Origin of the sequence: Marinobacterium sp. xm-d-530, from assembly GCF_013283365.1 — a bacterium.
GTDB lineage: Bacteria > Pseudomonadota > Gammaproteobacteria > Pseudomonadales > Balneatricaceae > Marinobacterium_E.
Genome location: NZ_WBYM01000005.1, coordinates 115343 through 173013 on the forward strand (window position 1 = coordinate 115343; position 57671 = coordinate 173013).

Below are 57671 nucleotides of genomic sequence, written 5' to 3' on the forward strand. Positions count from 1 at the left end.
GATTTTGATCGATACTTTTCTTGGCAAAGGGGCAGAGATTAAGCCCGACGACTATTTTATCCACCCAATGCTGGGTCGATTTGATTACTTCATTTTCAAAATCAGTCATTTACCAATACTCGTCGAAAATTAGTGGTTAGTTAATTATACCCAAGGGCGAAGTAAGACAGTATTTTGATCTCTCCCTGTCAAGACCAAAAAGTGTTTTTTTCACCGTTTTTATTACTCACAGAATCTGTGGATAACTTGGTGAATAATGTTTGGAAGAAGTGCGCTACTACCGATGAACTGGGGCGTTCAGCAAATTGGTTCAATTTTGAACCGGTAAAAATAAATCCTTAAAATTCAATAACTTAAATTATTCAACAGGATTTTATAATTTTTTTTAAATATTTTTGTACTTTTTTCTTATAAAAAACTTGCACTGTGAACAAAAATTATTTTTGTCTCATTTTGGTGCGGATTTAGAGGGGCTGTTCGGCGTCTGGAATTTCGATCTCTATGTGCCCTTTGGGACGACAACAGCAGGTTAAAACCTCTCCTTCTGCACAGTCCACCAGTGCATCCTGAACAGGTTCAACTTCGCCATCTAACAGACGCACCTTACAACATCCACAGTATCCACCGCGGCAGTTGTAAGGTGCAGGTATTTGTTGAGCTTCCAATGCATCAAGCAGTGAAAACTCATACTGGTAGTAGAAGGTGTGATGGTTGCTGACTTTGATGCGTGGGATACCCGACATCGTCAAACCCTCAAATTAAAGGTCAAAGCCTTCGAAATCCTCATCCCCTACTTCGTTGTCGATTTGACCGACCAGGTAGGAGCTGATTTCTGACTCTTGAGGAGCCACTTGGACGTTATCGCTGACCAACCATGAGTTCATCCAAGGCAATGGGTTAGCGCGGTTCTCGAAGATCTCTTCTAGACCCAAAGCTTTCATTCGAACGTTGGTAATGTACTCAACGTAATCACCCAGAATTCGCGCGTTTAGACCGATCATTGAGCCCTGACTAAAGAGATACTCTGCCCAAGATTTCTCTTGTTCTGCCGCATCACGGAAGAGTTTGATCACTTCCTCTTTCTGCTCAATAGCGATCTGTTTGAAATCAGGATCATCAGCACCCGAGGCCATGATGTTGATCATGTGCTGTGTGCCGGTGAGGTGCAGCGCTTCATCACGTGCAATCAGACGGATAATCTTCGCATTACCCTCCATAACTGCACGCTCTGCAAATGCAAATGAACAGGCGAAGCTAACGTAGAAACGGATCGCTTCCAAAACGTTAACAGATACCAGCGTTAAGTAGAGTTTCGTTTTGATGTTGTAGAGCGTTGCATCGACCAGATTACCGTCGATTGTGTGCTTACCTTCACCATGAATGGTGAAGACATTCACTAGCTCTATCAACTCATCGTAAAGACGCGTCACCGCTTCGGCACGCTCAACAATCTCAGGATTCGTTACGATGGTATCGAACACTTTAGACGGTTCAGTGACAATGTTGCGAATGATGTGCGTGTACGAACGGCTGTGAATGGTCTCACTGAACGCCCAAGTTTCAAACCAGGTCTCAAGCTCAGGGATAGAGACGATCGGCAAAAACGCGACGTTTGGCGACCGACCCTGCACTGAATCGAGTAGGGTTTGGTATTTAAGATTGCTCAAGAAGATGTGCTGTTCATGCTCTGGCAATGCCATGAAGTCTTTACGGTCAGTACTTAGATCAACCTCTTCTGGGCGCCAAAAGAAAGAGAGCTGCTTCTCGATCAGCTTTTCAAAGATTGGGTATTTCTGTTTGTCGTAACGTGCAACGTTAACACTGCGACCTAGAAACATCGGTTCGCGAGTTGCATCGTGATTACTGGTACTGAATGTAGAGTAAGACATCTGCCCTAACCTCTTCGTAAAAGTTTAAACAGCCGCCCGAAGTACTGGGCGGCGAACTACAGATTTAAAGTTTACAAGCGCCGCCTTCACAGCCACCCATGTCATCGTGCTGATCTTTAGCACCGTCACGAGTGTTGTGGTAGTAAAGTGTCTTAACACCGTACTTGTAGGCAGTTAGAAGATCTTTCAACAACTGCTTCATTGGTACCTTCTCACCAGGGAACTTAGCCGGGTCATAGTTGGTGTTTGCAGAGATTGATTGGTCTACGAATTTCTGCATGATGCCGACCAACTGTAGGTAGCCTTCGTTGTCTGGGATTGACCACAAGAGTTCGTAGTTATCTTTCAGCTCTAAGTACTCAGGTACGATCTGTTTCATCACACCATCTTTACTCGACTTAACCGAAACATAACCACGTGGTGGTTCAATGCCGTTGGTTGAGTTAGTTATCTGCGAAGAGGTCTCACAGGGCATCAACGCCGTAAGGGTGCTGTTACGCAGACCAAATTCACGGATATCTTCGCGAAGTGTCTCCCAGAAGTAGTTCAATGGCTCTTCGCAGAAGGTATCAACTTCACGCTTGTAGGTGTCGATTGGCAGAATACCCTGAGCGTAGGTGGTCTCGTTGAATTTAGGACAGGCACCCAGCTCTTTTGCCAAGTTGTTTGATGCCTTCAACAGGAAGTACTGAATCGCTTCAAAGGTACGGTGTACTAGGCCATTAGCACTGCCATCGGAGTAACGAACAGAGTTCTTCGCTAGGTAGTAAGCCATGTTGGTGACACCGACACCCAGAGTACGACGACCCATGGTTGCAGTGTATGCAGCTGGAACCGGGTAATCCTGGTAGTCCAACAGACTGTCTAGTGCACGAACAATCAACTCTGATAGCTCTTCTAGCTCATCTAAGTTCTCTAGTGCGCCAAGGTTGAACGCTGACAGTGTACAGAGAGCAATTTCACCGTCCGGATCATTCACCTCTTTCAAAGGCTTAGTTGGCAGCGCAATCTCAAGGCAGAGGTTGGACTGCTTAACCGGAGCCACAGTAGGATCGAACGGACTGTGCGTATTACAGTGGTCCACGTTCTGAATGTAGATACGGCCAGTCGATGCACGCTCGGATGCAAGAATACCAAACAACTCAACCGCTTTGATCGTCTGTTTGCGGATATTTGGATCCTGTTCGTACTGCTCGTAGAGACGCTCAAACTCATCTTGGTCAGCAAAGAACGCATCGTACAAACCAGGTACTTCGTGTGGGCTGAACAAGGTGATATTGCCGCCTTTGATCAAACGCTGGTACATCATTCGGTTGATCTGGACACCGTAATCTAGGTGACGGACACGATTCTCTTCGACACCACGGTTGTTCTTAAGAACCAACAGTGACTCCACTTCCAAGTGCCAGATTGGGTAGAACAGAGTCGCAGCACCCCCTCGCACACCCCCTTGTGAACAGCTTTTAACCGCTGTTTGGAAGTGTTTGTAGAAAGGAATACATCCAGTGTGGAAAGCTTCACCCTGACGGATTGGGCTACCTAGGGCACGGATGCTACCGGCATTGATACCGATACCCGCACGCTGTGATACGTATTTAACGATCGAAGAGGCTGTCGCGTTGATTGAATCCAGACTGTCACCCGTTTCAATCAATACACAAGAGCTGAACTGACGGGTCGGTGTACGAACGCCCGCCATAATCGGCGTCGGTAGCGACAGTTTAAACAGAGAACAGGCATCGTAGAAACGTTTTACATAGCCCAAACGCGTCTCTTGTGGGTATTTAGAGAAGAGACAAGCGGCTACCAACATGTAGAGCTGCTGTGGGCTCTCGTAAATCTTACCCGTAACACGGTTTTGTAGAAGGTATTTACCCTCTAGCTGCTTAACTGCCGCGTAGCTGAAGTTCATGTCGCGATCATGAGCAAGGTAGTCATTCAGCTCATTGAATTCCGCTTCAGTGTAGTCTTCTAAAAGGTGCTTATCGTAACGACCGTCATTCACCATGGCTTGGACATGGGCAAATAGGTGGGGTGGTTCAAATTCACCGAAAGCTTTCTTGCGTAAGTGGAAGATCGCAAGGCGCGCAGCAAGGTATTGGTAATCAGGTGCCTCTTCTGAAATAAGATCGGCAGCCGCTTTGATTAGGGTCTCATGGATGTCTGATGTTGAGATACCCTCAAAGAATTGCATGTTGGCACTCAGCTCTACTTGAGAGACAGACACAGTCTTTAGACCGGTTGCAGCCCAAGTCACAACTTTGTGGATCTTCTCTAGATCCAGTGACTCTTGGCTACCATCGCGTTTTGTGACCTTTAAACCCTGTTGCATAACGACATTCCACTTCTTAGTCGGTGTTATTATTCGTGCTGCCTGAGGGTGCTGATCGCTACTTCACACAACACTATATCTTGTGGTTGTCTATCCAACATAAATCACTATATATAGTTATTCGACAAACAACAGACACTAAATATAGTGATCTAGACGAACTTTGCAATAGCAAATATGCGTCAGAAATTTCTTGACTTATTGGGCAAGGGGCGAAGATTCAGCTGTGGTGCGGGCTAGAAGAAAATAGATAATTTCGTCACATTTATATGACATTTTTATGTAAAGAAATGGGTTGTTATATAAGCGGTGATTAGCGGGTTTGAATTGGCACTCTTAGCGTGAAAGTTGTGCCCTTATTTGGTGCGGAATCAACCAAAAGCTCACCCTGATGATGGCTAATAATGCCATAGGAGATGGATAGACCCAGCCCCGTACCTTTACCAATATCCTTTGTTGTGTAGAAGGGTTCAAAAATACGTTGCTGTATCTCTTTGGTCATCCCTTTACCGTTATCGGCTATCGATATCTCAACCCAGCCTTGGTTCTCTTTGGACGTGATCTCTAAGGTTGGTTCACGCTGACCCTCAAGCGCTTGTGCTGCATTAACAAGAATATTTAAAAGGACCTGATTGATCTCACCGGGGTTACAGAGCACTGGAGGAATCTCTTCAAGAGAGAGGTTGACCCGCGTGTTGGCACTGATCTGGTTGTTAATCAATTTAAGGGTACTTCGAATTCCCTCATTAAGATCGGCTTCTGTTCTAACCTGAGCATCCATTCGAGCAAAGCTTCTTAAGTTGCGAACGATCTCCTTCACCCTCTGGACACCGTCATTGGTATCAGAAACCAACTCATCTAATTCATCGGTGAAATATTCAAGATCTTCCTCTTCAAGGAACTTGAACACACGCTCAGCAAACGCAGGTCGTTCAGATTCATCTACCGCTAGAGATTCGATCAATAGAGGATAGAGTTTAGCGATGGCGTCACTGTGCTGACCCAAGGTGTCTACATTAGAGTGAACAAACGACAGCGGGTTGTTAATCTCGTGTGCCACGCCAGAGACAAGCGTACCAAGCGTAGCCAACTTTTCAGATCGAATCAGTGCATCTTGCTGCGCTTTTAACTGAACCAAAGAGGCTTCGAGCTCCTGGTTTTTTAGAAACAGCTCACGCGAACGAGTCTCCAGCACATCTTCTGCTGCAAGACGCGCTTTACGTTCTCGTTCATACGCTTGTTTGTACAGCTCTAACTCTTCAGACATTCACTTTACTTATGCTGAGTTCGCAGTGGTCAGACTCTCTGTGCATACAGATATCGTGCTCAATATTGATAGGGGTTTGATAGTAAGTGGCCGCCCCCTGGATTAACCCCTCTGCCAAAATACAGAGTTTTCGCGGCGAACGATAGTTCATTACCAGTCGATTGTTGTCACCATTGGCGCAATCAATTGTCGGAAGGTTAGCCTCTGTGTAGAGTTTTTGTACCTCTAAGTGAATCACAGGCTCGATACTTTTCAAGAAACCAAAAAGATCGCCCTCAGCTTCAACAAACATAGGGTAACGTTCCGCCAGCTTAGCAAACATGAAATCACCAAAACTGCGAATCACATCCTCTAGGGGAATATCGAGCGCCTGTTGGACTTCATGAACAATCTTAAAGAGTTCGGCATCTTCATAGGTATCCACTGAAATATAGCTACCCTCAACGCCGGCCCTATTAAGAAGCTGTTGCCAGAGAACAACACCGCCCTTTTCCACTACCATATCCTCAAGGATATTAAACACTACACCTTTCATTAATGATTTCTCTTTAAGCCCTATATGACAATTAGGTAATTAATGTGTTCAGTGTAGAACAGTTTTGAAAAGTTGCTAGGTAATCTCAGATTTATCTTAAGACCAGATAAAACATTGAGCGGCCACGCTGAAGTTGAATCAATAACTGATTGGCACTGCCAGAGAGTTCACGCTGGAGATCCTCTAGGGTTCGAACCGAACGTCGATTGATAGAGACAACAAGATCACCAGCGACCAACCCTGCCCGAGCGGCCCGACTTCCCTCTTCAACACCTTTGACCTGAACCCCTCTGCCACTGATCACTGGCTCAAAGACGGCACCGGACAGTAACGGATGAAGAGCCCCCTGTTCTGGATCAGATTTAGGTTGTTGATAGGCGACGATCAGCTTGGCGGATCGCGGCTCAGCATTGCGCAGTAGCTCCAGCTTTAGTTGATCCCCTTCGGCTGCAAATGCTACGGCGTTAAGAATGGTAGCCGCTGAGATCAGCGCTCTACCATCCAGTGCGGTAATGATGTCGCCGACTTGAAGACCGGCACGATCAGCAGGAGAGCCCATAATCACCTCTGAAACGATCACACCGTTTTGCTGATTATCAAGCCCAAACGCCTGACGTAAATCAGCGGTTAGCGGTTGCACCGAAAGCCCTGCCCAGCCACGTGTCACGCGACCCTCTTCAATCAATTGATCAGCAACACGTCGTGCCATATTACTGGGGATTGCAAAGCCTATTCCGACATTTCCTCCGCTTGGCGCAATAATGGCAGTATTAACACCCACCAGGTCTCCACTCAAATCGACTAGAGCACCACCGGAGTTGCCGGGGTTGATAGAGGCGTCGGTCTGAATGAAGTTTTCATAACCCTCAATACCCAAACCTGAACGCCCTAACGCACTGACAACACCCGTTGTGATGGTCTGCCCAAGCCCAAAGGGGTTACCGATCGCCACAACAAAATCACCGACTCTGAGTGACGAGGAGTCGCGGATCGATAATTCACTCAATCCCGTGGCATCGATATCCAATACCGCAATGTCCACTTCAGGGTCGGCCCCAATCAAACGGGCTTTAAAACTGCGCCCATCGGTAAGACCAATCTGTACCTCGTCAGCCCCTTTAATGACGTGATAGTTGGTAATGATCGTACCCTGCTCGGCATCGACAATCACACCAGAACCGGCACTGCTCTGACTGCGGCGCTGTTGCGGAAAGGCATCTCTGGGAATGTTGAAAAAGCGTTGAAAAAAGGGATCGTTCAACAGTGGGTTGATGATTTGTCGGGTCGAGAAGGTCGAGATGTTGACGACTGCTGGATTCACCCTCTCCAACATAGGGGCAATAGAGGGCAAAGATTGCCCCTGCGAGTCACTGACCGGCAAGCCAGCCTGACTCACTGAGCTTATCAATAGAGAAAAAAACCAAACAACCGCAATCCGCATAACAGACACCTTTAATCGATATACTTAATTAATAGGAGCAGATCGTTGTTAATTCAAGCTGAAGGTGACGGATTAAAGGGGTCAGACCCCGTTTTAGCTCACTGTTGGAGCGGTCTTGAAAAGGCCGCGATCGGAAGAAAATCGCCTCATCTTCGATAAGGCTCCAACCGTTTAAAACCGATCAATCCCTGAAGCGATTCTTAGCGCTTTTACGCGTGCGGGTTTGGCAGCACCTGCAATACCTAGCATTAGATTGCGTACCAATTTGAGGGGCTTTTTCTGATTACTGAAGAGGCGATAGAAGAGATCCATCGATTGCATCATCAATAGATTAGCGTTGCGGCGTTTCTGTTCGTAGCGTTTAAGTACATCAACTGAGCTGATCGACTCATTTCGAGACAGCGCATCATGAATTACCTCTGAAAACGCAACGACATCCTGAAATCCTAAATTAACCCCCTGACCGGCTAATGGATTGATCTGGTGTGCAGCATCCCCCAGAAGAGCAACGCCCTCGTCCACATAGCGCTGGGCATGCAGACGGCGCAGCGGAAAACTGGCTCTTGCTTGAATCGATTTGATGCCACCCAATCGATTTGGGAAATTGGCTTCGATGGTCGTTTTAAGTTGATCGAACTCCATCGACATCAACTGCTGTACCCGCTCAGGCGCGTCGTACCAAACCAAGGATGCATTCGATCCTGGCAGAGGCAGTAGCGCTCTTGGGCCCGATGGGAAGAACTGCTGCCAAGTAATATCCTGTTGCGGCAACAGCGTCTCAACGTTAATGACCATGGCCATCTGCTCGTAGTCCCACTGATGTGCGCCTAATGCAGCCGCATCACGCACCATTGACTGCCCACCATCCGCGGCTATCACCAGAGGGGTCATTAACGACTTACCCGAATCGAGTTCTATGATGGTCGATGCCGCCGAGTAGTCGATCCGCTCAACCCCGTCAGTGATTAAACTGATATTACTCTGGCCACTCAATTGATCTAGTAGCGCCCGTTGAACCAGACGGTTCTCAACTATGTAGCCCAGCTCGGACATTGAGATCTCTTGGGCAGAGAATTCTGTTGCTAAATTACGTGCTGCTTGACCTGCTAGACCTGGCGCATCTTCATCCATCTCCCAAACGCGCATGCGTTGATAGGGACAAGCTCGCCAAGAGAGAATGGGCTGCCAAGCACCTAATTGATCCAACAGATCGATAGAGGCAGGACTTAAAGCAGAGACGCGCAAGTCCATAGGTTGATCAGCGCTGAAGGCCTCAGGCAGAGAGCGCTCTAGTAGAGCGATATTAAGTTGGGTATCGGCTAGAGACAGAGCCACCGCAGCACCGACCATGCCGCCGCCAACGATGACTAGATCAAATCTACCTTCCATCTCTAACCTACCCGATTCGATTAGGCGCTGAGCACCTCAGTACCACCCATGTAAGGTTTCAGTACTTCAGGAACAACTACGGAGCCATCGGCTTGTTGGTAGTTCTCAAGCACAGCGACCAGTGTACGACCGACAGCCAAACCCGAACCGTTGAGTGTGTGAAGCAGTTCTGGTTTACCTGTCTCAGGATTTCTCCAACGAGCTTGCATACGACGCGCTTGGTAGTCGGTCATATTTGAGACAGATGAGATCTCACGATACTTAGCCTGACCCGGTAACCAAACCTCGATGTCATAGGTCTTAGCGGCAGAGAAACCTAGATCACCGCCACACAGATTTACCACACGATATGGCAGGTTCAGTGCTTGCAGAATACCCTCGGCATGCCCACACATTTCTTCTAATGCGTTCCACGAAGTATCTGGCTTAACCATTTGAACCATTTCAACTTTTTCGAACTGGTGTTGGCGAATCATACCGCGTGTATCACGACCTGCTGAACCCGCTTCAGAACGGAAACATGGACTGTGACAGGCGTAAGCCATCGGCAGTGTTTCAGCGTCGACAATCTCATCACGAACTAGGTTAGTCACCGGCACTTCGGCGGTTGGAATCAGGTAGTAGTGACGTTCACCGAACGGCACTTTAAATAGATCTTCCTCAAACTTAGGCAGTTGACCGGTACCTTGCAGAGACTCACTGTTGACCATGAAAGGAACATTGATCTCGGTGTATCCGTTCTTCTCAATATGAGTGTCCAGCATAAACTGCGCCAGCGCTCGGTGCAGACGTGCTAGAGGCCCTTTGATCACCGCAAAACGAGAGCCCGTTAACTTAGCAGCTACTTCAAAATCCAGACCGCCTAAGCCCTCACCTAGAGAGACATGATCTTGAACATCAAAATCGAATGAACCAGGCTCACCCCATACACGCACTTCAACGTTATCATCTTCGCTCTCACCCGCCGGTACAGAGTCATCGGGCAGGTTCGGTGTGCTCAGCAGGATATCATCCAACTTAGCTTGTACTTCGTTTAGTTTCTCTTTGGATTGATCAAGCTTAGCGCCTAGCTCGCCGACTTCAGCCAACAGTGGTGCGATATCTTGCCCCTGTGCTTTTGCTTGGCCGATCGACTTGGAACGGGTGTTACGCTCCTGCTGAAGGTTCTCTGTCTCAACTTGAATCTGTTTACGCTCCTGCTCTAGGGCATTAAATGCCGCTAAAGGGAACTCGTAACCTTTCTTTTTAAGCTGTTCAGCAATAGCCTCTGCGTTCTCACGAACCTGGCGTGGATCTAACATCGATCAAATATCCTTACAAAATTTATAGCAGTCGAGTAAACCAAATGGCAGCAGAAAGTGCTGCGACTGATAATACGACGGACAATAGTACATAAAAGATGGCTGCCGTTACATGACCTTCGTTAATCAAGGTAACAGTTTCCAGCGAAAATGTAGAAAAAGTGGTGAAAGCCCCCAAAAAACCGGTCATTAACAGCGGGCGCATCTCAGGTGGCAACTTAGCTCGCTCCATCACCAAAACAAACAGCACCCCCATTAACAACGAACCAACAACGTTAGCCGTTAGGGTACCTACCGGTAACTTTTGATCAGCACTGTTGAGCCAACCACTCAACCAATAACGAGCCATCGCCCCCAGAGCACCCCCTAAAGCAACACTTAATAGATGGACCATCAACTACTCTCCTTAGGGTAACGCTTAGTCGGACTGGCTTGATCAGCCGCTTGTAAGCGGCGCATCTTCTCACTCAGTTTAATCTCTAAACCACGCTCTTCAGGATGATAGTAGGAGCGATCTGCTATCTCCTGTGGCAGGTAGGATTCACCAGCTGCATAGGCGTTGGGTTCATTGTGAGCGTAGCGATACCCTTCACCAAATCCCTGCTCTTTCATTAATCGGGTCGGCGCGTTACGCAAGTGCTCTGGAACCTCGTAACTTGGATCTTTAGCCACATCAGCCAAGCACTGATTAAACGCCTGATAGACAGCATTACTCTTTGGCGCCAACGCACAGTAAATAGCGGCCTGAGCAATGGCTCGCTCACCCTCGGCAGGGCCGACACGCTCAAAGGCATCCCAAGCACTCAACACCACCTGCATCGCCCTGGGATCGGCATTACCGATATCCTCTGAGGCGATGGCGACTAAGCGGCGCGCAATGTAGAGAGGATCGCAACCCGCATCCAACATACGACAGTACCAGTAGAGCGCACCATCTGAACTGGAGCCCCTCACCGACTTGTGAAAGGCTGAAATCTGGTCATAAAAGAGATCACCGCCCTTATCATAGCGGCGCACCCCTGCAGCAAGCACTTCGGATAGTGCTGCGACCGAAACGTACTCTTTACCTTCGACTGTTTCAGAGAGATCCGCAGCGATTTCAAGCAGGTTTAACGCTCGACGCGCATCACCATCAGCCGCCTGAGCCAGTGCCGCTAAAGCACCCTCCTCAAAGGTCAGATCACGATCCCCCAACCCTCTAGGGCTATTGAGGGTCTGTTCTAGTAACGATTCTAAAGTCTCTGCCGTTAACGCTTTTAACGGATAGACGCGGGCGCGCGACAGCAAGGCATTATTCAATTCAAACGAGGGATTTTCGGTTGTGGCGCCAATAAAGATCAGCGTCCCCTCCTCAACATAGGGGAGGAAAGCATCCTGCTGAGATTTATTGAAACGATGAACCTCATCAACAAAGAGGATCGACTGACGACCACTCTGTTGGCGCAACATCTTGGCCCGTTCAACCGCTGCACGGACCTCTTTGACGCCATCCATAACAGCTGAGATAGAGATAAACTCAGCGTCTACATAGTGCGCTATCAGTCTGGCTAGTGTCGTTTTGCCAACGCCAGGTGGACCCCACAGAATCAGCGAGTGGATTGACCCCTGTTCGAGTTGGCGACGCAACGCCTTGCCCTCAGAAAAGAGGTGCTCTTGCCCTCGATACTCTTCTAAGGACCTTGGGCGCATGCGAGACGCTAACGGCTCATAAGCCGTTACTGGAGCGTCTTCGAATAGATCACTCATCCGTTTTGATCCATCAGGATCACATCAACCGATGTGGGGGGCACAAAACGAAACATCGTCTGATCAAAAGCAGCCGGAAAACTCTGTTCACTCAACATAATGAGGGAACGCTGACCTAGCCCATCTTGTATCAACAGTTCGGCAAGTAGATCACCACTAAAGAGTAGGCGCAGGGATTGGAACTCCGCACTCCCTTCCTCTTTTGGCGTTAACTCGAACAGACTGTTTCCGGCGCCGGCCTCAATCTGCTGAACATTAAAATAGCGATTCAACTGTTCAACATCACCACCCAATACGCGAGCCGGGGTCATCACTTCGCCCTCGCCCAATGGGCGTTGAGTCGCCTGTTCTAAATCCGGATCATAGACCCACAACCATTGGCCATCACTGATGATGGTTTGTGGAAAGGGGCTCTCTGTCTCCCAACGAAAACGATCAACCCCTTCAATCCACAAGCGGCCAGAAGCATTTTCAGACTTTAAATTATCATCACCTAGGGTGTACTGCTGAAACGCAGCAGAGAGCCTAGCGTGGGACTGAAGCAGTGCTGATAACTGATCAGCCGTTTCGGCCCAGGCCATCATCGGCAGCGACAATAGAAGGAGCAGTGCGGTTTTAGTGAATCTCAACATCTCGTTAATCCCTTGGACCTGCCGGTGCCATAACCTCTCGCTGACCGTTCGATCCTGGTGGCGAGACAACACCGGCCGCCTCCATCGTTTCGATCATTCTAGCTGCACGGTTGTAACCAATTTTTAGCTTGCGCTGTACGGACGATATAGACGCTTTACGAGTTTCTAAGACAAACGCGACCGCCTCGTCATAGAGTGGGTCGGCTTCATCATCAAATAGGCCACCGCCACCGCCAGCTGCAGCGCCACCCTCTGCCTCACCGTTTAGGATAGCATCGATAAAATCAGGTTCACCCAGAGCCTTCCAAGCTTCAACCACACGGTGTACCTCATCATCACTTACAAACGCACCGTGAACACGATTTGGCACACTGGTACCGGCAGGCAGGTAGAGCATATCGCCGTTACCCAACAGGTTCTCAGCACCCGACTGATCGAGAATGGTTCTAGAGTCAATTTTAGAGGAGACCTGAAAACCTATGCGAGTCGGGACGTTGGCTTTAATCAAGCCGGTAATAACATCAACCGATGGACGCTGGGTTGCAAGAATCAAGTGAATACCAGCAGCACGGGCTTTTTGTGCAATACGTGCAATCAACTCTTCCACTTTTTTACCGACAATCATCATCATGTCGGCGAACTCATCGATCACCACCACAATGTAAGGGAGTGTCTGCAGTTCCGGCGCAGGGTCTGTCGGTGAAAGCCCCTGCTCCATCGGATTCCATAGCGGATCCCTCAAAGGCTGACCGGCAGCGGCCGCTTCACGAACCTTATCATTGAACCCGGCTATGTTTCGCACACCCACTTTCGCCATTAGACGGTAACGATCTTCCATCTCTGCCACACACCAACGTAGACCACCGGCCGCCTCTTTCATATCGGTAATCACCGGTGTTAACAGATGTGGAATGCCATCATAGATAGAGAGTTCAAGCATCTTAGGATCGACCAGCATTAAACGCAGCTCTTCGGGTGTCGCCTTATAGAGCAGACTCAGAAGCATAGCGTTTACGCCGACCGACTTACCGGAACCGGTTGTACCTGCTACGAGCAAGTGAGGCATTTTGGCAAGGTTGGCTACAACAGGATTGCCGGCGATGTCATTACCCAGCGCCAGCGTCAATTTAGAGGCTGCACCCAGATAGGGTTTAGAGTTAAGCACCTCAGAGAGACGCACCATCTGACGAGAGTGATTAGGTATCTCAATACCCATCACCGACTTACCGGGAATCACTTCAACGACACGCACGGCACTGACGGCCATTGAACGTGCCAAATCTTTGGCCAGATTTGAAATTTTGCTGGCTTTAACACCAGGAGCTGGTTGAATCTCAAAGCGAGTGATCACTGGCCCGGGATTGACCTCAACCACTTCAGCGACGACACCAAAGTCATTCAACTTCTGCTCAAGAAGACGAGAGAGATGCTCCACCTCCTCTTCCGTATAGCCCTGATCGGTCTGTATCTCTGGTGGATCGAGCAGATCAAGACTCGGAATTTTCACCTTAGGCTTCACAGCGGCTTTGGGTTTCACCGGCTCAGCATCATCATCGCTATCTAAGGGTTTATGAGTCTCAGAGAGGGGCACGATTTTCGGTGTTCGCTTCTCAGCATCCTCGCGGTTAGCATCGTCAAAAACCGATTTCGACGCAGGCTTAACCTCCGCACCGTCTGACTTAGCCTCAGAACCCACAGTCAGATCATCCATGGTCTTGATCTCAAGCGGTTTAGAACGCGAAGAGTCAAACGAAGGCTCTCCGAAATCGACCACCGGAAGTGACTCCATGCTACCCGGCTCAACTTCAAAATCAGGCTCTACCCGTTGCATCGCTGCTCTTTTTGCAACACGAACTTCCATAGGGCGCTCAGAGACTGTCGCTTTTTGAGTCTCCTCTTCGCTCTTCGCAAAAAGACTCTGCCAGAGCGTCTCTAACCCACCACCGATAGAATCCAATACCTGACGCCAGCTTGAGTCAACATAGAGTGTTAGGCCGATTAACAGAGCAATCCACAATACGACGGTGGCACCGGCTACATTCAACCAACGAACCGCAAAATCACCCAGCGCTTGACCGGAAATCCCACCAGCGGAGAAAGGCAACCCAAGATCCGCATTGCTAATGTGAATTGAGGCTAGACAAGAGGCCGAAAGAACAAATAACAGCGCACCTAGGGTTCGCATTACCACAAAGGGCAACATATCTAGGGTGCCAATGTAGCGACGACGCAACCAACGGTAGGCAGGGACAACCAAAATAAAGGGAATAACAAACGCAACTACCCCAAACCAAGAGACCGAGTAGTCTGCAATCCATGCACCGAACCAGCCGGCCCAGTTGCTAATTTCTGATTGATACCCTTGATGTGACCAACCCGAATCACGCGTGTCGTAACTGATCAAACTCAGCATAAACAGCAGGTTTAAACCGATCAGTAACACCAGCAAGGTTTCGCGAACCACACGGTTCAACTGGGTGGTTAGCGTCAATGTTGACAGCGATTGATTACTACTCAAAAAAATACCCTTAATTCAATCAACTTTATGCTGTGGGAAAATACCATAAAGTGGTAGGTTAGGTCTTGTGATTGAAAAAAAGGGATTCACCCCCATAAACCCTTTAGACCCATTTTTATGACATCTTATTTGGAAACATTTCTATGAGTGACGTTAAACACCACAGTCTTATCATTCTTGGTTCTGGCCCTGCCGGATACACTGCTGCTGTCTACGCAGCTCGCGCCAACCTAAATCCGGTTGTTATCACGGGTATGCAAGCGGGCGGTCAGCTAACCACAACCACCGATGTCGACAACTGGCCAGGTGATGCTGAGGGTGTTCAAGGTCCTGAATTGATGCAGCGCATGCAAGCGCACGCCGAACGCTTCAACACCGAAATCATCTACGACCACATCAATAAAGCTGAATTGACGGAGCGTCCATTCCGTCTAACCGGTGATACTGGCGTCTACACTTGTGATGCTCTGATCATTGCAACCGGCGCCTCCGCTCAATACCTCGGTTTGGACTCTGAAGAGGCGTTTAAAGGCAAAGGGGTAAGCGCCTGTGCAACCTGTGACGGTTTCTTCTACCGCAATCAAAAGGTAGTGGTTGTGGGTGGTGGTAACACGGCCGTGGAAGAGGCACTCTATCTCTCGAACATTGCGAAAGAGGTGGTCCTTGTTCACCGTCGCGATACCTTGCGCTCTGAAAAGATCCTGCAAGATAAGATTTTTGAACGTGCCGAGAATGGCAACATCACTCTGATGTGGAACAATCAACTCGATGAAGTGCTGGGCGACGATATGGGTGTAACCGGAATTCGCGTGAAAAGTACCGAAACTGGTGAGACTCAAGAGATTGACGCTCAAGGTGTCTTCATTGCAATCGGCCACAAACCCAACACTGAACTCTTTGACGGCCAGCTGGATATGCAACATGGCTACCTTAAAATCAAAACAGGTCTTGAAGGTAACGCCACTCAAACCAGTATTGAAGGGGTATTCGCAGCCGGTGACGTCGCTGACCACTCATACCGTCAAGCGATCACCTCAGCTGGTTTTGGCTGTATGGCAGCCCTAGATGCAGAACGCTACCTTGACGATCTAGCTAAGTAATCTAATGATCCCCTGGCTCACTCCGGGAGAGCCCTATTTCCCAGACACCCGCCTCGCACTCGATGACCCAAACGGGTTGTTGGCTGCCGGCGGGGAGCTGAATGCAGCCTGGTTAGCTGCCGCCTACCCACAGGGGATATTCCCTTGGTTTAGCGAAGACGACCCGATTCTATGGTGGTCACCCTCCCCCCGCTGCGTGCTCTACCCAACACAATTCCATGAATCAAAATCGCTTAAAAAACGCCTCAGAAAAGAGCAATTCGCTGTCAGAATCGACTCTCAGTTCGAAGAGATTATTAGGCAGTGTGCTGCGCCCAGAGGTGAAGATGGCACCTGGATAAGCGAGCAGATTATTTCCGCCTACACCGAGCTACATCATCAAGGGATCGCCCACTCTGTAGAGGTCTACCAAGATGATCAACTTGTCGGTGGTTTATACGGCATTGCGATCGGGCGACTCTTTTTTGGCGAGTCGATGTTTTCGCGTGTACCAGACGCGTCTAAAGTGGCCACTAAAATTCTTTGTGCAGAATTAGAAAAAGCGAACTATGCTGTAATTGATTGCCAGATCTACAATCCACATCTGGCCTCACTGGGTGCAGTTGAGATCGAACGGACCGAGTTTGAGCAGCTGTTAACACATTGCAAAAGGACGCCTAGCCATAATCCTTGGGCAAAGCGAAATTGGTATCCCGATGTCGAATCTGCAAACGCTTAAGTTTTTTGTCACGCCTGATCATGACTGCAGCTATATAGAGCGAGCGACAGCCAAAACTCTGTTCGTTGACCCACAAGCCCCCCTGGATAAACCGACCTACTCGCAACTGACTCAATATGGCTTCCGACGCAGTGGCACCCACGTTTACCGCCCCCATTGCGATGGCTGTGCTGCCTGTATCTCAGCGCGCATTCCGGTCGATCGTTTTAAACGCTCAAAATCTCAACGTCGCATTTGGAATAAAAACCAAGACATCTTAGTTGAGACGATCGAACCTCGTTTCGATGAAGAGATTTACGATCTCTACGCCCGTTACATCAACGCACGCCATGATGACGGTGATATGTACCCTCCCTCACAAGATCAGTTCATCAGCTTTTTAGTGGAGAGCAACCAAAGCACGCAGTTTCACCTGTACCGTGATAGTGAGGGTGAACTGCTCGCAGTCGCTGTGACTGATCAGCTCGTTGATGGTCTATCAGCGGTCTACAGCTTTTTTAGTCCTGATCATGATCAACGCAGTCTTGGCGTGTTTGCTGTTCTCTGGCAGGTGGATTACCTGAAACAGATTAACCTTCCCTACAACTACTTAGGTTACTGGGTGAAAAACTGTAAAAAGATGGCCTACAAAACACAGTATCAACCCATTGAGATCTTGCTGGATGATGTTTGGGTTGATGCCACGGACGATATGATCAAGTGATTGTCTAGCCGACCAGAGTCTACGACCTAAACTATTTCACTTTTTTAGCAATTTAGTGCAGAATACGCGACCTTCAGGTCAAGTAACGCACAAAAGCGATCAATTCCACGCTAAGCGATACTTGGTAAAGAATTCCAAAGGTAGGTATTAATGGCTAAAGAAGACGCTTTTGAAATGGAAGGAACGGTAATCGATACCCTTCCCAACACGATGTTCCGTGTAGAACTAGAGAATGGTCACGTAGTAATCGCGCACATCTCTGGCAAAATGCGTAAAAACTACATCCGTATCCTTACGGGTGACAAGGTTAAAGTTGAATTGACTCCTTACGATTTGAACAAGGGTCGTATCACTTACCGCGCTCGTTAATCGAGACCTACAAAAAAATGGCCACTATACAGTGGCCATTTTTGTTTCTGTGCTGGTTTCAAGATCGAGTTCACCTTCAGGGTTCACTACAATCTCAACGGATCCGCCCTCTTCCGACAGTTCACCAAACAGGATCTTCTCGGCCAACGGCTTTTTGATCTTCTCTTGAATTAGGCGACGCATTGGACGCGCACCCATCTTCTCATCATAGCCATGCTCGGCCAGCCAATCGCAGGCTTCATCACTGGCATGAATACTGACCTTTTTATCGTCTAGCTGAACCTGTAGCTCCATAAGGAACTTATCAACCACACCACGCACGATCTCTCTCGTCAGCGCTTTGAACTGAACGATAGAGTCCAAACGGTTACGGAATTCAGGTGTAAAGAGTCGTTTAATCGCCTCCATACCGTCACTGCTGTGGTCTTGTTTAGCAAAACCAAAGCTGGCACGTCCCATATCCTCAGCACCGGCATTGGTGGTCATGATCAGAATCACGTTACGGAAATCAGCTTTACGACCGTTGTTGTCGGTCAAGGTACCGTTGTCCATCACCTGCAACAGTAGGTTAAAGACTTCGGGGTGAGCTTTCTCTATCTCATCAAGCAGCACAACAGCGTGCGGTGATTTAGTCACCGCCTCGGTCAACAGACCCCCCTGGTCAAAACCAACGTACCCTGGTGGCGCACCGATCAATCGGGAGACAGTATGACGCTCCATGTATTCCGACATATCAAAACGAATCAGCTCAATACCTAAAATACGAGCCAGTTGCGATGTCACCTCGGTTTTACCCACACCTGTTGGCCCGGCAAATAAGAAGCTACCGACCGGCTTGTTGGGCTCTTTAAGTCCAGCACGTGATAGCTTGATTGCCGCCGACAGGTTATCGATCGCTTCATCCTGACCCAAAACAACCATTTTCAAATTGGTATCAAGCTTAGCCAGTTGTTGCTTGTCAGAAGCTGAAACCGACTTAGGCGGGATTCGAGCGATCTTAGCGACAATCGTCTCGATTTCGGGCACATCAATCGCTTCAACTCGATCCTCTTCAGGAATGAGTCGCTGATAAGCACCCGCCTCATCGATGACATCGATCGCCTTGTCTGGAAGATGCTTCTCATTGATGTAACGATCCGCCATTTCAGCCGCCGACTTCAGGGCAGCATCGGTGTAACGTATCTCGTGATGCTCTTCAAAGCGTGATCGAAGACCTTTCAAAATTTGGTAGGTATCTTCGACACTAGGCTCTAACACGTCCACTTTTTGGAAACGGCGTGCCAAGGCGCGATCTTTCTCAAAAATGCCGCGGAACTCTTGGAAAGTCGTTGATCCAATACAGCGCAACTGACCTGAGCTTAATAGAGGCTTGAGCAGATTACTGGCATCCATAGAGCCACCCGAAGTGGCGCCGGCGCCAATAATGGTGTGAATCTCATCAATGAACAGAATCGCTTCGCGCTGATCTTTGATCTCGTTTAGCAGTGACTTAAGGCGTTTTTCAAAGTCGCCACGATACTTCGTCCCAGCAACCAGCGCACCCAAATCTAAGGAGTAGACAACTGAATTGGCAATCACATCAGGCACTTGCTCTTCAATGATTAGCTTCGCCAAACCCTCTGCAATGGCTGTCTTACCGACACCGGCCTCACCCACTAACAGCGGATTATTCTTGCGACGACGTGACAGAATCTGAACAACACGCTCAACCTCTGAGTCACGCCCCACCAGCGGGTCGATCTGACCAACCGCTGCCTGTTTGTTTAAATTGATCGCATACTTAGAGAGCGCACTCTCCTGTTTCTGCTCATCTTTCGCATCCGCTGCAGCAGACTGCTGCTCATTGTCTGACTCACTGTCCGAAACGCCATGCGATAAAAAGTTCACGACGTCCAACCGCTCTATCCCTTGCATCTTAAGGAAGTAAACAGCTTGGCTCTCTTGCTCACTGAAAATAGCAACCAGAACATTGGCGCCGGTGACCTCGGTCTTGCCCGACGACTGGACATGAAATACCGCGCGCTGAAGGACACGCTGAAAACCAAGTGTTGGCTGGGTTTCGGACGCTTCGACATTATCGGGAAGCTGAGGCGTTGTCTCTTTAAGGAAGTTGTGCAGCTGATTGACCAGTGCATCAAAGTCAGCCCCGCAGGCAGCCAGTACTTCAAACGCATGACGATTATCGATCAAGGCCAATAACAGATGTTCAACGGTCAAAAACTCGTGACGAGACGTACTGGCTGATTGAAAAGCCTGACTTAGAGTATCTTCTAATTCTCGATTCAACATAGCGAATCTCCTTATGCCTGCTCTACTTCACAGAGTAGCGGATGTTTATTGTCACGTGAATACTGATTAACTTGTGCCGCTTTTGTCTCAGCAACATCTTTAGTATAGACGCCACAGACGCCTTTGCCTTGGGTATGAACGGCCAACATCACTTGAGTGGCTTTCTCTTCGCTCATGTTAAAGAAGCCCATTAACACTTGAACCACAAACTCCATCGGCGTGTAGTCATCGTTCATGAGCAGCACTCGATAGAGCGAGGGTTGCTTCAATTCAGGTTTCGCCTCAGCCGTGGCCAATCCCGGTGGATGCTGTTGATCGTCGTCTTGATCGGACATTTCAGGCTGTGCATGACGCTTTGTAATACTCATTTTCACCAAATTAATCTAAATATAAAAAATTACCGCTTTAGAGTTTATGCATTTTTCGAAAAGCGCTTCATTACCCAGCGCCCGCTAAATACTCTTTAAGTGTAACAAACAGTCAGTGTGTTGAACCCATTACGGATCGTTCATTTAACCAGTTTACGCACTCATGTTACAGATCAGATTGCATAGGAGGATGTCATGCATAGAGGTCAGGTGAAGTGGTTCAACAACGTCAAAGGTTTTGGATTTATTCTGTGTGATCAGTTTGATCAGGAGCTTTTCGTACACTTCAGTGCTATTCAGAAAGAGGGCTATAAAACCCTTAAAGCGGGTCAAGAGGTCGTCTTTGACGCTAAACCCGTCGAGAGCGGCTACCACGCTATCAATATTCAGTTCGACGTAGCCTAAAAGGGCTCATTCTGGGACTTGGGGCTGGCAGACTTATCGCGTACACTGCGCGATAAGTTTTGAGTACTCCTACCCTATGTCTACCCTCTATCTACTGAACAAACCCTTTAATGTCCTACCCACCTTTACCGATGATCAGGGTAGAGACACGCTTGCACAGTTCATTGATATCCCCAAAATCTACGCCGCAGGCCGTTTAGATTACGATTCCGAAGGACTACTGGTCTTAACCAGTGACGGCGAACTGCAGCACCGGCTCGCACATCCTAAGTTCAAACTCCCCAAAACCTACTGGGTTCAAGTAGAGGGCAGTATCACTGAACAGGCTTTGGATCAGCTAAGACAAGGGGTAGAGTTAAAAGATGGCTTAACCCGCCCCGCCAAAGCAAACATCATCCAGATCGATGAACCCTGGCCAAGAACACCACCGATTCGTGAGCGCAAAAACATACCAACCAGCTGGATTGAGCTGGTCATCAGTGAAGGGAAAAACCGCCAAGTCAGACGAATGACGGCGGCCGTCGGATTTCCAACCTTACGTTTGATTCGCTATGCCGTGGGTGAGTGGACAATCGATGATTTAGCACCAGGCGAGTGGCGAAAGTTGGACGTTAACCTAGCACCACTGCCTAAAAAGAGAACTCAACCTGCGAATAACAGGCGGACTAGCGGTCGCCCCAGCTCTTCGCGGCCTCGACGTCGCTAGCTTTCTGCTCGACCCAAACCGATCCTTTATCACTCACCTCACGCTTCCAAAACGGCGCGTCACGTTTTAGATAATCCATAATAAAGCTGGCCGCTTCAAATGCAGCATTGCGATGCGCCGAACTCACAGCCACTTGCACAACCTCTTCGGACAACCCCATAGGACCGACTCGGTGCACAATATAGATACGTTTTAGCGGCCAACGTTCTCGTGCTTGAGTCGCTATATTGGCTAAGGCCTTTTCAGTCATGCCTGGGTAGTGCTCTAGCTCCATGAACTCTAAATCGGCATCCGGCAATTCACGCACCATGCCTGTGAATGAGACCAGTGCCCCCACCCCTTCTGGTGACTCTTTCAACCAAGTCAAACCATCTGAACTGTCAATCGGTTGCGTAACGACTTCAATGCGATCTTGCATTCTGACCTCAAAATTAAGAAACACCGCCTAGAAACGGCTTAAAATCTGATATGATAATCAGCTATTTTATTGCAGATAGTTAAACGATGCACGACTCCAAACCAAACCGCTGGTTTCCACATGCGACCGTCGCAACAATTGTTGAGAAAGAGAATCGCTTTTTACTGGTAGAAGAGATCATCAACGGCGATCAAAAGGTGCTTAACCAGCCAGCTGGCCATGTTGAAAATGGAGAAACTCTGTTTCAAGCAGCACTGCGTGAAACCGAAGAGGAGACCGCATGGAGCGTTGAACTGGATGCCCTACTGGGACTCTATGTCTACCGCGTGCCTGAATTAGATCTCACCTTCCATAGGGTGACTTTTATCGCGAATGCGCTGTCGCATAACCCTGAACAGGCATTGGATGAGGGGATTCTCCAAGCGGTCTGGATGACGCGCGATGAGGTAGCAGAGAACAAGCACCGTTTACGCAGCCACCTGGTACTGGACTGCATCGATGACTATTTGGCAGGCAAACGCTACCCACTTAATTTAATACACGATCAATTAGACTGACTTCATGAGCACAAAATCGATCACCGAGACAAAAGTTATTGTCGGCATGTCTGGCGGCGTGGACTCCTCTGTCTCTGCATACCTTTTAAAAGAACAGGGCTACCAAGTTGAAGGTCTGTTCATGAAAAACTGGGAAGAGGACGACGGTACTGAGTACTGTACCGCTCTTGAGGATCTAGCCGATGCACAAGCGGTGTGCGACAAACTTGAGATCAAGCTTCATACGGCTAACTTTGCTGCAGAGTATTGGGACAACGTCTTCGAACACTTTTTAGAAGAGTACAAAGCGGGTCGCACCCCCAATCCAGATATCCTCTGCAACCGTGAAATCAAATTCAAAGCCTTTCTTGAGTATGCACAACTACTGGGTGCCGACATGATCGCAACTGGTCACTACACACGTCGTCGCCTGCAGGGTGGAAAGGGCGAGCTGTTAAAAGGTCTAGATCCCAACAAGGATCAGAGCTACTTCTTACACCAAGTGGGCCACCAAGAGCTGGCCATGACGCTATTCCCTGTTGGTGAGTTGGAGAAACCTAAGGTTCGTGAGATTGCTGAAAAGCTTGATCTAATTACTGCCAAGAAGAAGGACAGCACGGGTATCTGCTTCATCGGTGAACGTCGCTTTACCGATTTCTTAAAACAGTACATCCCCGCTCAACCAGGCAATATCGTCACACCCACTGGGGATGTCATCGGAAAACACCAGGGCTTAATGTACTACACCCTTGGCCAGCGTCAGGGCCTCGGCATTGGTGGCCTGGCCAACTACTCCGAAGAGCCGTGGTTCGTGGCGGGTAAAGATTTGAACGCTAATGAACTGATCGCAGTGCAAGGCATCGATAATGAGCTGCTCTACAGTGATTGGCTCTATGCGTCCGAGATTTTTTGGATCAACGGTGAAGAGCCTCAGCTACCGATGAGTTGCACCGCAAAAGTCCGTTACCGACAAGCGGATCAAGCCTGCCGCATCGAAAAGCATGAAAAGGGCTACAAGGTCTATTTCGACCAACCTCAACGAGCAGTTACACCGGGACAATCACTAGTTCTCTATCAAGGCGATCTCTGCTTAGGCGGCGGTGTCATTGAACAGAGTTCACGAGATCTGACTTGGGGGGATAGATAGATGTCGAGGGCAAAACAGGAGCAGGCGATCGCAATGGCTGCCATCTTTCAAGCAGCCCACCTCGTCGATCAGATTGCGCGCCAAGGGAGCTGTTCAAGCAGCAGTTTCGAAGTCTCTATCGCGTCACTGTTCGAGATGAACCCAGCTACGACTGAGGATATATTTGGCGGTCGGCAGCAACTTAAAATCAATCTTAATGACGGCTTTAATTCAATACAGCAAATTATTGATAAAAAAGAGAATGCTTACTCACCAATGGTGATGCGCTACGCACTAAGCCTGATCACATTGGAGCGCAAACTGGCCAAGAACAGCGACTACCTGAATACCATTTCAGAGCGTCTGGATGAGCTTGCAAAAAAAGCGGACTACTTCTGGCTGAACAATCACCGTGATGACGAACCGACCGATGCCAGTCGATTTACTCACAGTTCAGTACTAGCTGGTATTGACGCTCTCTATCAAGAGACGATCAGCAACTTTAATTTCAGAATTCAGGTACAGGGTGACCCACGCAATCTGCAGAACAATGAAAATGCAGCCCGCATACGCGCCCTTCTACTGGCAGGCATTCGAGCGGCTATTCTTTGGAGACAGGTTGGCGGCCAACGCTGGCATCTGATCTTCTTTAGATCGCGCGTCGGTGACGCTCTTCAAGAGCTGAAGCGGAATTAATTAAGGATCGTTGCGAGGTTCTTTTGCGGTTTCAGCTTCGCTGAATTCGCTACTACAATTGTGCTTCGTAGAAATATAGTACGGAACTCGGATGTGGGAGCGAATTAGCGCGAAGTTGCGGTGACTGGCTTTTAGCCTGTCATCCACTGACGGGCTTCCAATGGAGGCGCTGGAAATTGCTGATAGAGCGGATGACAGGCTAAAGCCTGTCACCACAACCTTAGACACTCCCCAACCTCTGCTTTTTTCTATATAATCTCGACCCTTAAATTCACGCTATTCAAGAGACCCCATTCATGGAACTCACTGCTCTAACAGCCGTATCGCCCGTTGATGGCCGCTACGGAAGCAAAACCTCTGCCCTTCGTACTATTTTTAGCGAATTCGGATTGATCCGCTTCCGTGTTGAAGTTGAGATCCGTTGGTTGCAGCAATTAGCTTCACATCCGCAGATCACTGAAGTCCCTGCATTAAGCAGCGAAGCCAATGCACTGTTAGATACACTGGTTGCAGAATTCTCTTTAGAACAGGCTGAGCGCATCAAAGAGATCGAGCGCACCACCAACCACGATGTAAAAGCGGTTGAGTATTTCATTAAAGAGCAGATCTCTGGCAATGCCGAACTCAACGCGATCAGCGAATTTGTTCACTTCGCTTGTACCAGCGAAGATATTAACAACCTGTCTCACGCACTGATGCTGAAAAACGGCGTCGCCGTAATGCGCACAGAGATGGAAGCGATTGAACAGGCCATTGCAAAGATCGGACAAGATTTTGCCACTCAGCCAATGCTATCGCGCACCCACGGCCAGACAGCTTCACCATCGACCTTAGGTAAAGAGATGGCTAACGTAGCTTACCGTCTGCGTCGTCAAATCAAGCAGCTAGACAGCATCGAGTACCTTGGCAAGATTAACGGTGCCGTTGGTAACTACAATGCCCACCTAAGCGCATACCCAGAGATCGACTGGGAAGCGAATGCCAAGAGCTTTATTGAAGGTCTAGGATTGAACTTCAACCCCTACACGACGCAGATTGAACCTCACGACTACATTGCTGAGTTGTTCGACCTAGTCTGTCGTTACAACACCATCCTGATCGACTTTGATCGTGACGTTTGGGGCTACATCGCCTGGGGTTACTTCAAGCAGAAAACGATTGCTGGCGAAGTGGGTTCATCAACCATGCCACATAAAGTTAACCCAATTGATTTTGAAAACTCAGAGGGCAACTTGGGCATCGCGAACGCAGTAATGGGCCACCTGACCATGAAACTGCCAATCTCTCGCTGGCAGCGCGATCTAACAGACTCAACCGTACTGCGTAACCTAGGTGTCGGGTTTGGCCACAGTCTGATTGCCTATGCATCGACACTGAAAGGCATTAGCAAACTTGAAGTGAACGCGGCACGCCTAGATGAAGATCTAGACAACAGCTGGGAAGTGCTAGCTGAGCCTATTCAGACAGTGATGCGCCGTTATGCGATTGAAGAGCCGTATGAGAAGCTAAAAGCACTGACTCGCGGTAAAGGGATGACTAAAGAGGTGATGCTCGATTTCATCGAAACACTTGAGATCCCAGAGTCCGCTAAAGCAGAGCTTCGCACACTGACACCGGGTACTTACGTCGGTAATGCAGCAGAACAAGCGTCTCGCATCTAATCGATGAAGCGCTGAATAAAACGCTCCTTATGGGGCGTTTTTATTGTTTAACACAACAGATCACCCATCATGCTGAACAACATTCGAATTGTTTTAGTCGAGACCTTCCACCCTGGAAACATTGGAGCGGCGGCTCGCGCACTGAAGAACATGGGACTGGGCCAACTCTGGCTAGTCAACCCTCGTGAGTTTCCAAGTGAAGAGGCCACTTCGCGTGCCGCTGGCGCTAAAGATTTATTGGAGAGTGCGAAGGTGGTTGCAACCCTCGAAGAGGCGATTGCAGACTGTCAGCTGGTGGTCGGCACCAGTGCTCGTGAAAGAACCTTCGACCTCCCCTTGCAAGACTTAGAGAGCGCTGCACAACAGATTCATACTGAATCACACTCCGGCGAAGTCGCGATCATCTTTGGGCGCGAGACCATGGGTTTAAACAATAAAGAGATGCTGATGTGTAATCGACACCTGTTTATTGATGCCAACCCAGTCTACCCGGTTTTGAATGTTTCACAGGCGATTCAACTGGTTTGCTATGAGTTACGCCGTGCCAGTCGCCTAGCACCTGAAAAAGTTGAAGAGGCACCCTACCCGCGCCAACATGAGATGGTTCTATTCTTTGAACACCTAGAGCGCGTGCTACGTCGAGTCAGCTTTATCATCCCTCAACACGAAGGACGCGTATTGGATAAACTGAAACGCTACTTCAATCGCACCCGTCCAGAGAAAACCGAGATGGGTATGTTACGAGGCATTCTCAACGCCGTCGAAGAGACCCTGGATCGCGAAAACAAGGGAAGCTAACGCGCGAAACCGGACATCGCCTCATCTTCGATAAGGCTCCAACAACAATCCATCGAACGCATTCTCGATCGCAAATGGCCGAACCCCCGTAGGAGCGATCTCGCAGAGGTCGCGAAACCGGACATCGCCTCATCTTCGATAAGGCTCCAACAACAATCTATTGAACTCGTCTTCCCTTTCACACACGCATTAAGGCTTTTCCAAAAACGCCTCTAAACCCGCAGCAGCAACCGCATGATCCTCTGGCGCTTTAGCACCTGCTACCCCTAGCCCCCCGATGGTTTCATCGCCCAGCTTAACGGGTAGACCACCAGCGATCAGAGAGACTTTAGGATTTTGCGCTAGCCCCTGCATCACCAATGGACGCTCACCCACAATCTCCTGCCACTTAGCGGTTGGCCAGCCATAGCTCGCAGCGGTGTAAGCTTTACGCTCCGCAAACTCCAAAGAGGCATCCGGCGCCTTAGGGTTTCTGAGTACCACTAAAGGCAGACCTGAGCGATCGACGACAACCACATTCATGGCGAACCCTTGAGTATCCGCTTCAGCTTGAACGGTTTTAGCCAATTCAAGTGCCGCTTCCATTGTTAAAGAACGAACCGATTCAAACATAGCTTCCCTGGTTACCTCATACCACTCTATGACTTTGCTTGTGGTACTGATCAAAGAGCACAATGATCAGTAACAGCCCCAACAAACTTAAACTCAGGTATCCCAAGAAGCTACCTGCCATTGCAAGATTATCCCCAACGAAATACCCAAAACCAAAATAGATTAACAACCAACCAAGCCGACCTATTAGACAGTTTAGCCAGTATTTTGTTCGACCTAATGAAGAGGCACCTGCCATCAGGCTGACAACCGCACTGATGTGCGCCACCAAAGATCTCGACAGTATTAGTGTCAAAGAGCCCCAACGGTGAAAAAGATGCTCTACCCTGTGACGACTCTTCTTATTGAAACCAAATTTTGCGCCGTGCTTATCGAACCAAGCGGTATCCATTCGTCGACCCAACTCAAACAACAGAACATCACCTAAAAACGCTGCAACCACTATCCCAACAGCCGCAAAAAAAGCATCGAACAGACCTGAGAAGGCCATTAGCCCCACTATTCCGGTCATTGGACCCGCTGGTACAGGCAAACCTAAAGCACCAAGTAATACAACCGCTAGCACGATAGGAAGACCATAAAGAGCCAACCCCTCATACAAGAGCTCATTGAGCGACGCTGACCAAGAGCCATCATCACTCTGCTGCAAATCACCTGACTGGGGAACTAAAGACTGAACCTTAGCAATCAGAGTCAGTTCACTCATACCTCGACTCTCCGCAATCGATTTTAACGTTGAGCTCTTCTCTGGCAACGGCGCACCTAGCACCCCTACCAATCCCTCTAATGAAACCTGATAATGGTCAATTAAATCACTCAGTGTATCTTTAGCACGGATATCTGCAGCGGTCTCAGAACCCAACAACCTCGCATTGTTAAGCACCGTATAGGTTTTATAACTCTTATTCACATTGAACAGAGTAAATGCCGTCAATATTATGAAAACAACCAAAAAGCTCTTTTTAGAGAGCTTGGGGAGGATGATAAGAGGGATTTTCACGACAGTTTTTTCTGCCAAAAGAGGGCTTCACCCCCTAGTTCACCAAGATCGTAGCCTTTATAGCCCAACCGTTTGTAAGCAGACTGAGCAACGCCATTCTCCTCTAATACTTCCAAGGTAATTTTGCAGCAGTTCAACTCCTTAGCCACCGCTTCGATAGCAGCAAAGAGTGCATCGACAACACCCTTACCTCTCGCTTGGGGTGCCACATAAACGTCGTGAATATTGATCAATGGAGCGGCATTAAAGGTGCTAAAGCCCATAAAGGCATTAAGCAGCCCCACTGGCTGATCATTCACATAGGCAATAAAGCTATTTGCACCGTCTACCTCAGCTAATTTAGCAGGAAGAGCCTGCTTCACTTCATCACTAAGCGGAGTGTCACCCCCCAAGGGATCCAATGCATAGGCATTTAATAGAGTGACAAGATCTTTACCCTGTTGCGGGTCTAGGTAATCGACTCGTGTAATCTGTAATTCATTCATCACTGAATAATAGTAGCTCACCCAGGATCGGTCTATCTAATTCATCTATTGGTGACTGGCCTTCAGCCTGTCATCCGCAGTTAGAATTTAATACCTATCTGGAAAACACCGATAAAGCAGATGACAGGCTGAAGCCAGTCACTGGAATTCTTAACAAAGTAGATATCACCCACCGGCCCTTTAATTTAAAATGAAGCCATCATTTTTAAAGGATTGGCTATGTACACAATTAACTGGGGTGATTTAACGGTTGAGACGTTTCTGCGTGACTATTGGCAACAGAAACCAGTGTTAATTCGCAATGCATTTCCCGACCTTGAACCCGTTGTCAGCTCTGATGAATTGGCAGGCTTATCCCTCGAAGAGGAAGTCGAATCGAGACTGATTCAATTCAAACCGGACAGCTCAGAATACCAGTTGGAATGTGGTCCTCTAAATGAGGAGACCTTCGCACATCTTCCAGAATCGCACTGGACGCTTCTAGTGCAAGCCGTAGACCACTACTCCCCGGAAGCAAAAGCATTGCTAGATGCCTTCAACTTTGTCCCTAACTGGCGCATCGATGATCTGATGATCAGCTATGCAACGCCGGGTGGTGGTGTTGGACCACACTATGACAACTACGATGTCTTTTTAATTCAGGCTAAAGGGACACGTCGCTGGGAGTTGGGTGCTATCGAATCCAGCCAATCACCCCGTTTACCGGATGCGCCGGTTATGATTCTGAGTGAATTCCAATGCCTAGAGAGCTTTGATCTGGAGCCGGGCGATATGCTCTACCTCCCTCCACAAGTCGCTCATAACGGCATAGCAACCAGTGAAGATTGCGTCACCTACTCTGCAGGATTCAGAGCACCATCCGATGCCGAGATACTGCGAACCGTATCAGACAGCATCGGTGAAGCCCTGACTAGCGAACACCGGTTTAGTGATCCTAAACGAACTCTTTGCCAATCGCCGGGGGAGATCGATCAAGCGTCCATCACTCAAATCGAACAGCGCCTAAAAGCACTTTTATCCAATCGGGAACAGCTTGAAAGCGCTTTAGGGTCCTTGTTTTCAGAACCTAAGTATCCTGATCAAACTGAACAGCTTGACCCAGAGGATTACGATGATTGGATACTGGGCGCCACCGAGGACGGTATCGAGCTTCTTCCAAACAACCGCCTGCTCTATTCTGATGGTGAACAGTTCAAACTCTTCTGTAACGGCGTTCAGCTAGAGGTCGATGACGCAGAGATAGAACTTGCTAAACAGCTAGCCAATCAAGGTTACCTATCAGCTAATCAGTACAAGATTGGCGAGTCATCGCTCATCAAACAGCTCTTTACTCAGGGAGCCATTCAGTAGGTAATCGTGCCTTCACATTAAACCAGCGGTTCGCCAAAGGACAGCTTATGTCGCTTTTATACTATTTTCCACCTACAACTTCTTGCCATGCACCAAAGGTCTTATAGAAGAAATTGGTATATAAAAAGAGTATTTAATCGCTGTAAAAACAGACAATTTACGACCATTTACTATTAAACTTAAGTCGCTAAACCATAGTCTATATTAAAGTAAGTTATTGTTTTATATAAATTAAAACAAATATCACCACATTGACTGCTTGTAGTTTAACTACAAGAAATACGACCACCCCCTAACTGACACCCTCCATTCTATGCTGCTATGCACAAAAGCACTTTGACAGCAGGTGCAGCAATCCTCATGATGTCGCCATCGGTCAGGTTTGATTTTTTTGAACCGACAGAGATTTAACACATTCGGGTGCACAGGTACCCATTATTGAGGATGAGATATGTCTACATACAAACAAGAGATTGAAGCTCAACAAGCGACTTGTAACCAGTACGGCGGCACTTGGTCAGCAATCAATGCTGAATCTGCTGCACGCATGAAACTTCAGAACCGTTTCCACTCGGGTCTAGATATCGCTAAATACACTGCAGCGATCATGCGCAAAGATATGGCTGATTACGATGCTGATACATCTAAATACACTCAGTCTCTAGGTTGCTGGCACGGTTTCATCGGTCAACAGAAACTAATCTCTATCAAGAAGCACTTCGGTTCTACTGACAAGCGCTACCTTTACCTATCTGGCTGGATGGTTGCGGCTCTACGTTCAGAGTTCGGTCCACTTCCTGACCAATCAATGCACGAGAAAACGTCTGTGCCAATGCTTATCGAAGAGCTTTACACCTTCCTTAAGCAAGCGGATGCGTGGGAACTTAACCACCTTTACCGTGAGCTAGACGCTGCACGTGACGCTGGCAACAACACTAAAGAGCAAGAGATCATCGCTAAGATCGATAGCTTCGAGACTCACATCGTTCCAATCATTGCTGATATCGATGCTGGTTTCGGTAACGCTGAAGCAACTTACCTGCTAGCTAAGAAAATGATCGAAGCCGGTGCATGTTGTATCCAGCTAGAGAACCAGGTTTCTGATGAGAAACAGTGTGGTCACCAGGACGGTAAAGTTACTGTACCTCACTCTGACTTCCTAGCTAAGATCAACGCTGTACGTTACGCATTCCTTGAACTTGGCGTAGATGACGGTGTAATCGTTGCACGTACTGACTCTCTAGGTGCTGGCCTAACTAAGCAGATCGCTGTGACTAACGAGCCAGGCGACCTAGGTGACCTTTACAACAGCTTCCTAGATGGCGACGTAATCAACGGTCCTGAAGACATCAACAACGGTGATGTAGTCGTTAAAGCGAACGGCCAACTAATGAAGCCTAAGCGTCTTCAGTCTGGCCTATTCCAGTTCAAAGCGGGTTCAGGCGAAGACCGTGTTGTTCTTGACTGTATCACGTCACTACAAAACGGTGCTGACCTTCTATGGATCGAAACTGAAAAACCACACGTTCAGCAGATCGCTGGCATGGTTAACCGCATCCGTGAAGTGATTCCAAATGCGAAACTTGTTTACAACAACTCACCTTCGTTCAACTGGACTCTAAACTTCCGTCAGCAAGTGTTTGATGCTTGGACTGCTGAAGGTAAAGATGTTTCAGCCTACGATCGCGCTAAACTAATGAGTGCTGATTACGATGAAACAGATCTAGGTAAAGAAGCGGACGCTAAAATCCAGAGCTTCCAGGCTGATGCATCACGTGAAGCGGGTATTTTCCACCACCTCATCACGCTACCGACTTACCACACGGCTGCTCTATCAACTGATAACCTAGCGAAAGGTTACTTCGGTGACGAAGGCATGCTTGCATACGCAGGCGGCGTTCAGCGTAAAGAGATCCGTCAGGGTATCGCGACTGTTAAGCACCAGGACATGGCTGGTTCTAACATCGGCGACGACCACAAAGAGTACTTCGCAGGTGATGCGGCTCTTAAAGCAGGCGGTAAAGACAACACAATGAACCAGTTCGCTAACGTTTAATCGTTAGACACTGCTCACAAAAAACGCGCCTTCGGGCGCGTTTTTTTTCTTATAAAAACCTAGATAAGACCAAATTGGTATAAATTCAGAGGGCCTCACTTCTTAAACTCCAACTATAATGAGTTTATAACAAACCGAAAAAGCCGAAGAGACACAGATTAGATGGCACAAAATTTGCTAAGAATAGTGTTCTTATTAACGCTTAATTACTCATAAGTATGCAGTCTATGAATTCACATCTAAGCAATCTGTTACGCCACCCAATCTACTCACTGGCTTTAGCGTTATTCGTCGGATTGGCCAGTGCTGGGTTGACCCCCATACTTTTCTTCGACGCTTCTCATCGTGTTACTTGGTTCGATATTGGACTGTTTTCACCCGTGGTGCTTGTCGCGGCCTCGGCAATAGCGTCTAAAAGCCTAATCCTGCGTAATCGCCAAATTGGGCTCTACCTTTTGGGGTATCTCCCACTCCTTTGGCATCTGACAGCTGAATCACTAGAGCAAACACTTATCAAAGGGGTCATTGTTGCCATTGTGGTTACCGTCGTTGTGCACACTAGCACCCCCATTTTTGATGACTGGAAGAGAGAGAGCCGAAGCAGGCGTTTACTGGGTGTGCTTTCGGTTATCATCGGATCGCTTTTCATAGCTTATCTTGATGGAAAACTCAGTTACTTTGGCTTTGCTGAACAGTTCTTACCGGCCTTTATCGCGATCTTAAGTGCCCGAATCTTCATCACTTGGCTAAACATCGATAAAACAGAGAGAGAGCCTTTTCAGATCTCTCATCTCATTCCGGTTGCACTCTTCATTGGACAATTACTCTTTGTAAACCTAGCACCCGACGCGTTTTTGAGGCCGGGCATTGTCATATCCCTTGCCCTACTCGCTGCTGCTATCACTCTACCCTACAGGTTATTCTGTCTCTTTTTGCCAATTGCCTTGCTACTGAACGCTGTAGAGTTTTCTATCAGTCCTTATACCCAAGCAATCGTAACCGATCGTGTTCTGCTTACATTGGCCGTGGTTACACTCGTTAGCAGCTTAATCGCAGTTAACATTCAACAGCTAAGGCAGTCTAAACAGAGACTTCTCCAAAACAGTTCTCTATTAGAGCAAGCCGTTAACCGCTTCGAGAAAGTATCCGCTGTTACAGAGATCGCTCTTTTCGAGCAGATGGATGCGCAAGGTTCTTTATGGAGTAACCAACAACTAAACAATTTGTTGGGCATTGATCAACAGACCAATCTTTCATTGCAGGCACTTTTAGACAAGATATCCATTAACGACCAACCGCTACGAGTTGAAGATCTAACACCTTTTGACGACCAACCCTACAGAGCAATGGTCAACCTTAATGACAATTCAACCACTGCCAAAAAAGTATTATTGACGGTTAATGCCGATAAACAAGGTTTTCTATTTGGTTCACTGATTGATCAAACTGATACGCTTGAACGTGGACTGATAGCTCTAAAGGCTAAGCGTCGAGCAGAGCAATTTGAGAAGATCAGTACAGCATTAATGCAGACATTGGAACAGGCGGCTGAAAAGTCAGGTTTCGATCTGGCCACAGTGCACCAAGAGTCAGAGACTATCCACTTCGCTTTCAAGGGTTATAGCGTTAATTTTCCCTCTACCGATTTTGCAGTTCATCAATTAGTAGAGAGAGTAAAACCATCGCACAAAGAGGCAATTAACTATCTCTTACAGGGCAAAATTGACAGCTGCGAAATTCCATTAAACCTTTCGAAAACTGAAACCATTTGGTGGAAAATCGACCGTATTGGCGTTGACCCTGAGAACAATGACAACCTGTTTATTCAAGATATAAGCTTGGAGAAACGAAACCAAGATAGAGTTTTGAAGTCTCGATCTGATGCAGAACTGGCCATTCGAAAACTCAACATCACGACAGATACATCGGGCATTGGTCTCTTTGAGATAGACCCAATCAATGAAAAAGTGCGTCCATCTGCAACCTTGCGAGAGATACTAGATTTACCGGTTAGTGAATTTATCTCTATTAAGGGATTTTTAGGCCTCTTCGACGAAGAAAATGATAGTGAATTTAAATCGACACTTTTGAATTTGTATACCTTCAAAGGACCTAAACATTTTAACGTCACAATAGATAGTCAAAATGGTAAACGCTATTTTGATATTACAATGACCAGTCAGGGGTTATTGTCGGTTGACCGGCAAATCCTTGGTAGCATAATTGAAACAACAGATCGACAGAGGCTCATAGAGGAGTCAAAAGAACTCTTGCACCAGGCAAACCTATCGTTTGTTCAACTTCAGGAGCGCTTTGAGAGTGAAAAACGGCTATTTGGCATTATTGCACATGAGATTAGAACACCCGTCTCAGCAATAAAAATGATGCTTGAAGATGATAGCGACCACAGCCTAGAGATCAATCAGAGTGTAAACCATCTATTGAATCTAATAGATGATCTTCGAAATGTTGTTAAACCTGAACAGCAAACTGCAAGACAGAGAAAAACCGGTCGCATTTCACAAACTTTGCTAGAAGTGTGTAACTCAATGCAAATCTCAGCCAAAGAGGCTCAAATTGATCTAGTTGTGTCAGAGTTGGACTGGGAAGACCCTGAAACCTATTTTGACACGACCTCGCTTAAGCAGATGCTGATCAACTTTTTGCGCAACGCTTTTATTCATAGCGAGGCTAGCCAGGTTTCTGTTGATCTCTACAGACCGACGATCGACACCAACATCGTCAACTACACCATTAAAATAAGTGATAACGGACAGGGGATTCCGAAGGAGTATCAAGCCAATATATTTAATGCCTACTATCGCGGTGACTCAAAAGCGGATGGCAGCGGTATTGGCCTGTATCTCTGTAGGCAAATTGCCCATGAATTGGGCGGCACTATCCAATACGAAGATACCCCTGGTGGTGGCGCTACCTTCTTGATCAATCTAGCCGTGGATCTTATCTCAACGGACTCTGGCACTAGCGAGCTCGATTCACAGAAAACTTCAGAACCAAAAGAATCAACACAATCGACTAAGGCTTTGGACCTTACCAATAAGCGCGTTCTGGTCGCTGAAGACAATCTAATGATTCGCACGCTTACCAAAAAAATGATTGAGGGTCTTGGAGCCGAGGTGGTTGCCCAGGAAGATGGTCAGTTAGCTCTCGCTGCGGCTAAAGAGGGCGACTTTGACCTAGTAGTGACGGATATTTTCATGCCAAACCTCGATGGATATGGCTTAGTGTCAGCGCTTCGTGAGATCGGTTTTTCCGGACCTATTGTCGGCGTGTCAGCCGCCACAATCGGTGAAGAGCGTGATCGATTAATCGAAGCCGGCGCTTCTGCGGCACTGGCAAAACCTATCTCTGTAGAAAAATTGACGGAAGCATTACAATCCATAGATCAACAAAACCAGAGTCTATGATATGCCGGATAGTTATCTATTTACGCCTCGCCCAGTCACCGCTTTAACGATTCGCGGTGACGAACGTCAATTTCCTGTGAATCGCATCTTTTGTGTTGGCCGAAGCTATCAAGCGCATGCGGCCGAGATGGGCGATAAGATTGATAAAACCACACAAGAGCCCTTCTACTTCATTAAAGACCTTAACGCCATTCAGGCGTCAGGAACCGATCTACCCTACCCTCCAGGAACCGAAGATCTACACTACGAGATGGAGTGGGTCGTCGCGATCGATCAACCGGGCTTTGAGGTTGATGAAGAGAGAGCGGAAGCGATGATCTATGGTTACGCCTGTGGGTTAGACATGACACGCCGCGATCTGCAGCAGAAAGGCAAAGACAAACGTCGCCCTTGGGATCTAGGTAAAAACTTTGAAGGCGGTGCCATCATTACCGACCTGGTTCCAAAATCGGTCACAGGAGTGCTTGAACGTGGCAGAATCGAACTGCGTGTGAATGGTGAAACCAAGCAGACAGCTGACATCTCTGATCTGATCTGGTCACCCGCAGAGTTGGTCATGCACCTCTCTAAATATTACCACTTACAGCCGGGTGATCTTATCTACACCGGTACCCCAGAAGGAGTGGGCCCCGTTGTCAAAGGTGACCGTATCGAAGGCAGTGTTGAAGGTGTGGGCTCAATTTCACTTAACATCGTATAACGAATTATTAATACCCTCTCAAAAGGAGATAGTGATATGAAATGTAATGTCGGTGGAATGGATCGCGCTCTGCGCATTATTGTCGGTTTAATCCTGATTGGATTGGCCTTCACAGAGACAGTGGGTAGCTGGGGTTACATTGGTGTAGTACCGCTGTTAACCGGTGTGTTTGGATTTTGTGGTGCTTACACACTGTTCGGACTGAACAGCTGTAAAACCAAGTAACACTTCATGGGTTGGAGCGGTCTTTCAAAGGCCGCGATTATCGCCTCATCTTCGATAAGGCTCCAACATCAATTCAAAGCTTTAAGCGTTGGAGCGATCTCACAGAGGTCGCGAAAAAGGCATCGCCTCATCTTCGATAAGGCTCCAACATCAATTCAAAGCTTTAAGCGTTGGAGCGGTCTTTCAAAGGCCGCGATTATCGCCTCATCTTCGATAAGGCTCCAACAATTGAACTTAACTTGCCTAAACAACTTCGCCGGCGGCATTTCCTGATGCCCAAGCCCACTGGAAATTATGCCCGCCCAAGTGCCCTGTCACATCCAACGACTCACCGATAAAGTAGAGGCCTGATACGCTTTTTACTTCCATGGTTTTCTGGGAGATGGCCTGAGTATCTACCCCACCAATGGTCACTTCAGCTGTACGATAGCCTTCGGTTCCCGATGGTTTCACCCGCCATTGAGTCAGTTGCTTGGTGAGCGCTTCAATTTTCTCATTGGAGAAGTCACCCACTGCCCCAGCAAAGCCCCAGATTGAGCACAATACCTGAGCCAATCGCTTACTCATGTATTCACTGAGCACACGCTCAATGCTCTGTTTTGGAGTCGCTTGTCGAGCCTCTTTAAGTTGCTCGTCAATATCAATACCGGGAAGCAGATCAATTTCAACACTTTGACCTGGCTGCCAATAGCTCGAGATCTGAAGAACCCCAGGGCCGCTTATGCCTCGATGAGTAAACAGAATAGGTTCCAAAAAGCTCATACCCGCACAACTGACACGCGCATTTTGTGCAGTCCCAGAGAGCTCTTTGAGTGGTGTTAAAATGTCAGGCTGCAGCGTAAATGGGACCAGTGCGGCGCGGCGAGGGGTAACCGGTAGGTCAAACTGTTCGGCCACATCATAAGCAAAGCCGGTCGCACCACCATTAGGGATGGAGAGTCCGCCTGTTGCAATAACCAACGACTCACATTGAATTGAATCAGCCGAGGTTTCTACGAGAAAACCATGCTCATTTTGTGTAAGCGAATGGACACTCACCTCTGTCTCAATCTTTACACCCGCCCAATCGCACTCAGTGGTGAGCATCGTCAGAATCTCTTTACTGGATTCATTACAGAAGAGCTGGCCTGGGGTCTTCTCGTGGTACTCAATCCCATGACGATCGACCATATCGACAAAGTGTTGCGGTGTATAACGACTCAATGCCGATTTGCAGAAGTGGGGGTTATTCGATAGAAAATTGGCCGGTGTTGAGTGAAGGTGGGTGAAGTTACAACGCCCTCCTCCTGACATTAAAATCTTACGCCCGACTTTTTTAGTGTGTTCCAACACTAGAACAGAACGGCCACGATAGCCAGCCGTTAATGCACACATCAGACCGGACGCACCGGCACCTATAATTACGACATCAACCCTGCGTTTACTCATTCGCTGTCGCTGGTCTGCTCGCGGCTGTTATCGGCTTTTTCAGCGCTCTCTTTGTCAGCGTTGTATTGACGGATCTTATCCGCTAAGCGGCCACCCTTGCGCTCACCACGACGGCCGGCCTCGGTATCACGCTCAATTGCTGATTTAGTCGGTTTCGCATTAATACGTTTCTGATCAACCGACACATGCTTTTTCTTCTGTTTTTGCGCACGCTGTTTTCGGCTCTCATAGCTGTCGGGGTCGGCTAGACGCTCCTGCTTACGGGGCGTTTTATCCAGCACGATTTTGTTAGCCATGCGCTTCTGCTTTTTTAAACGGGTCACTTAGAACTCTCCTCTGCCTTGGCCGCTTCTTCGGCCTCTTGGGCAGCTAATTCAGCGGCAATACGATCTTTCTCTTGCCACTCTTCCACTGTTTCAAAACTGATGCGCCCTAGCTTACCACCGCGCATCTCGTTCATTAGTATCTCGGCCGCCTTGTGTATATCGACCACACCACCGGGTCGCAAGCAGCCTCGTTTACGGCCTATTTGATCCAATAAGCCTTCACCTAACTCCGGCAGCTCTTTCAGTTTATAACGCTCTACTAGTCGCTCAGGGTAAGCATTAAGGATGAAGTTAGCACCATAGACGGCCACCTGATCATAATCGATCGCAGTATCTTTAATTGCACCGCTGACCGCCAACCGGTATCCAGAGTCTTGGTCTTCAATTTTTGGCCACAAGATACCGGGAGTATCCGACAGAGCCATCCCCTGAAATACACTGTAGCGTTTATTCGCTTTAGTCACGGCAGGTTCATTACCCACTTTGGCAATGCGTCGGCCTAAAAGAGCATTGATCAGAGTCGACTTACCCACATTAGGAATGCCCATGATCATGGCACGCACTGGGCGATCTTTGTTAGCACGGGCAGGCACGGCATCTTTACAGATTTGCGGAATCGACTTGATGGTTCTCTTATCACTTGTCGTTAACTCGATGGCCGTAATGCCCTCTTGCGCATTGAACTCCTGCAACCAAGCCTTGGTTTTGTCGGGATCTGCCAGATCGGATTTATTCAGAATTTTAAGAACAGGTTTGCCTCGACGTAACGAGGTCACCAAGGGGTTCTCGCTTGAGCGAGGCAAGCGTGCATCCAACACTTCAATAACAATGTCGACCTCATCCATAAGTTGCGCAATCTCTTTACGCGCTTTATGCATGTGACCGGGAAACCAGTTAATACGTTCCATAATGACCTATGCCTTTAAGTTGGGCGCATTATACCTGTTTATTAAGAATGAATCAGAGACAAAAAAACCGGAGCCCCTTTCGGTGACTCCGGTTTTTTTACAAAAGAGTGATTACTCTTGTGGGAAAGCCTTAAGCGTACAATTAGTTATCTCACGCGCTAGACGGATAACCTGACAGCTGTAGCCGTACTCGTTATCGTACCAAACGTAGAGAACACAGCTCTTACCGCTTGAGATAGTGGCCAATGCATCGACAACACCTGCAGCACGTGAGCCGACAAAGTCGCTCGAAACCGCTTCAGGTGAGTTAGAGTAGTCAACCTGCTTCTGAAGATCAGAGTGCAACGCCACTTCACGAAGGTAGTCATTCAAAGACTCACGCTCAGTCTCTTTCTCTAGGTTCAGGTTAAGGATCGCCATAGAGACGTTCGGTGTCGGAACACGGATCGCGTTACCAGTTAGCTTACCTTCCAATTGTGGAAGCGCTTTAGAGACCGCCTTTGCTGCACCCGTTTCAGAGATAACCATGTTAAGCGCTGCTGCGCGGCCACGGCGATCACCTTTGTGGTAGTTATCGATCAAGTTCTGGTCGTTAGTGTATGAGTGAACGGTCTCAACGTGACCATTAGCAACACCGTACTTGTCATCAATCGCTTTAAGGACAGGCGTAATGGCGTTAGTGGTACACGAAGCAGCCGATAAGATTTTATCCGATGCATCGATGTCACCATGGTTAACACCCATAACGATGTTTTTGATGCCTTTACCTGGTGCTGTAAGGATAACGCGATCAACACCTTTAGATTGAAGGTGAAGCGCTAAGCCTTTGTCATCACGCCAGATACCGGTGTTATCAATCACAAGAGCGTTATTAATACCGTACTGCGTGTAATCAACTTGATCTGGGCCATCGGCGAAGATCACTTTGATCGCATTACCGTTAACGATCAGGGAGTTCGTTGCTTCATCAACTTGGATAGTGCCTTTGAACGAACCGTGAACTGAGTCACGACGCAACAAACTTGCACGCTTCTCTAGGTCGTTATCGGCTTTGCCCTTACGTACAACAATCGCGCGCAGACGCAGCGTGTGACCTGCACCCGAGCGGTTCAACATGAATCGAGCCAGTAGACGACCAATGCGACCGAAGCCGTATAGGACGACGTCTTGACCACCAGTATCTTCTGTTGATGCGCCAGCAAGTTCAGACTCTAAATAATCATTCAAATCCGCTGCACCCGATTTACGGAAATTAACAGCCAATTTACCGATGTCGATGTGTGCGTTGCGGATGCCCATTTGAGACACCTTCTCAAGTACTGGGAAGGTATCTACGACTGAAAGCTCTTCACCCTCAACCTGACGAACGTAACGGTGATCTTTAAGTAGATCGATCACAGATTTACGAACAGACAGTTGGCCGAAAACAGAAATTTCAACGTTTGATTCACGGTACAAACGACCAACCACAGGGACCATCGCTTCGGCGATCGATTCACGAGCATTCCACTCTGCTAGCATCAGTTCTTGAGACACAGCACACTCCTTTATAAAGGTTAAGTAACCCGTTAATTATGACACAGATTGAAATAAAGGATATACAACTTACTGTTCATAAGTTATTGATATAACTTGTAAAAAACCAACAAATGTCGACTACAAAACTACAAAACCCCTATTTTTTTGTGAAAATTACGTAACTATTACAAAAGTTAATTTTTACTTATTATTGAGTTAAAAAATCGTCATCAATTGATACTAAACCACCCCTGATATCGATGTGAGTTAGCTGAGTTACTCAATCAACTCTCCAGCGACTGAATGGCGGCCTGTATTACAGAGCTACTAAAGGGTTTTTCAATAACAGGAACATTTGCATGCTTCTTCTTAAAGCCATCTTTAACGGAGCTATAGCCAGTGACAAAGATGAAAGGCACACTCTTATTCCGAAGACAATCTGCGACCGTTTCACTCGACTCATCGCCCAAGTTGATATCCAAAACCGCCAAACCTGGAATCTTTTTATTGATCGATTCATGCGCCTCTTGAACGGTTGCAGCTAACTCAATATTTTTGTAACCCATTGCCTGCAGCATTCTCTCCAACTCAAATCCGATGATCATATTATCTTCGACTATGAGAACACTCTCCTTATCCGGTTGCCCCTTGTGAATGATAGATACTGCCTCACTCGATGTAGAGTCGCTCTTATGCTCTGCTTCTGCAGTCTCAAAATGCATCGCAGGTATGACAAATTCTGCAACCACACCGGATCGTTGATACTCAATCTTGGCTACCCCGCCCAAATCATGAGGAATAGATCGATTGATAATGACCGACCCGAATCCAAACTGTGAGGGTGACTGTTCGATCGTTACACCTGATTCGCGCCAATATAAATGCAGTTCCCCTTGGTGAATCTGCCAGTTCAAATTTATTTGACCATTTTCAGATTTAGCCGCGCCGTATTTAACGGCATTGGTTAAAAGCTCATGAATCACCATGGTCATAGTCGTGAAGGCTTTAGGACTCAGTTTGACCTCAGGACCTGATCGTTTCATGAGATTAGTCTTCGCCACTAAAGCTCTCTCTTCATTGTCGAGAATCATTGTGAGCGGAGCGAAATTCCAATTTTTTTCAGTTAAATGCGTCTGTGCAATGGCTAAAGATTGCACACGTCCCCCTAAAATCGATTGAAAATCCTTAATTGATAAATCTTGTGTCGATGTCTGCGAGACAATCCCTGATATCAACCCAAGAATATTACGAACTCGGTGATTAAGTTCGTGTATGAGCATATCTTTTTGACTTTGCGCTTCACTGGCTATGCGGTTGTAATCATCCAAGTTACGTACAATTATTTCCAACAGTACGGTCTTGATCTGTTCAGCTAAGGCGATTTGTTGATCTGTCCAAGGGGCTGAATACCCCTTTCTCATTTCGATCCAAGCTTCGAAACTTTTTCTTGGTGTTAAACGAATACCGTTTGGTCCTAGCTCAACTGGCTTCTCAGGATTGCCAGCCCAGCTCACCGATTGCGGCTCCTCTTTTCGAAGAAAAATAAGCAGATCCTTAGGCCTTCTAGACATCGGAACCACTAACATACCAGCAAAACGATCAGCGATTGTGAGATCATCATTGAGCCACTCTTGCAGTGACTCCACACTAAAAATACCGCTTTGTGATGAATGATTGAGTCGTTTTACAAGCAGTTGGATATCTTCAGAACTAATCGGATCTCCGGCCACTTGGTATTCACCTCCGACCACCAGCACCATGGAATCGGAGGGAATGAGTTTATGAATAAAATTGACATGCGATTTAAGGTTATCAAAGAGTGACAGATCATTGTTTAAGCTTGTCACCAATTTCATATGCAGCTGTCGGGAGAGCTCAGTATCACTGTGACTTTGGCTGTTAAGCTTTACTCTTAGCTCCAATGCCAAGGACTCAACATAGAGCTCTGCAATTGTTCTATCACACAGCGATACGTATTTATTTGAATAGTGGTGACACGCGAATAACCCCCAAAGTTCACCGTCAACAAGAATGCTAATAGACATAGACGCTGCAACACCCATGTTTTTTAGATACTCAATGTGAACAGGCGATACAGAACGAGTTGAGCTAATCGAAAGATCAATGTTGGCGTGTTGCGGATGGATCGGCACGCCCGTGTCATGTACATCAGCAATCAAACGGGTGAGGTTTCTTTTGTAAAGCGCTCTGGCTTGTCGTGGTATGTCCGATGCTGGGTATCTAAGACCCATAAAGGAATCGACGGATGCATTGCGATGCTCAGCGACAACCTCTCCGCTACCATCTCCATGGAATCGGTAGACCATGACTCTATCAAAGCCCGTTAACGTTGAGACGTGTTCGGCCGAAATTGAGAGCAAATCCTCTAAATTATCAGTGTCTGTTACTTTTCTGATCATCTGCTTGAGGACCTGAAGTTGATCTGAAGAACTATCAACACTCTTTTCAAGCTCAACCACTATGGTGCTGCCCGATAAATGGATCGCCAGATCGTATAGCTGACCTGTTTTAAACAGATCAATGTTTGTGAGTCTCTCAGAATGATCAGAGCCATTTATGCCGAGGAATGTGGCTTTAATCCTATTCACTTCAGTCTTATCGAATAGAGTCTCTAAATTTCGACCCAGCATCTTATCCACGGGTACCTTAAACAGCTCTGTGACATTTTCGGAAGCGGCAATGATGCCCCAATCTGAGTTGAACGCGATAAAATAACCAAAGCTCTGTACGCGTCCCAACAGGTGAATGGGTTCTTTTTCACAGGTACTCAAATCGTATTGTGTATTCAGTTTGACGACGTTAGACATAATGTTTTTGCTCGTTTTCATTAATCACGGGTTGGTATTGATTCAGGCGAACCTTATTAAGAACGGCTTCAATGGCAGTCATTCCCGCGGGTTTATTGAGTATCTCGTTAAATAGATGCGCCGTATTGGTGAGCTCAATAGATGAAGAATCCAGTGCCGTTAGACCAATAATGGGAAGGTCATACCCCTTATCCCTAAGTTGTTTAGTGGCTTCAGGTCCATCTAATATCGGCATATTGAAATCCATAAACACTAGGTGAAAGTCTTTCTCTGATTCCACTTTATCAACAGCCTCAGCACCATTTTTGGCCAAAACCACATCGACCTTTCCGATCTTTAATAACTGTGATTTAAGAAGGATTAGATTGGTCATGCTGTCGTCTACAACAAGCACCTTCAACATCAACTCTTGAGGGGGGCTCTCTGCTTTTAATTTAACCTGTTGAGCAACTGAATCACTTAAACCACTTTTTGCAAAAAAGTCGTGTAACAGGCTTGGCAAAATAGGCTCAAAAATTTCATCCGTTCGATCGACCAAGCCTGGTGGAAAAGCACTATTCTCAGATCGAATGATCGCTATTCGTCCCTCAAGGATTTTTAACGTCCAATCCCTACAGAGATGATTCTCTTGAATCGCAATTTTCTCTGAGACGACCAACGCATCAATGTTTGTCTTGGTTAGCTGTTTGAAAGACTGGACTCTGATGACCGAGGCACCCCAATCCCTTAAGAAGGTCTCAATGATTTCAAACTTAACTGATTTATCAGCAACAACCGCCACGATCGGGTCTGATCTAAATTTAAGGGGCGCTGAACCAGCTATTGACTGAGAGACAGGTAGCCTCAATTGAAAAGAGGCCTTAGTCCCCTTTCCTAAATCAGATCTCAGAACCAGGCTTCCACCCATTTTTTGGACTATGTCTAAACATATGCCCAAACCCAACCCTGAACCTAACGGCCTCCCCTTTTGAACATCAACCACTTGACCAAAGGGCGAAAGAATTTTTTGTATATCTTTTTGATCAATACCAATTCCGGTATCAATGACCGAGAAATGGATCTCTACTTCTGATCCAATCTGCCCCTTTAGTGCAGCCCAAAACTCAATCGAACCGCTATCGGTAAATTTGATCGCATTACCGATCAAATTGTTTAAAACTTGCTGAAGGTGAACACCATCGACCTCAACATTTTGTCTGAATAATTTCGGATCAATCATCAAACCGAGTTCAATTCCCTTACCCTCAGCAGCAATTGAGAACGTCTTAACGGTCCTTTCAATAAGGTCCGTTATATCGGTTGTGACGGGATTGATGACAACAGCACCCGATTCACTTCTTGCCGCTTCGATCGCCTTGTTCAGTGAGTCAAGAAGCCCGTTCGACGCCACACTTATTTTATCAACATGCCGTTTCGCCATTGGAGACATCTGTTCCGATTGCAAGAGTTCAGCTAGGCCCATGATGGCATGCAGCGGCGTCCGTAGTTCATGACTTAATGTTGCTATGACTTTTAACTGTTCAGTACGTGATTGGCTTAGCTCTGATTCATTCAATTCTGTAGCAATTTCAGGCTCGACTTTAACGGTCTTTTTTTGACTAGCCATTTGCCACCTCATCCAATTTAAAATATGAGTGACTGACAATATCTAGAGAGTCACTCATGCTTAAAAATAGTTTTTTAGCTGATTCAACTGCCGTCTCAATTTGCTGGGGTTCAATGAGCTGAGAATCGAGTTCATATTGCGTCGCTTTCCAAAGCGCGAAGGTGTTATCTCTGTACCCGTTATAAAAGTGGGTCACATCATGTCTATTCAAACTCCGCTCTATGAGCGGTGCTAACACCCTCCCCCCTAATGAAGCGCCTTCAAAGACATAAATCGCGCCTAGCACCTCAGATAGAGAGTTGTGATGAGTTTCAAAAGGTTCAGATTCAATAATGCAATCCAACGCATTCAGAGACTTAAGATCTTGAATTAACCAAGAGTAACGCTCAGAAACACGCTGTTTTAACGCTTCATTGGAATGATTCAAAAAGAGAGGTAGATGTTTTTTAATCCAATGTTCCAGTGCAACTAGAGCGAGAGTATATTCTCGCTCATTCAGAGTAGGTCGCACTAAAGATCTAAGGATAGGGTGAGCATCTAAGGATCTGTGAGATGCATTCGTAGACTGTTTCAAACATTCTGACGCATTAACATGGAGCATTGCTAAAGTCCTTCTGTTTTATATGTTACTTAAAGTTCCTGTACTGCTCGAAACTATTTTTATTGTCTGACTTAACCATAGATCAAAAATTTGCAAAGCCAGGTTTTTGTTGTTTATAAGCAAATTCGATGCCAAGTTTTCACATGCGGATTGATTTTTTAATAGAACAATCTGGCTAACAACTATCGACGTAAATGCTGAAATGAAATCTCTCTTTGCACCCTTACTGATGACTTTAAGCCTAACTAGCTGGGCTTCTAATATTCCTATTTTCGATACGCACGTTCACCACAACGATAAAACACAGGATGAATTTGATGATCGGAGAGTCGTCTCTCTTCTTCGTCAGTACGATATCCAGAAGGCCCTTGTTTCAAGCAGCGGTGATGACAACACTCAACGATTAAAGAGCTTGGCGCCTGATCTTGTGCTGCCAGCACTTCGCCCCTTTCGAAAAAGTGGTGAATTAAGAACCTGGATGCATGATGAGTCGGTCACTGAATATTTAGAGACACAGCTCAAACAGAACCATTACTTCGCCATTGGTGAGTTTCATGCGTTTGGCGATGAGATGCAGACACCCGTGTCAAAACGGTTAGTGGCTTTAGCCAAAGAGTACAACTTAGTGTTGCACCTGCATGGCGATCGTCAGGCGATGCAACAGATCTTTCTGCAGTGGCCCGAGGCTAAGGTACTCTGGGCACACGCTGGGTTTGAAGCCCCTAGTGATCTGGCTGGACTATTTGATCAATACCCAAACCTCTGGGCTGATCTATCCTTTAGACCAGAGATTGTTACCTGGGGAGGCTTCAACCCTGAGTGGGAAAAGGCTCTACTGGCTAACCCTAATCGATTCACCTTAGGAGCGGATACATTCAACCTGGATCAGTGGCAGAAGATGCCGCTTTACACTCTGGATACACGAGATTGGTTAAGTACACTGCCTTCAGAGGTGGCTAAAAAAATTGCTTACGAAAATGCGGAGAGGCTATTTGATGTTTCCATTTCAGATTAGACAACCGCGTTATCACTCACTGATACCTCTTATCACACTGGGACTAAGTTGCTCTTTATCTTCGCAAGCATTATTCGCCGATGTCACCACCGGTGTCATGTTGAATCAATTTCAGAGTCAATTTCCAACCATCTACCTACCCTCTGTCGGTGAGGTAGATCGTCGTCGTTTTAAGTTGCCAGATGCTACCTCAGGTGATCCCAGCTTGTACGTCAAAGGGTTTGAGTTTACCGGCGTAAGCAGCATCGATATCAAGTATCTGCATCAAGCATTCTCGCCCTTTGAGGAGAGAGCGTTCACCCCTAAGCAACTGCTTGAGCTGACGGATCTGATCACCGACACCTATCGTCAACATGACATTGCGGCTATGGCGCGCATCCCTCCACAGGATGCTAAAAACGGAACGATTGTTTTTGAGATACACGAGTCAAATTTTGTCGGGGCAATACTAGATCATGGTTTTGAAGATCATTTTAATGTCTCACTTGAGCGTGTCGAAGCAGTCGCCTCTCTTCCAGGGTCTGAAGGGGCACCGCTGATACTCTCTGAACGAGAGCGTCAGCAGTTACTGACCATAGATATGCATGGCATCAGCGTATCAGGCGGACTGCAAGCAAACGATGACGGGGATCAGGAGCTAGAACTCTGGATAGAAAACAGTGACAGATTCTCTGGATCCATTGATCTAAACAACCAGGGTCTGAATGGAACGGGTGAAGAGCAAGCCGTTTTAACATCGATGCTATCTAGCCCATTTCAACGGGGTGGTGCTGGCTACCTGAACGCCATTAATAGTACCCAGTCTCAATTTCTTAGTATGGCTTATAGAGGGCCCATTGGGCTTCGAGGAACGACGTTAGACCTGCAAGCAGGAAGGCTTTCGGCCGATACAGACAGCAAACGACATCAATCAATCTCCTACTCTTTAGGCGTTCGTCACCCACTGATTAGAACCCTTGGCAGCAATCTATTCCTATCAGGCATCGCAGAACAACGCTTGCTTGAGGAGAGCTCAATAATCAACAACTCTTCACTGACAGACAGCGATTACGAAGTAAACACATTGAGACTGACGCTCGATGGAAACCGCGCCTTACACAAAGATAGGCTCACGTATCGACTTCAAACCACCTTGGGTAACACTGACCTTGAGGGCTCACCCAACCGCGGTCATGACCTAGCAAATGCTAATACTGCGGGTGCATTCAAAACATTCAGTGGATTCTTAACCTATCGAAAACGGTTAGCCGATAACTGGCAAGTATTGACCCATTTACAAGGCCAAATGAGCCCTAACAACTTAGATGACAGTCAACGATTAATTGCAGGCGGGTCTCAGGGACTTCGGGGTTTCAGTGCTGACGAGTTGATTGTCGATCAAGGCGCGCTGGTTCGTGTAGATATTATTAAACGGCTGAACGATCAATGGCGATTTGGTGGTTTTATCGACTGGGCAAAACTGGAGAGACGCAGCAACAATACCGACATCAATGGTAGCCCATTGGAGTCCCATAACCGAATATCTGCTTATGATTGGGGCGTCGCCTCCAGCTATAGAGTCCATGAGTCACTTCAATTCGACTTATCTGTCGCTCAAGCACTATCGAATACTCAAGGGGTGAACACCGAACAGGGCGATTTAACCACACTACTGAATTTGAAATGGGAGTTTTAAAGCGTCACTCCCACTCCATCTCTTCAAAGACACGCTGTGCATTGCGCCCGTGGATCTCTTCGTAGACGTTCAAATAACTGAATGCACTCTGGTCAATGGATGACACACTCTGCATATCACCACCCTCTTCAATCAACTCACCCACTTGTTCACGCAGAAACCTGAGGTAATCAAGGGTATCAGCCTTAGCTTTTTCCAAGGTTGTTGGTGCTCCATGGCCCGGAACAATCACCTTAGGATTTAACAACTCAATCACCTCAAACGCCTCTATCCAGGTTAGATGTTGTGATTGGGAGGCCACACCAAGCATCCGATCAACAAACACCGTATCGCCTGTATAGAGAGCGGATACTTCAGGTAACCAGACAAAGTTTTCACCCGGAGTATGAGTATGACCGACCGGAATAAACTGAACCGATCGATCACCCAGTGTGAGGGTACTCTCTGAGTCTAAAAGCGTATTGGCGTAGACAGGTTTTGTGCCTTGATAGGCGTCACCAATCAAGTTAGTAATTCGCATGACCTGCTGAGCTTCACGAGCCCTCTGATCGGTTTGGGTCGCAGTGCTACTGATCAATTCAGCGCCCTGTTGCGCAAAATAGTCGTTGCCAAACCAGCGGTGATCTTGGCCACCGGTATTAATCACTTTAATGACCGGTTGATCGGTGACTGTTTTGATCGTAGCTTCGATTTTCTCAGCCCCTCTCCAGCTACCACCTGAGTCAATCAACAGAACCCCCTGGTCAGAGACTACAAAACCAAAGGTGGCATTGTTTCCGAAATTTTCGGGAGATCGATCGGTCAGCGGCCCCACAATAGAATAGGTATTTGGAGCCACCTCTATGACCTGTAACTCATCAGCTTGAACCAGAGATGTTATTGCTAAGGTTAAAATAGCGAGGAGTGGTTTAATCATTTAGGAACCCATTGGATTGAGTGGTTGGGGCCTTATCGTAGATGAGGCGATTTCCCATGGAGTGAGGGTCAGGCTGAAGGCCAGACCCTGATAAGGGTTTATGTGATCAGTTTGCAGCGGCTCGACAGATCGTCGCGAAGCTGTCAGCTTTAAGGGATGCACCACCGACCAATCCACCGTCAACGTCAGCCATAGCAAGTAGCTCTGCAGCATTTTTGTCGTTCATGCTACCACCGTAAAGAATGGTCACGCGATCAGCGATATCAGTGTTGTGTTTGGCTATCAAACTGCGAACAAAGGCATGAGCATCCTGAGCTTGTTGTGGTGTCGCAGTTTCGCCGGTACCAATCGCCCAGACTGGCTCATAGGCAATCACAATTTGTGCAAAAGTGTCTGCACCACATAGATCGACAACCGCATTGACCTGCTCTTCTAATACAGCATTCATTTGACCCGATTGACGCTCTTCCAGTGTTTCACCGATACAGAGAACCGGTACAAGGCCGAGCTCTAGTGCTTTAAGCGTTTTTTCTGCCACCAATTGACTGGTTTCACCATAGAGAGAGCGACGCTCAGAGTGCCCCGTCAGTACATAAGCACAGCCAAGATCACGGATCATTTCACCACTCACTTCACCGGTGAAAGCGCCTTTCTCTTGATCACTTAGGTTTTGCGCACCCACTTTTATGGCGGTGTCGGCGGTTAACTCCAGTGCTTGAGGAATATAAATGAAGGATGGACAGACCGCGATATCAACACCTTTTAGAGAAGCGACCTGATCGGCCAAACCAGTCAATAGAGATTCGTTGGTCATCAACGATCCATTCATTTTCCAGTTACCCATAATTAGGGGGCGTCTCATCACGTAACTCCTTAGATCCAAACAAAAAAGACAGCTTAATAAGCCTAGAGAGCCGGATCAACCATTAGTTGCCTAGAAGAGCATTTTATATCAATCTATCTTTCTTATAATTAAGAGTTTCTTTGCGGACCATTAAACAGGTTGGAGCTCTTTGTCGTAGTGCTTAATAAGATTAATGATTAAACAGGCAATCACTCAATGGGACTTCTAATCGACGGTCAGTGGTATGATCAGTGGTATGACACTAAATCATCCAATGGAAAATTTATTCGAACAGAGGCGCAATATCGAAACTGGGTTACCCCTGATGGTGCCGAAGGCCCAACGGGTGATGCAGGTTTTAAAGCTGAACCGGGTCGATACCACCTCTATGTCTCATTAGCCTGCCCCTGGGCACACCGAACTCTAATCGTCAGAGCACTCAAGGGTCTACAAGACCAGATCTCATTTGATGTGGTGCACCCCTTGATGCTTGAGCAAGGCTGGACTTTTGATTCAGACTTTCCAGCTGCAACCAGTGATCGTGTCAATCAGAAGCAGTTTATGCACCAGATCTATACCCAGTGCGATCCAGAGTACACCGGTCGGGTAACAGTTCCAGTACTTTGGGATAAACAGAATCAGACCATTGTTAGCAATGAGTCCTCAGAAATTATTCGTATGCTCAACTCAGGTTTTAACGAGATTGGCGCAAATGATCTGGATCTCTACCCTGAATCGCTCCAAGCGGAGATTGATCAGTGGAATGAGTTCATCTACGAACCCGTTAACAATGGTGTCTATAAAGCAGGCTTTGCAACGACTCAAGAAGCTTACGATGAAGCGGTGGTGAATCTCTTTAAGCATCTGGACAGACTGGAAGAGAGGCTAACCACTCGTCGTTACTTAGTGGGTCATCAGTTAACCGAGGCTGATATCAGACTCTTCACGACTTTGATTCGCTTTGACCCAGTATATGTTCAACACTTTAAGTGTGACCGTAAACGAATCGCAGAGTACCCGGCACTATCGAACTATATGCGTGACATCTACCAGCAGCTCGGAGTAGCAGAGACCTGTGACCTTGATCATATCAGACACCACTACTACCGCAGCCACCCGACTATAAATCCGCATGGCATCATCTCCTACGGTCCAGAGTTTGATCTGATGGCGCCACACGGACGCGAGTTTTTGTAGTTGTTGGAGCCTTATCTTAGATGAGGCGATGTAAGGTGACAGGCCTTCAGCCTGTCATCCGCCGGTCAATTTTACCGACAATCTGGAAATCGCGGAGAGAGTGGATGTCAGGCTAAAGCCAGACAGCGGTGTTGCTAGTTGATATCGAATGAATATCAACGCGGCCTTTCAAGACCGCTCCAACATGCTGTCGGGTTAGGGAGCCCAGTAGATATCGACAGGGGTTTTGCTTTGGCGTAGAACAGCGCGCACAGGCATCTCTTCGGTGTCGCCCTCACCCATCGCTTGCTCAAGTACCGGCAGTTTTGAATCGCCACAAAGGTGAATAAAGATACGTTTAGCGTGCAACAACCTTTGCAAGGTCAATGTCATACGCAAATGGGGAGCGACGGGCGGAGTCACACCCATACAGGCTTTAAAACCATAAGGGTTTAACGCTGCCGTTAGCTCTGGTGCATTGGGAAAGAATGATGCGGTATGACCATCCTCGCCCATGCCTAAAATCACGGCATCAAACTCTTTTGGAAGTTCACTCAGAACCTCTTCTAGCTTGGTTTGACCAGAACAGGGATACTCAGCGTCATTAAAGTGAGGAATAAAATGCGCAGCCGCCGCTCGATTCTGTAGCAAGTGTGTTTTTACAGATAGAGCATTGCTGTCTTCATGGGTATCGGGAACCCAACGCTCATCAGCCAGAGTAATCCAAACCTTAGACCAATCGAGTTCTTGTACAGAGAGCGATTGGAATAGTGCCGCCGGTGTCCGACCACCCGATACGACCAGTGTCGCACGGCCACGCTCTTCAATTCCGGCTTTTAATAGCGCGACTATCTCTTCCGTTAAACGACATTCAAGTGACTCTCGTGTATCAAATTGAAACATATTGGACATCATTAAACCTCACTCGTGCCAAGAACGACCATCACGCTCGATCAGAGCGATTGAACCAATAGGTCCCCAGGTACCGGCGTTGTAAGGTTTCACTTCGTCACCGACATCTTTCCATGCCTGAATCAACTCGTCACACCAAGTCCAAGAGGCTTCAATCTCATCACGACGAACGAACAGTGACTGATCACCGACCATCGATTCTAGAAGCAGACGCTCGTAAGCATCCGGAGTTCGTTGGTTAGGATCACTTTCGCTGAAGTCCAGGTTGAGCGCACGGTTTTGTAGATCCATGCCTTGGTGCATGCCCAGCTGTTTAGTGACCACGTGAAGACGAATCCCCTCATCTGGCTGAAGACGAATAACCAGACGATTGTTGACGATGTCACGCTGCTTAGGATCAAAAATAAAGTGTGGGTTATTTTTATAAACCACCACGATCTCGGTCATCTTTTGCGGCATACGTTTACCGGTACGCAGGTAGAAGGGTACGCCGGCCCAACGCCAGTTATCGACATTGACTCGTAGAGAGACAAAGGTTTCAGTGTTGGACTTAGTCGCAGCACTACCCTCCTCTTCACCATAGCCAACCACCGCTTGACCACCGATAGACCCGGCTGTGTACTGACCACGAACGGCACGTTTATTGACATTGGAAGAATTAATTGGGTGAAGGGCTTTCAGAATTCTGACTTTCTCATCGCGAATCGAGTCTGCATCCAGTTTGCTCGGCGGGTTCATTGCGACCATACAGAGAAGTTGCAACAGGTGGTTTTGAACCATATCACGCATCTGCCCCACTTTGTCGTAGTAACTCCAACGCCCTTCAAGACCAACGGTTTCAGAAACCGTAATCTGAACGTGATCGATTGCCGAGTTGTTCCACTGTGAACCAAACAGGTTGTTGGCAAAGCGCAGGGCAATAAGGTTTTGAACCGTATCTTTACCTAGGTAGTGGTCAATGCGGTAGATACGGTTCTCATTAAAGTATTGAGCAACCGTATCGTTGATCACCTTAGAGCTCGCCAAATCGTGACCAATCGGCTTTTCCAATACGATACGCGTCGTCTCATTGATTAACTCTGCACTGCTGAGGTTTTTACAGATGTCACCAAACACAGCAGGCGGTGTTGCAAGGTAGTTAACCATGATTCGACTGTCATCAAGTTTAGCTTTGATCTTCTTGAAATCATCGGCGGAGGTCATATCGACCTGAACGTAATCAAGACGCGCTGAGAAACGTTGCCACTCTTCAGAGCTCATCTCACCAGGCGCTAAAAATCGAACCAGTGTCGCTTCCACCGCTTCAACAAAGGCAGCCTGGTCCCAATCCGCACGTGCAACGCCGATGATCTTAGACTCAGGGTTCAGTAGCTTCGCTTTGTCGAGCTGGAATAGCGCAGGAAATAGCTTACGCATTGCCAGGTCACCCTTGGCACCGAACAGAACAAAATCACAGGCTTGATGCATTGCATCGTTCATGAGCTACACTCCTTTGGAGGTGGAAAGAGTAAATGTAAAAAATTTATGTAATTTTAGTACATTTTGTAGCAAATGATCTACAAAAGTGATGAGCTAATTTTATATTTAAATGCACTATACCCCTTTCATTTTGGTGATTAGAGCAGTAAAACCTACTATTTTCCTTGAAACTGATACACTTAACAGACTGTTAACTTTTTTGTAATTTTTATACGTAATCCAATATGAGCATCGATATTACCCGTTTCAAAGAGCAGCTAGACGCTGTTCAACTGACTTTCAAGAGTGACCTTGCCATCATCTCCCTTTCAGGAGGGCACATACTAAGCTATCAATCCAATGGCGAGGAGCGGCTCTGGATGAGCCCTAAAGCCAACTTAGAGGCGGGCAAGTCGATACGCGGTGGCATCCCAGTCTGTTGGCCTTGGTTTGGTGCACACCCAAGCGATGAGAGTAGACCTGCACACGGCTTTGCGCGCACGTCAACTTGGACTCTGGTTGATGCTCAAGATCACGAGGAGTTTGCCTCTGTTACGCTTGGACTTGAGAACAGCGTTGCGAATCCCCTATTCCCATACGACTGCAGCCTAGCGATAAAGGTCACTCTGACCGACAAACTCAGCGTTGAACTGATTACTACCAATCTTGGCAATCAACCGATAGAGATCACACAGGCACTGCATACCTACCTCCCTATCTCTGATCTAGACAATGCCCGTATTGCGGGTCTGAAGGGTGTGGACTATGCCGATAAGCTAAAAGGTTTCGCGCGCGCAACGGAAGATCGAGATTCGGTCGATCTAACAGAGCCAACGGATAGAGTCTATTTTGACGATTCAAATTGCCTGATCTTGAATGACAAGAACCTAGAAACACGAATCTACAAACAGAACAGCGGTACCACAGTGGTTTGGAACCCAGGAAAAGAGACGGCTAACAATATGGCGGATATAGGCGCCGAGCACTACCGTGGCTTTTTATGTATTGAAGCGGCCAATGCGATGGAAGATAAGGTCCGCATCGAACCGGGTGAAAGTTTTACCCTAAGGCAAGGGATTTACGCAGCGTAGGAGCGGTATTGCAAAGGCCGCGATGCTTTTCGAAAAATCGACTCATCTTCGATAAGGCTCCAACAACTCAATGCGAAATGTTGGAGCGGTCTTGCAAAGGCCGCGTGGAAAATCGCCTCATCTTCGATAAGGCTCCAACAACTCAATGCGAAATGTTGTAGCGGTCTTGAAAAGGCCGCGAGGAAAATCGCCTCATCTTCGATAAGGCTCCAACAGCTCAATGCGAAATGTCGGAGCGGTCTTGCAAAGGCCGCGAGGAAAATCGCCTCATCTACGATAAGACTCCAACAACTCAATGCGAAATGTTGGAGCGGTCTTGCAAAGGCCGCGAGGAAAATCGCCTCATCTTCGATAAGGCTCCAACAGCTCAATGCGAAATGTCGGAGCGGTCTTGCAAAGGCCGCGATGCTCTTCATAAGATAGTTGCTAACGGAACTGGTGTCTGGCTTTAGCCTGACATCCACTCTTTCCGCGTTTTCCAGATAGACTATAAAGTTGACCCGCGGATGACAGGCTGAAGGCCTGTCACCTTAGATCGCCTCATCTACGATAAGGCTCCAACGCCTGCTCCTTTCCATCCGTGGAACCGCAGGATACCGTCCGTCCTGGACATGCCCTGCTCCTGCGCGTCCTGCGCTCGCAGGATACCGTCCGTCCTGGACATAAAAAAGCCGCCCGGGATGGGGCGGCGAAAGGAGTGCAGATGCACTCAGTTTCCACGACCTTTAGGAAACAGGAGGTCTACAGTGCAGAGGCCTTAGCCACTGCGTCTGAAGCTAGTTTGGTAATACCGTCCCAATCTTTTGCATCAATCAGATCGGTTGGTACTACCCATGAACCGCCAACCACGTTAACGCTGGGCAGGCTCAAGTAATCGGTAAAGTTGTTTTCATTAATGCCACCCGTTGGGCAGAAACGAACCTGTGGGAATGGACCCGAAATCGCTTTAAGCATCTTAGGCCCACCCGCAGCTTCCGCTGGGAAGAACTTGAACGCCTCAAAACCAAATTCCATACCACGCATCATCTCGGCAACCGAGCTGATTGCTGGTAGGTAGGGCATATCAGATTCCAAGCCCGCCTTAAACAGAGCATCAGTTGCACCAGGGCTAATGGCAAACATGCCGCCAGCCTCTTGAACCTGTTGAAACTCTTCCGGTTTAGTCACCGTGCCCGCACCGACAATGACATCGTCGACTTTGTCAGCAATCTCTTTGATCACTTCAATCGCTGAATCGGTGCGCAAAGTCACTTCAAGAACCTTTAAACCACCCGCTTTTAATGCTTCTGCCAAGGGCACAGCATCTTCCACGCGTTCAATGACAAGAACGGGCATGACCGGAGAGGTGGTTAACAACGCATCAACATTAATGCTCATTATTCGAAATCCTTTTACTGTTTAGTTCCGAAGAAGATAGAGGCACCCTCTTCCGCACCTGATACTAGAGAACGCATGCCTGCAAACATCTCACGCCCCATACCGAACTGGTGGGCCGATAGATCCTGAGTCGCGCATTCACGTGCCGCCAACTCAGCCTCATCAACCAGCAGCGTCAGCTCACCGGTATGCGCATCAAGACGAATCAGGTCACCGTCTTGGATCTTAGCAATAGCACCACCGTGCAGAGCTTCTGGTGTTAGGTGAATCGCCGCTGGAATCTTGCCAGATGCACCTGACATGCGGCCATCTGTCACCAGAGCAACCTTGTACCCCTTGTCTTGCAGAGATCCTAAGAAGGGCGTCAGCTTGTGCAGTTCAGGCATACCGATAGCCGCAGGCCCCTGGAAGCGAACAACCACTACACAATCTTTATTGAGCTCACCCGCTTCATAGAGGGCTTTAAGATCATCCTGCTCGTGAAGCACCACAGCAGGCGCTTCCACGACGTAATTCTCTGTCGGTACTGCCGAAACCTTAATCACTGAGCGACCAAGGTTACCGCGCATCACTTTAACCCCACCGTTATTGGAGAACGGCGCTTTTGCAGTTGAGATAACCTCTGCATCCAAAGAGGCTTCAGGGCCTGATCGCCAAACCAATTTACCCTCTTCTAGGAAAGGCTCTTGGGTGTAGTCTTTTAGGCCATTACCCGTCACTGTCAGAACATCCTCGTGCAACAGACCTGCACTAAGCAGCTCACGGAATAGAAGAGACATGCCACCGGCCGCTTGGAAGTGGTTGATATCAGCAGAGCCGTTGGGATAGATACGGGTTAATAGAGGCACTACATCAGATAGATCAGACATATCGTCCCAGTTCACAATGACACCGGCTGCACGAGCCATCGCAATGATGTGCATGGTGTGGTTGGTAGATCCACCGGTAGCCAGTAGTGCCACAATACCGTTTACAATCGCCTTCTCATCGATCACCTGATAGAGCGGACGGTAATCAGAACCCAAAGAGGTAATACGACAGACCTGTTCAGCAGCGGCTTTCGTCAACTCGTCACGGAGCGGTGTGTAAGGGTTGATGAATGATGAACCCGGCAGATGAAGACCCATCGCCTCCATCAATAGCTGGTTTGAGTTCGCTGTACCATAGAATGTACAGGTGCCCGCACTGTGGTA

At 47.6% G+C, this 57671-nt stretch carries 53 protein-coding genes (2 of these 53 running past the window's edge); 20 read left to right on the forward strand and 33 right to left on the reverse strand.

Annotated features, from left to right (window positions below):
* From XMD530_RS09505 to XMD530_RS09565, 13 genes are all read right to left on the reverse strand, one after another.
* Positions 1 to 109: the start of a DUF1415 domain-containing protein gene (locus tag XMD530_RS09505; RefSeq protein ID WP_173498000.1), read on the reverse strand. It extends 437 nt beyond the left edge of the window; only the first 109 of its 546 coding nucleotides appear in the window; it begins with the start codon at positions 107 to 109; the stop codon falls past the left edge of the window.
* Between the two features lie 355 nt (positions 110 to 464).
* Positions 465 to 743 carry a class I ribonucleotide reductase maintenance protein YfaE gene (gene yfaE, locus XMD530_RS09510; protein WP_173481025.1) on the reverse strand — a complete coding sequence of 93 codons (279 nt, stop codon included), beginning with the start codon at positions 741 to 743 and terminating at the stop codon, positions 465 to 467.
* Between the two features lie 15 nt (positions 744 to 758).
* A complete protein-coding gene (gene nrdB, locus XMD530_RS09515) occupies positions 759 to 1889 on the reverse strand; it encodes a class Ia ribonucleoside-diphosphate reductase subunit beta (protein WP_173483685.1) in 1131 nt (376 codons plus the stop codon).
* Positions 1890 to 1953: 64 nt separating this feature from the next.
* A complete protein-coding gene (gene nrdA, locus XMD530_RS09520) occupies positions 1954 to 4221 on the reverse strand; it encodes a class 1a ribonucleoside-diphosphate reductase subunit alpha (RefSeq protein WP_173481027.1) in 2268 nt (755 codons plus the stop codon).
* 313 nt (positions 4222 to 4534) lie between these two features.
* Entirely contained in the window at positions 4535 to 5488 is a 954-nt protein-coding gene (locus tag XMD530_RS09525) for a sensor histidine kinase (RefSeq protein ID WP_173484009.1), read from the reverse strand.
* Positions 5481 to 6023, reverse strand: a complete 543-nt coding sequence (locus XMD530_RS09530; protein WP_173484010.1) for a heme NO-binding domain-containing protein — start codon at positions 6021 to 6023, stop codon at positions 5481 to 5483. The genes XMD530_RS09525 and XMD530_RS09530 overlap by 8 nt, the downstream gene beginning before the upstream one ends.
* A gap of 91 nt (positions 6024 to 6114) precedes the next feature.
* Positions 6115 to 7464: a Do family serine endopeptidase gene (locus XMD530_RS09535; protein WP_173497999.1), complete on the reverse strand. Its 1350-nt coding sequence runs from the start codon at positions 7462 to 7464 to the stop codon at positions 6115 to 6117.
* Positions 7465 to 7635: 171 nt separating this feature from the next.
* Positions 7636 to 8853 (reverse strand): FAD-dependent monooxygenase, encoded by a 1218-nt coding sequence (locus XMD530_RS09540; RefSeq protein WP_173484012.1) that lies wholly within the window; start codon positions 8851 to 8853, stop codon positions 7636 to 7638.
* A 20-nt stretch (positions 8854 to 8873) separates the two neighbouring features.
* Positions 8874 to 10154 carry a serine--tRNA ligase gene (serS, locus tag XMD530_RS09545; protein WP_173481032.1) on the reverse strand — a complete coding sequence of 427 codons (1281 nt, stop codon included), beginning with the start codon at positions 10152 to 10154 and terminating at the stop codon, positions 8874 to 8876.
* Positions 10155 to 10176: 22 nt separating this feature from the next.
* Positions 10177 to 10548, reverse strand: coding sequence for a fluoride efflux transporter CrcB (crcB, locus tag XMD530_RS09550; RefSeq protein ID WP_173481033.1), 372 nt, complete (start codon positions 10546 to 10548; stop codon positions 10177 to 10179).
* Positions 10548 to 11900, reverse strand: a complete 1353-nt coding sequence (locus XMD530_RS09555) for a replication-associated recombination protein A (RefSeq protein WP_173506080.1) — start codon at positions 11898 to 11900, stop codon at positions 10548 to 10550. Before XMD530_RS09555 ends, crcB begins: the two co-directional genes overlap by 1 nt.
* Positions 11897 to 12532: an outer membrane lipoprotein chaperone LolA gene (gene lolA / locus XMD530_RS09560; RefSeq protein ID WP_173497998.1), complete on the reverse strand. Its 636-nt coding sequence runs from the start codon at positions 12530 to 12532 to the stop codon at positions 11897 to 11899. The genes XMD530_RS09555 and lolA overlap by 4 nt, the downstream gene beginning before the upstream one ends.
* A 4-nt stretch (positions 12533 to 12536) precedes the next feature.
* On the reverse strand, positions 12537 to 15050 hold the full coding sequence (locus XMD530_RS09565) for a DNA translocase FtsK (RefSeq protein WP_173484015.1): 2514 nt from the start codon (positions 15048 to 15050) through the stop codon (positions 12537 to 12539).
* Between the two features lie 143 nt (positions 15051 to 15193).
* Here XMD530_RS09565 and trxB point away from each other — a divergent pair, with 143 nt between their 5' ends.
* The 4 genes from trxB to infA all read left to right on the forward strand — a co-directional run bounded on the left by trxB (position 15194) and on the right by infA (position 17940).
* Entirely contained in the window at positions 15194 to 16150 is a 957-nt protein-coding gene (gene trxB, locus XMD530_RS09570) for a thioredoxin-disulfide reductase (RefSeq protein WP_173481037.1), read from the forward strand.
* Positions 16151 to 16154: 4 nt separating this feature from the next.
* Positions 16155 to 16868, forward strand: a complete 714-nt coding sequence (gene aat, locus XMD530_RS09575) for a leucyl/phenylalanyl-tRNA--protein transferase (protein WP_173481038.1) — start codon at positions 16155 to 16157, stop codon at positions 16866 to 16868.
* Positions 16846 to 17571 carry an arginyltransferase gene (locus tag XMD530_RS09580; protein WP_173481039.1) on the forward strand — a complete coding sequence of 242 codons (726 nt, stop codon included), beginning with the start codon at positions 16846 to 16848 and terminating at the stop codon, positions 17569 to 17571. The genes aat and XMD530_RS09580 overlap by 23 nt, the downstream gene beginning before the upstream one ends.
* A gap of 150 nt (positions 17572 to 17721) precedes the next feature.
* Positions 17722 to 17940 carry a translation initiation factor IF-1 gene (infA, locus tag XMD530_RS09585; protein ID WP_169450742.1) on the forward strand — a complete coding sequence of 73 codons (219 nt, stop codon included), beginning with the start codon at positions 17722 to 17724 and terminating at the stop codon, positions 17938 to 17940.
* 24 nt (positions 17941 to 17964) lie between these two features.
* Here the strand turns inward: infA and clpA are convergent, their stop codons facing one another.
* Both clpA and clpS read right to left on the reverse strand, forming a co-directional pair.
* Positions 17965 to 20229, reverse strand: a complete 2265-nt coding sequence (gene clpA, locus XMD530_RS09590) for an ATP-dependent Clp protease ATP-binding subunit ClpA (protein WP_173481040.1) — start codon at positions 20227 to 20229, stop codon at positions 17965 to 17967.
* A gap of 11 nt (positions 20230 to 20240) precedes the next feature.
* Positions 20241 to 20597, reverse strand: coding sequence for an ATP-dependent Clp protease adapter ClpS (clpS, locus tag XMD530_RS09595; RefSeq protein WP_217362057.1), 357 nt, complete (start codon positions 20595 to 20597; stop codon positions 20241 to 20243).
* Positions 20598 to 20792: 195 nt separating this feature from the next.
* Between clpS and XMD530_RS09600 the strand changes: the two genes are divergently transcribed.
* Both XMD530_RS09600 and XMD530_RS09605 read left to right on the forward strand, forming a co-directional pair.
* A complete protein-coding gene (locus tag XMD530_RS09600) occupies positions 20793 to 21002 on the forward strand; it encodes a cold shock domain-containing protein (protein WP_173481041.1) in 210 nt (69 codons plus the stop codon).
* A 76-nt stretch (positions 21003 to 21078) separates the two neighbouring features.
* Positions 21079 to 21708: a pseudouridine synthase gene (locus tag XMD530_RS09605; RefSeq protein ID WP_173481042.1), complete on the forward strand. Its 630-nt coding sequence runs from the start codon at positions 21079 to 21081 to the stop codon at positions 21706 to 21708.
* On the opposite strand, the gene XMD530_RS09610 is transcribed toward XMD530_RS09605, so the two are convergent.
* Positions 21668 to 22126: a molybdenum cofactor biosynthesis protein MoaE gene (locus tag XMD530_RS09610; protein WP_173483679.1), complete on the reverse strand. Its 459-nt coding sequence runs from the start codon at positions 22124 to 22126 to the stop codon at positions 21668 to 21670. The two genes, XMD530_RS09605 and XMD530_RS09610, sit on opposite strands and share 41 nt — an antisense overlap.
* Before the next feature lie 86 nt (positions 22127 to 22212).
* Here XMD530_RS09610 and XMD530_RS09615 point away from each other — a divergent pair, with 86 nt between their 5' ends.
* The 5 genes from XMD530_RS09615 (at position 22213) to XMD530_RS09635 (ending at position 26943) form a co-directional block, all read left to right on the forward strand.
* On the forward strand, positions 22213 to 22683 hold the full coding sequence (locus tag XMD530_RS09615; RefSeq protein WP_173481044.1) for an NUDIX hydrolase: 471 nt from the start codon (positions 22213 to 22215) through the stop codon (positions 22681 to 22683).
* A 4-nt stretch (positions 22684 to 22687) separates the two neighbouring features.
* Entirely contained in the window at positions 22688 to 23809 is a 1122-nt protein-coding gene (gene mnmA / locus XMD530_RS09620) for a tRNA 2-thiouridine(34) synthase MnmA (RefSeq protein ID WP_173483678.1), read from the forward strand.
* A complete protein-coding gene (hflD, locus tag XMD530_RS09625) occupies positions 23810 to 24484 on the forward strand; it encodes a high frequency lysogenization protein HflD (protein ID WP_173494478.1) in 675 nt (224 codons plus the stop codon).
* A gap of 296 nt (positions 24485 to 24780) precedes the next feature.
* A complete protein-coding gene (gene purB / locus XMD530_RS09630; protein ID WP_173489209.1) occupies positions 24781 to 26145 on the forward strand; it encodes an adenylosuccinate lyase in 1365 nt (454 codons plus the stop codon).
* A 69-nt stretch (positions 26146 to 26214) separates the two neighbouring features.
* Entirely contained in the window at positions 26215 to 26943 is a 729-nt protein-coding gene (locus tag XMD530_RS09635) for an RNA methyltransferase (RefSeq protein ID WP_173507095.1), read from the forward strand.
* Positions 26944 to 27132: 189 nt separating this feature from the next.
* Here XMD530_RS09635 and XMD530_RS09640 read toward each other — a convergent pair whose 3' ends face one another.
* From XMD530_RS09640 to XMD530_RS09650, 3 genes are read right to left on the reverse strand one after another with little or no spacing between them, the layout of a single operon-like run.
* A complete protein-coding gene (locus XMD530_RS09640; protein ID WP_173481049.1) occupies positions 27133 to 27555 on the reverse strand; it encodes a heme-binding protein in 423 nt (140 codons plus the stop codon).
* 16 nt (positions 27556 to 27571) lie between these two features.
* Positions 27572 to 28555, reverse strand: a complete 984-nt coding sequence (locus XMD530_RS11550; protein ID WP_173481050.1) for a VTT domain-containing protein — start codon at positions 28553 to 28555, stop codon at positions 27572 to 27574.
* Positions 28552 to 29061, reverse strand: a complete 510-nt coding sequence (locus XMD530_RS09650; protein ID WP_371731437.1) for a GNAT family N-acetyltransferase — start codon at positions 29059 to 29061, stop codon at positions 28552 to 28554. The genes XMD530_RS11550 and XMD530_RS09650 overlap by 4 nt, the downstream gene beginning before the upstream one ends.
* Positions 29062 to 29259: 198 nt before the next feature.
* On the opposite strand from XMD530_RS09650, the gene XMD530_RS09655 reads away from it, so the two are divergent.
* The 5 genes from XMD530_RS09655 to XMD530_RS09675 all read left to right on the forward strand — a co-directional run bounded on the left by XMD530_RS09655 (position 29260) and on the right by XMD530_RS09675 (position 36799).
* Entirely contained in the window at positions 29260 to 30390 is a 1131-nt protein-coding gene (locus XMD530_RS09655; RefSeq protein ID WP_173484019.1) for a cupin domain-containing protein, read from the forward strand.
* 451 nt (positions 30391 to 30841) lie between these two features.
* Positions 30842 to 32446, forward strand: a complete 1605-nt coding sequence (locus XMD530_RS09660; RefSeq protein WP_173483676.1) for an isocitrate lyase — start codon at positions 30842 to 30844, stop codon at positions 32444 to 32446.
* A gap of 227 nt (positions 32447 to 32673) precedes the next feature.
* A complete protein-coding gene (locus XMD530_RS09665; RefSeq protein ID WP_173507096.1) occupies positions 32674 to 35874 on the forward strand; it encodes a hybrid sensor histidine kinase/response regulator in 3201 nt (1066 codons plus the stop codon).
* A gap of 1 nt (position 35875) precedes the next feature.
* A complete protein-coding gene (locus XMD530_RS09670) occupies positions 35876 to 36574 on the forward strand; it encodes a fumarylacetoacetate hydrolase family protein (protein WP_173495498.1) in 699 nt (232 codons plus the stop codon).
* A 36-nt stretch (positions 36575 to 36610) separates the two neighbouring features.
* On the forward strand, positions 36611 to 36799 hold the full coding sequence (locus tag XMD530_RS09675) for a DUF2892 domain-containing protein (RefSeq protein WP_173489206.1): 189 nt from the start codon (positions 36611 to 36613) through the stop codon (positions 36797 to 36799).
* A 243-nt stretch (positions 36800 to 37042) separates the two neighbouring features.
* On the opposite strand, the gene XMD530_RS09680 is transcribed toward XMD530_RS09675, so the two are convergent.
* From XMD530_RS09680 to XMD530_RS09710, 7 genes are all read right to left on the reverse strand, one after another.
* Entirely contained in the window at positions 37043 to 38227 is a 1185-nt protein-coding gene (locus XMD530_RS09680; RefSeq protein WP_173494482.1) for an NAD(P)/FAD-dependent oxidoreductase, read from the reverse strand.
* Positions 38224 to 38550, reverse strand: coding sequence for a hypothetical protein (locus XMD530_RS09685; RefSeq protein WP_173484025.1), 327 nt, complete (start codon positions 38548 to 38550; stop codon positions 38224 to 38226). The genes XMD530_RS09680 and XMD530_RS09685 overlap by 4 nt, the downstream gene beginning before the upstream one ends.
* Positions 38547 to 39461, reverse strand: a complete 915-nt coding sequence (gene ylqF, locus XMD530_RS09690) for a ribosome biogenesis GTPase YlqF (protein WP_173481059.1) — start codon at positions 39459 to 39461, stop codon at positions 38547 to 38549. The genes XMD530_RS09685 and ylqF overlap by 4 nt, the downstream gene beginning before the upstream one ends.
* Before the next feature lie 111 nt (positions 39462 to 39572).
* Positions 39573 to 40997: a glyceraldehyde-3-phosphate dehydrogenase gene (locus XMD530_RS09695; RefSeq protein ID WP_371731516.1), complete on the reverse strand. Its 1425-nt coding sequence runs from the start codon at positions 40995 to 40997 to the stop codon at positions 39573 to 39575.
* 266 nt (positions 40998 to 41263) lie between these two features.
* On the reverse strand, positions 41264 to 43807 hold the full coding sequence (locus XMD530_RS09700) for a GAF domain-containing protein (RefSeq protein ID WP_173507097.1): 2544 nt from the start codon (positions 43805 to 43807) through the stop codon (positions 41264 to 41266).
* Positions 43800 to 45413: an ATP-binding protein gene (locus tag XMD530_RS09705; protein WP_173507098.1), complete on the reverse strand. Its 1614-nt coding sequence runs from the start codon at positions 45411 to 45413 to the stop codon at positions 43800 to 43802. Before XMD530_RS09705 ends, XMD530_RS09700 begins: the two co-directional genes overlap by 8 nt.
* Positions 45406 to 46014: a biliverdin-producing heme oxygenase gene (locus tag XMD530_RS09710; protein WP_173506087.1), complete on the reverse strand. Its 609-nt coding sequence runs from the start codon at positions 46012 to 46014 to the stop codon at positions 45406 to 45408. The genes XMD530_RS09705 and XMD530_RS09710 overlap by 8 nt, the downstream gene beginning before the upstream one ends.
* A gap of 229 nt (positions 46015 to 46243) precedes the next feature.
* Between XMD530_RS09710 and XMD530_RS09715 the strand changes: the two genes are divergently transcribed.
* Positions 46244 to 47029 carry an amidohydrolase family protein gene (locus XMD530_RS09715; RefSeq protein WP_173484029.1) on the forward strand — a complete coding sequence of 262 codons (786 nt, stop codon included), beginning with the start codon at positions 46244 to 46246 and terminating at the stop codon, positions 47027 to 47029.
* Positions 47010 to 48704 (forward strand): ShlB/FhaC/HecB family hemolysin secretion/activation protein, encoded by a 1695-nt coding sequence (locus XMD530_RS09720; RefSeq protein WP_173494484.1) that lies wholly within the window; start codon positions 47010 to 47012, stop codon positions 48702 to 48704. Before XMD530_RS09715 ends, XMD530_RS09720 begins: the two co-directional genes overlap by 20 nt.
* 4 nt (positions 48705 to 48708) lie before the next feature.
* On the opposite strand, the gene XMD530_RS09725 is transcribed toward XMD530_RS09720, so the two are convergent.
* Together XMD530_RS09725 and tpiA are read right to left on the reverse strand one after the other, a co-directional pair.
* Positions 48709 to 49620, reverse strand: a complete 912-nt coding sequence (locus tag XMD530_RS09725) for an MBL fold metallo-hydrolase (RefSeq protein WP_173484031.1) — start codon at positions 49618 to 49620, stop codon at positions 48709 to 48711.
* 106 nt (positions 49621 to 49726) lie between these two features.
* Positions 49727 to 50482: a triose-phosphate isomerase gene (gene tpiA, locus XMD530_RS09730; protein ID WP_173481066.1), complete on the reverse strand. Its 756-nt coding sequence runs from the start codon at positions 50480 to 50482 to the stop codon at positions 49727 to 49729.
* A gap of 198 nt (positions 50483 to 50680) precedes the next feature.
* Between tpiA and XMD530_RS09735 the strand changes: the two genes are divergently transcribed.
* Positions 50681 to 51661 (forward strand): glutathione S-transferase family protein, encoded by a 981-nt coding sequence (locus XMD530_RS09735; RefSeq protein ID WP_173481067.1) that lies wholly within the window; start codon positions 50681 to 50683, stop codon positions 51659 to 51661.
* 195 nt (positions 51662 to 51856) lie between these two features.
* Here XMD530_RS09735 and pgl read toward each other — a convergent pair whose 3' ends face one another.
* Entirely contained in the window at positions 51857 to 52543 is a 687-nt protein-coding gene (gene pgl / locus XMD530_RS09740) for a 6-phosphogluconolactonase (RefSeq protein WP_217362056.1), read from the reverse strand.
* Positions 52544 to 52561: 18 nt separating this feature from the next.
* Positions 52562 to 54031 carry a glucose-6-phosphate dehydrogenase gene (zwf, locus tag XMD530_RS09745; RefSeq protein ID WP_173489200.1) on the reverse strand — a complete coding sequence of 490 codons (1470 nt, stop codon included), beginning with the start codon at positions 54029 to 54031 and terminating at the stop codon, positions 52562 to 52564.
* Positions 54032 to 54255: 224 nt separating this feature from the next.
* Here zwf and XMD530_RS09750 point away from each other — a divergent pair, with 224 nt between their 5' ends.
* A complete protein-coding gene (locus XMD530_RS09750; RefSeq protein ID WP_173507099.1) occupies positions 54256 to 55101 on the forward strand; it encodes a D-hexose-6-phosphate mutarotase in 846 nt (281 codons plus the stop codon).
* On the opposite strand, the gene XMD530_RS09755 is transcribed toward XMD530_RS09750, so the two are convergent.
* The 3 genes from XMD530_RS09755 to edd all read right to left on the reverse strand — a co-directional run.
* On the reverse strand, positions 55089 to 55517 hold the full coding sequence (locus tag XMD530_RS09755) for a hypothetical protein (RefSeq protein ID WP_173507100.1): 429 nt from the start codon (positions 55515 to 55517) through the stop codon (positions 55089 to 55091). The genes XMD530_RS09750 and XMD530_RS09755 overlap by 13 nt on opposite strands.
* Before the next feature lie 325 nt (positions 55518 to 55842).
* A complete protein-coding gene (locus XMD530_RS09760; RefSeq protein ID WP_173481071.1) occupies positions 55843 to 56478 on the reverse strand; it encodes a bifunctional 4-hydroxy-2-oxoglutarate aldolase/2-dehydro-3-deoxy-phosphogluconate aldolase in 636 nt (211 codons plus the stop codon).
* A 14-nt stretch (positions 56479 to 56492) separates the two neighbouring features.
* Positions 56493 to 57671: the 3' portion of a phosphogluconate dehydratase gene (gene edd / locus XMD530_RS09765; RefSeq protein ID WP_173481072.1), read on the reverse strand. It continues 645 nt past the right edge of the window; only the last 1179 of its 1824 coding nucleotides appear in the window; the start codon falls outside the window, past its right edge; its stop codon occupies positions 56493 to 56495.

Bases quoted from the DNA above. Each gene is read 5' to 3' on its own strand.
- XMD530_RS09655 (WP_173484019.1), top strand. From the start codon at position 29,260: ATGTACACAATTAACTGGGGTGATTTAACGGTTGAGACGTTTCTGCGT.
- XMD530_RS09530 (WP_173484010.1), bottom strand. From the start codon at position 6,023: ATGAAAGGTGTAGTGTTTAATATCCTTGAGGATATGGTAGTGGAAAAG.
- XMD530_RS09615 (WP_173481044.1), top strand. From the start codon at position 22,213: ATGCACGACTCCAAACCAAACCGCTGGTTTCCACATGCGACCGTCGCA.
- XMD530_RS09735 (WP_173481067.1), top strand. From the start codon at position 50,681: ATGGGACTTCTAATCGACGGTCAGTGGTATGATCAGTGGTATGACACT.
- XMD530_RS09660 (WP_173483676.1), top strand. From the start codon at position 30,842: ATGTCTACATACAAACAAGAGATTGAAGCTCAACAAGCGACTTGTAAC.
- XMD530_RS09720 (WP_173494484.1), top strand. From the start codon at position 47,010: ATGTTTCCATTTCAGATTAGACAACCGCGTTATCACTCACTGATACCT.
- yfaE (WP_173481025.1), bottom strand. From the start codon at position 743: ATGTCGGGTATCCCACGCATCAAAGTCAGCAACCATCACACCTTCTAC.
- zwf (WP_173489200.1), bottom strand. From the start codon at position 54,031: ATGAACGATGCAATGCATCAAGCCTGTGATTTTGTTCTGTTCGGTGCC.
- XMD530_RS09715 (WP_173484029.1), top strand. From the start codon at position 46,244: ATGACTTTAAGCCTAACTAGCTGGGCTTCTAATATTCCTATTTTCGAT.
- XMD530_RS09710 (WP_173506087.1), bottom strand. From the start codon at position 46,014: ATGCTCCATGTTAATGCGTCAGAATGTTTGAAACAGTCTACGAATGCA.
- crcB (WP_173481033.1), bottom strand. From the start codon at position 10,548: ATGGTCCATCTATTAAGTGTTGCTTTAGGGGGTGCTCTGGGGGCGATG.
- XMD530_RS09635 (WP_173507095.1), top strand. From the start codon at position 26,215: ATGCTGAACAACATTCGAATTGTTTTAGTCGAGACCTTCCACCCTGGA.
- XMD530_RS09555 (WP_173506080.1), bottom strand. From the start codon at position 11,900: ATGAGTGATCTATTCGAAGACGCTCCAGTAACGGCTTATGAGCCGTTA.
- infA (WP_169450742.1), top strand. From the start codon at position 17,722: ATGGCTAAAGAAGACGCTTTTGAAATGGAAGGAACGGTAATCGATACC.
- ylqF (WP_173481059.1), bottom strand. From the start codon at position 39,461: ATGGAACGTATTAACTGGTTTCCCGGTCACATGCATAAAGCGCGTAAA.
- trxB (WP_173481037.1), top strand. From the start codon at position 15,194: ATGAGTGACGTTAAACACCACAGTCTTATCATTCTTGGTTCTGGCCCT.
- XMD530_RS09535 (WP_173497999.1), bottom strand. From the start codon at position 7,464: ATGCGGATTGCGGTTGTTTGGTTTTTTTCTCTATTGATAAGCTCAGTG.
- XMD530_RS09540 (WP_173484012.1), bottom strand. From the start codon at position 8,853: ATGGAAGGTAGATTTGATCTAGTCATCGTTGGCGGCGGCATGGTCGGT.
- clpA (WP_173481040.1), bottom strand. From the start codon at position 20,229: ATGTTGAATCGAGAATTAGAAGATACTCTAAGTCAGGCTTTTCAATCA.
- XMD530_RS09700 (WP_173507097.1), bottom strand. From the start codon at position 43,807: ATGTCTAACGTCGTCAAACTGAATACACAATACGATTTGAGTACCTGT.
- nrdB (WP_173483685.1), bottom strand. From the start codon at position 1,889: ATGTCTTACTCTACATTCAGTACCAGTAATCACGATGCAACTCGCGAA.
- XMD530_RS09675 (WP_173489206.1), top strand. From the start codon at position 36,611: ATGAAATGTAATGTCGGTGGAATGGATCGCGCTCTGCGCATTATTGTC.
- serS (WP_173481032.1), bottom strand. From the start codon at position 10,154: ATGTTAGATCCACGCCAGGTTCGTGAGAACGCAGAGGCTATTGCTGAA.
- lolA (WP_173497998.1), bottom strand. From the start codon at position 12,532: ATGTTGAGATTCACTAAAACCGCACTGCTCCTTCTATTGTCGCTGCCG.
- hflD (WP_173494478.1), top strand. From the start codon at position 23,810: ATGTCGAGGGCAAAACAGGAGCAGGCGATCGCAATGGCTGCCATCTTT.
- XMD530_RS09640 (WP_173481049.1), bottom strand. From the start codon at position 27,555: ATGTTTGAATCGGTTCGTTCTTTAACAATGGAAGCGGCACTTGAATTG.
- XMD530_RS09605 (WP_173481042.1), top strand. From the start codon at position 21,079: ATGTCTACCCTCTATCTACTGAACAAACCCTTTAATGTCCTACCCACC.
- nrdA (WP_173481027.1), bottom strand. From the start codon at position 4,221: ATGCAACAGGGTTTAAAGGTCACAAAACGCGATGGTAGCCAAGAGTCA.
- XMD530_RS09725 (WP_173484031.1), bottom strand. From the start codon at position 49,620: ATGATTAAACCACTCCTCGCTATTTTAACCTTAGCAATAACATCTCTG.
- clpS (WP_217362057.1), bottom strand. From the start codon at position 20,597: ATGAGTATTACAAAGCGTCATGCACAGCCTGAAATGTCCGATCAAGAC.
- pgl (WP_217362056.1), bottom strand. From the start codon at position 52,543: ATGTTTCAATTTGATACACGAGAGTCACTTGAATGTCGTTTAACGGAA.
- XMD530_RS09760 (WP_173481071.1), bottom strand. From the start codon at position 56,478: ATGAGCATTAATGTTGATGCGTTGTTAACCACCTCTCCGGTCATGCCC.
- XMD530_RS09525 (WP_173484009.1), bottom strand. From the start codon at position 5,488: ATGTCTGAAGAGTTAGAGCTGTACAAACAAGCGTATGAACGAGAACGT.
- XMD530_RS09665 (WP_173507096.1), top strand. From the start codon at position 32,674: ATGAATTCACATCTAAGCAATCTGTTACGCCACCCAATCTACTCACTG.
- purB (WP_173489209.1), top strand. From the start codon at position 24,781: ATGGAACTCACTGCTCTAACAGCCGTATCGCCCGTTGATGGCCGCTAC.
- mnmA (WP_173483678.1), top strand. From the start codon at position 22,688: ATGAGCACAAAATCGATCACCGAGACAAAAGTTATTGTCGGCATGTCT.
- XMD530_RS09680 (WP_173494482.1), bottom strand. From the start codon at position 38,227: ATGAGTAAACGCAGGGTTGATGTCGTAATTATAGGTGCCGGTGCGTCC.
- XMD530_RS09750 (WP_173507099.1), top strand. From the start codon at position 54,256: ATGAGCATCGATATTACCCGTTTCAAAGAGCAGCTAGACGCTGTTCAA.
- XMD530_RS09670 (WP_173495498.1), top strand. From the start codon at position 35,876: ATGCCGGATAGTTATCTATTTACGCCTCGCCCAGTCACCGCTTTAACG.
- XMD530_RS09580 (WP_173481039.1), top strand. From the start codon at position 16,846: ATGTCGAATCTGCAAACGCTTAAGTTTTTTGTCACGCCTGATCATGAC.
- XMD530_RS09705 (WP_173507098.1), bottom strand. From the start codon at position 45,413: ATGGCTAGTCAAAAAAAGACCGTTAAAGTCGAGCCTGAAATTGCTACA.
- aat (WP_173481038.1), top strand. From the start codon at position 16,155: ATGATCCCCTGGCTCACTCCGGGAGAGCCCTATTTCCCAGACACCCGC.
- XMD530_RS09600 (WP_173481041.1), top strand. From the start codon at position 20,793: ATGCATAGAGGTCAGGTGAAGTGGTTCAACAACGTCAAAGGTTTTGGA.
- tpiA (WP_173481066.1), bottom strand. From the start codon at position 50,482: ATGAGACGCCCCCTAATTATGGGTAACTGGAAAATGAATGGATCGTTG.
- XMD530_RS09755 (WP_173507100.1), bottom strand. From the start codon at position 55,517: ATGAAGAGCATCGCGGCCTTTGCAAGACCGCTCCGACATTTCGCATTG.
- XMD530_RS09610 (WP_173483679.1), bottom strand. From the start codon at position 22,126: ATGCAAGATCGCATTGAAGTCGTTACGCAACCGATTGACAGTTCAGAT.